We start from the raw sequence: 57671 nt of genomic DNA, 5'->3' as shown, positions 1-57671 counted from the left end.
CACTTGCTGTTTAACTCGCTATAAATAAATAAGATAGATCTGCTAGATTAATATAATTTGATCTAGCAGTAATCTAGCAGTCTAGCGCTTAATCAATTCCAACGATTTTACTACGTCTTTCTAGTTGGGCAACATCGCGCCATTTATTGTCCATCTTGCCCAGTCGTTCTTTGATTCCTATAGTTCTGAATCCGTGGTTATGGTGTAATTTCAAGCTACTTGTATTCTCGGGAAAGATTCCTGCTTGAAGGGTCCAAATGCCATTTGCTTCTGATTCCTGTATCAGTACTTCCATTAATTTATTACCGATACCTTTGCCTCTGAAGGCTGAATCAACATAGACACTAACCTCAGCCACTCCTGCATATACACACCTGCTTGATACATTTGACAATGCTGTCCAGCCTACTATTTTGCCATCGATGGTTGCTACGAGTCGACAGTCTTGTCTGTGTGCCTTGTCCCAGGAATCCCAATCGGGAGCTTCTGTTTGGAATGTTGCATTTTTTGTTGCAATGCCCGATTCATATATACGGGCTACATCGGTCCATGATTTTTCTGTCATGGTTTCAATTTTAATTTCGTTCATAGATCTATATATGTATTTAAGTAGTGCTTTATTTATTGCTTTTCATTTTGCTCTCTTGCCTTAATGCAAACTTAACAAGAAGAATTAGAACGGGTACTTCAATAAGTGGACCAATAACCGCAGCGAAGGCTACTCCTGAATTGATACCAAATATGGCGATGGCTACTGCTATAGCAAGTTCGAAGTTATTACCTGTGGCTGTGAAGGCTACCGACGTTGTTTTCTCATAATCAGCTCCCGATTTTTTTGTGATCCAGAATGAGAAAAAGAACATTATTGCAAAGTAAGCCATCAATGGCAGAGCTATGAGCAATACATCGAAAGGTAGCTTAACGATATATTCACCTTTATATGAGAACATAACGATAATGGTAAACAGTAGAGCTATTAGCGTTAGCGGACTTATTCTGGGAATAAATTTGGTATAGTACCATTGTTCGCTTTTTGCACGGATAAGAATATATCTGGAGAGGAATCCGGCTATAAATGGTATTCCAAGATAGATGAAAACGCTATGAGCAATTTCTCCAATTGTGATGTTCTCAACGGCATTTGTGGTTGGTAAACCAAACCATCCTGGAAGTACTGCAATGAAGATATAGGCATAGAACGAGAAGAATAAAACCTGGAATATACTGTTAAGTGCCACTAGTCCTGCTGCATATTCCGAACTTCCTTTTGCCAAATGGTTCCATACCAGCACCATTGCTATGCAACGTGCAAGACCAATCATTATGATACCGTACATGTATTCGGGATAGTTTTGAAGAAAGATTATTCCCAGAATAAACATTAATACGGGGCCTACTATCCAGTTAAGCAATAATGATATGGAAAGTATTTTCCTGTTAGAAAATACTTTGCCTAGTTCTTCGTATTTAACTTTGGCCAATGGTGGATACATCATAACAATGAGACCGATGGCTAAAGGTATATTGGTGGTTCCCGATTCAAACCGTTGCCAGAAATCTGTGATTCCGGGATTGATATATCCTATGAATACTCCGATGAACATCGCAAGGAATATCCACAGCGTAAGGTATCGGTCAAGAAACTTAAGTCTTGTTTTCATATTAGAAACTTGAATTCAATAAATCTCGTTGATATAAAACTGATAAAAACCTCTTTTAATCTCATCACGCACACGGATAAATTCACTCCATATAAATTCATCAGTTCCTGTGGCATGTGAGGGATCATCAAACCCGATATGGATTCTGTGATTTACTTTCCCTGAAAATGTTGGGCAGCTTTCATTAGCTCCTCCACATACAGTGATTACATAATCCCATTCTTCATTCAGGTAGCGATCCACATTTTTAGGGTAATGGTTGCTGATGTCAATACCGGCTTCGGCCATTACTTTGACTGCTTTTGAATTTACTCTTGGTGCCGGTTCTGTTCCGGCAGAATGTACTTCCAGCGATTTATCGAATGACTGAAGCCATCCGTGAGCCATCTGACTACGGCAACTGTTGCCGGTACAAAGAATTAATATTTTCATAAACGTTTAAAATATCAGATTAAACAAATATCCTACAATCATTATTCCTGTAGCTACAACTCCTACAAATGTAAGTATCAGCGGCAACTTCAGTACTTTTTTAAGAATAATCATTTCTGGTAGTGAAAGACCTACAACAGCCATCATAAATGCCAGTGAGGTGCCCAGTGCAGCTCCTTTTTCAATGAGAACAGATACAATAGGAATAATACCTGCAGCATTCGAATAAAGAGGCACTCCAATAAGGACTGACAAAGGAACGCTGAACCAGGCTGATTTACCCATTAGTGAAACCATAAAATCTTCGGGTACATAGCCATGAGCTCCTGCACCTACCGCAATTCCAACGACAACATAGATCCAGACTTTTCCAACAATCTCTTTCACAGAATCAAATCCAAAACGGATGCGGTCAGAGAAAGTAAGACCATTCTCCTCATCTCCGGTGTTACCCATTTGAGTTTGATAAACCCAATCCTGCACCCAATGTTCTAGTTTTAGTTTGCCGATAATCCATCCGGCTGTGATGGCTATAATAAGTCCGGTGATCACATATATCAGAGCTGTTTTCCAACCAAACAAACCCAGCAGCAGAATTACAGCAACTTCATTAATCATGGGTGCGGCAATAAGAAATGAGAAAGTAACGCCTAATGGCACTCCAGATTCTACAAATCCAAGAAATAACGGAATGGCAGAACATGAACAGAAAGGAGTAACAATACCCAGCATGGAAGCAAGTACATTTCCGGCAAAAGTAGATTTACCTTCGAGCATCTTCCGGGTGCGATCTGCTGAAAAGTAAGTACGGATAATGCCTACGATAAAGATTATCAGCGCAAGCAACATCAGCACCTTAGGAACTTCAAAAATAAAGAACCGTATGGCTTCCGTGAGGTGATCGCCTTTCTGCATTCCTATAACAGAATCAACAATCCAGTCGCTGATTGGTTGAAGGTAATGGTATATTAGGTACCACATTGGCAGAATAGCAATAAGACCAATCAGATTTTTGCGATTCATTTTGATTATTTCTGTTGAAATACTACTTAAAATGTTCTGTTTCATATTTCTGTTTTCTAGTTAAGGAAGTAAATAGTTGCATAGTAAAAACCTGCAAGAATAAATGTAACGGCAATAACACGCCTGAACCAAAGTTCAAAAACCTTTATCCTATTATACAGTTTACCTACATTGCCCACAGCAAATGCCAGCAGCCACGCAAAAATGATAACCGGAAGTCCGGTGGCAATGGCAAACAACACTGGCAGATACAATCCGCTTGCACTGGTAATAGTTATAGGAATAAGCATGGCGAAGTAAAGTACTCCGCTATATGGGCAGAATGCCAAAGCAAAGATCATTCCCAATAAGAGTGAACTCAAGTAACTTCCTTTGTTCTTTTCTCCAATCTTTTCGGTCAATCTGGAGAATCCGGGGAAATTGATCTTTATTATGCCGAGCATAAACAGTCCGATGATAATGAGTAATGGTCCGAGAACCTTTTCGCCCCATCCCTGAAAGATCATGGATACGTTCATCTGATTAGCTCCCAGATAAAGCACTACCGCAAGAAGCGTATAGCTTACTGCTCTTCCAAGGGTGTAGATAAGTCCGTTAAGAAAGACCTTTTTACTGTTCTCTATATCCTTGCTGATAAAACCTATAGCTGTTATATTAGTGGCAAGAGGGCAGGGGCTGATGGCGGTCATCAGTCCCAGTATGATTGCTGTAAGAAAGGAGTACTGCGAGTTATCGAGAATACTTTGAAGGAACTCCATCTTAATAACTTATTTAGAACCCAACAGAGGGTCAATGGTTGATTTTATTTTTTGTTTTAACTTGTCGGGAGTGTTGCGGGCATACATAAATCCTTCAGATGTGAGGTCTGTTCTTTTTTTACCGCTGATAACCAAAAGACTCTGGCCGGAAGCCTGACATTTCTCTGCAATAGATTCACTACTCTTTTCATCAAGATTGATGCTCTTGAAAGTAATCATCCCTTTCTTGAATTGTTCCGGATACAGAATAGTAAGATCTTTTTTAGATTCAGACTCTACGGCCATACAAGTAGGGCATCGGCGGGTGAAATGAAAGTAATAGACTTCGATTTTCTGTGCCGCTGTCTTTGTTGCCGCTGTCTTTTTATTATTCTGTGCATTACAAACAAAGCTTCCCAATATCATCAACATTGCGAAGCCCATCATCATTATACGTTTCATTGCTGTCTGCTTTTACTTTGTTAATACTTCTTTGATTTCTTGAGAAGAAGGGACGCGTCCTTTGATCATAACATTGCCATCGACCACCAAAGCGGGTGTTGCCATAACTCCGAATTTCATAATTTCTACAATATCTTCAACCTTAGAGATTGAAGCATCGATACCGTTTTGTTCAACAACTTCGCGTGTTAGTTTTTCAAGTGTTTTGCATTTAGAACAACCTGAACCAAGAATTTTAATTTCCATATTAATTATTTATTTAATGATTAATTATAATTCGTAAATCAACGAACAATGTGCGCAAAAAAATATTATCCGCAACAGTTTTTCTTTATATCTTTCTTATTAAAGAAGTCTCCCAAAAGCTTTTGAGCCTTAGCCCAGTTCTCTTTATCAATGCAGTATCTTACTTTAGGAGCTTCAATTTCACCTTGAATAAGTCCGGCATCTTTAAGTTCTTTCAGGTGCTGAGACACGGTTGCTTTTGCAATAGGCAATTCATCGTGAATATCTCCAAAGAAACAACTATCCTGCGATGCAAGAAAATCGAGTATCGCTATTCGTGCCGGATGTCCCATTGCTTTGGCAAAACGGGCAATCTGTTCTTGTTCTGCTGTATATTCTTTAACTTTTTCCATATATTGTTCGCAAATATACGAACAGTTTTAAATAAAACAAATAAGCTGTCTAAAAAATATTGCTCATTTTAAAAAATGAAGAAAGATTTATTTTTCAGTCTAAACCATACAATAAATAAAAATGAGAGCACCTTAATTATCTTTAGGTACTCTCATTCAAATTATAAAAGTCGATCTTTGTATTCTTTAGCAAACAATATCTTCAAGTTGAAGCATAAAGCAATTTATCTGCCGGTTGCCTGCAGATACTTGGTTTTTCTGACTAAGTAATCAACGCTTGCTTCTGTTTTCTGATCGCGGCTTTGCTGCATAAGAGTCTCGGCATCCAGCAAATCTTTCAGGGCTACTGTTCCGGCTTTGTAGAAGTCATTGTTTAACCGTAGGTTTTCTGTGGACGACTGAACAGATTTTTCTGCAAGTTGTACCTGTTTGTATGACTCTTCCAAATCGTTCCATAGTTGTTGCATCTGTATCATCAGCAGTTCACTTGAGTTTTGCTTTGTATTCTCTGCCATCTTTTCGTTTAGTTTCTGCTTTTTAATGGCGTGAGAACCGCCCCACCATCCGGATATTGGCACTGAAACTGTTGCATAGAGCATACCGAAACTGCTATTTTTATCCATTAAATAATTATACATATACCCTGCACCAACAGCTACTTGAGGCATATATTCTCCAATTTTCATTTTTGTTTGAAGACGATTGGCCTCTACATTCTTATCCAGTAACTTGTATTCTGTACGGTTATGCAATACCTCTTCGTGGTTTACTTTATATTCTAATGGAGAAATCAACGATTTGAACTCGGTAGTATCCATTACAAAATTTTTTGATGCAATACCCATATACTGGCAAAGAGCCAACTTTGATAGTGAAATACCGTTTTCCAGTTTTAATTTACTGCTGGCTATTTCATTTTGTTTTAATTCAACTTTCAGTACATCGTTTTTAGTAGTGGTTCCGGCATTATATGCAGCTATAACATCCTTATAAAGATTATTGAGCATCTTTTCTACTATTTCAATGGTTTTCATTTTCTCCTGCAGGGAAACAATTTGCCAGTAATACTGTTCGGCAGTAACCGAGACTTCATCTTCAGATAATTTCATCTGATACCCGCTTACCTCTGTGCCAAGCTTAGCCAGTTTGTTTCCATTCACGATTTTTCCGCCCACAAAGACAGGTTGTGTAGCAGTTACTCCGCCAACAACTCCATTTTTTAGCATTGACATATTCATTCCTGAAAAATCAAAAGAAATTACTCCTTTATTGGCGTTAAACGCTTCTCCTGTGGCACTTATGCTGGGGAAGTAGTTTGTAAATGCCTCTTTCTTTGTTTCGTTGGAAGCGCTTTGTTCCAATCGGGCATTCTTGATTTTTACATTGTTCTCCAAAGCCAGCTTCTTACATTGCTCCAGCGTAAGAACCTCCTGAGCGGAGATAGTTAATCCGCTTAAAAGGAAAAGACTTAAGAGTGCTATATTTCTCTTTTTCATTTGATTATATTATCTTGAAAATTAAACCTGAATAATTTTTATTTATTCACCAATGATTTTTATTTATTGACCAATAATTGTGGGTTTATTCCTCAATAAATAAAATCCATTGAGGAATAAATTTTAAGCATTACTCGGGCGAAACGATTCCTTTGTGGTTGCCTCTGAAAATAATCCAGTATGCAACAGGTAATACCGTTACAACCAATACCATTGATATCAATGTTCCGAAGCATATAACCGTTCCCATTGGTCCCCATAGCGGACTGTTGCTTATAATCATCGGGATTACACCCATTGATGCTGCGGCAGATGTCAGGAAGATAGGGCGCATACGTCTTTTCCCTGCCTCAAGAGCTGCATCGTATACAGGAAGATTGTGCTTGTGTCTCAGTTCTTCTGCATAATCTAGCATGATAATTCCGTTTCTTACGAGGATACCCATCAAACTTACAATACCTAGAATACCTGTCATACTAACATCCTGTCCCATAATAAGCACACCAATTGCTGCTCCGAAGACCGTTAACGACATTGAGACAAGGATTAGCAATGCCAGATTTATCTTTCTGAAATGGAACAATAAGATGAAGAATATAATCACAATGGCAATAAGCAAAGCTCCTATAATTTGTGGAAGAGCTTCTCCATCCGATTCCTTCTGACCTCCCATGCTTAGAGTAACTCCTTTGGGAAGAGATACATTTTCAAGTTTCTTTTCTACTTTGGCAGTCATTGCGGTTGTGTTCATACCTCTTTTTACATCCGCATTGATGGAAAGAGTTCTCACTCCATTTCTGCGGACAATCTGTCCTTCGGTCCAGTCGGGAGTTATGTTAGCTATTTGGCGAAGAGGTACGGAAACTCCCGGAACAATAGACTGTACATATTCATTGCCCAGATCTTCAAAGTTAGGATCTGTTTTTCTTTCAGCTTTGAGCTTAACCTGCATAGGATAATCTCCGTCCCACAAGGTGGTAAGTGGAATTCCAGAGCCGAAGCGCATAGCCATATTTGCTGCTACGAGAGATTTGCTAATACCAAGACGATTAGCTTCATCATTATTAATATGTATCATAGCACCCGGAGTCTGTTCTTCAAAATTAGGACGTACCAAAGACAAACCGTCCATATTTCTTAGTGTAAGCAGAACCTTTTCTCCGGCGTTATTCAAGTCTTTCAGACTATCGCCGCTAAGTCTTACTTCAATAGGTGAGCGTGCATCCGAATAATCCAGCTGTTTAAAGCGGATATATGTATTTGGGAAATAGTTCGAATACTTGTCTGTCAGTTCGTCCAGCAACTCTACGGTAGCTTCCGGCGAAACTGTGTTTACAATATACTGAGCATAATTACTTCCAGGCATATTGGGCGCATACGAAGTGTGAAAACGAGGAGACCCTTCACCTACAAACGAGGTAATAGAGACTATCCGCTTATCCTTCTTCATGATGCCTTCAAGCTGATTAACCACTGAAGCTGTTTGCTCTATAGCTGTTCCCTTAGGCAAATAGAATTCTACGGCAAACTGATTACGTTCGGCTATAGGCATTAGTCGTTGCGGCAATGTGCTGAACAATAAACATCCGGCAATGATGGTTACAATTCCAAAGCTTAATGTAACCCATGGATGCTTGAAACATTTATTGAGCAATATTTCATACTTTTCCTGCATCAGATCTAGCAAATTCTTCTTCTTTTTCTTTTTCTCTTCTGCATGCTTTAATCCTTTGGTAATAAAGAAATATTGCATATAAGGAACCATCAGCATGGCTACCACTAAAGATATGCCTAAGATAATACTGATTGACCACGGGAATACCTTGAGGAAGTCATTATACATTCCGGTTGTGGTAACAAGGAACGGAAAGAATGTGATACTGATGGCCAACGTTGCAGAGAAGATGGACTTAAACAGCTTCATGGCACTCATAATGGAAGCATGCCAGCGAGACATTCCCTCATCCAGATGTTCCAGATAGCTATCTATAATCACTATCGAATTATCTACAATCATTCCCAACGTAACGATCAATGCAGCAAGAGTTACCGTATTTAGCTCAATCCCGAATGCATAAAACAATCCCAATGATATAAATATGGATATCGGAATGGTGGATGCAGCAACGGAAGCAACGCGCATAGGGAGCAGTGCCATAATAACAATGATAACAGCTCCAATAGCAATCATCAGTTCCTTAAGGAAATTGAATACAGAATCTCCAACTACTTTCGATTGATCGGCTATCCGGTACATGCTTACACTCTTAGGTAATTCCTTCTGATATGACTCTAATACTTCGTTTACATCTTTCCCAAACTGAACTATGTTATTACCTGTCCGCATCTCCATAGACAGCAGAATACATTTCTTTCCGTTATTCTTTATATAAGAATCAGGGTCGGGATATTCTCGAACCACACGAGCTACATCCTTCAACCGGATAACATGCCCTGTTGGATCAGAATAAATAATCTGCTCAGCTACATCTCTTTCCGTTCTATAAGTCTCGGAGATGTGTATCGGTGCCACAAAATTTTTATTATCAACGGCTCCGCTCATGCTGGTAAAGCCCTGCGAGAATAGATTAGCGGCAAGGGTAGTGGAGCTGATGCCGTAAGCAGCCAGCTTTTCCTGTTCTATGTAAATGCTGATTTGTTCTTTTTGCAATCCATAACTACGAAGATTGGATACTGCGTCAATACGGCGCAATCTGTTCTGCAATTCCTCCAGATACTTCTCCAACTCACGGTAAGTCTTATCCTCAGACTCTAATGTAATGAGGATTGCCGATGTATCACCAAAGTCATCATTAGCCATCAAAGCAAGAACTCCGGATGGCAACTGAGATTTGAATCCTTCCAGTCCGTGTTTAAATTTAGACCAGAACTCATCCTTGTTCTTCACATCATCATTCAACTCTACATTAACGATAACCATTCCGTCTTTGGATACGGAATAAGTCTTTTTCTTCTTTACCTCTTTATAAGTGAAGATGAATTTCTCCAAAGGCTTAGCCAGTTGCTCTTCAACCTCGGCCGATGTGGCACCTGGATAAACGCCGATAACCAATCCCTGACGGATAGTGAAAACAGGGAATTCCTGTTTGGGCATTACCATAAGGGAATAAACCCCGAACATCACAAGCAACGACGCAATCAGAATAACGATTTGTCGGTGCCTCATGGCCAATTCTACTATATTTATTTTTCTTCTGCTCATTTCACTGTAATTTTCATTCCTTCACTCACTTTCTGATTTCCTTCAATGATAACCTGATCGCCGGACGATAATCCGCTGGTAACCACAACTCCTTGGTTGGTCAGTGCACCGGTTCCCACGATTTTTCTTGTGGCTTTGCCATTCTTTGCCAGCCATACAAACCGTTCGCCAGAATCAAGAATCTGAATGGCACTGTTTGGAACAAGGATGCCACCCTGCTGTTGGTCGGACGATGAAATATATACCTCGCATACCATTCCTGGCATCAACTCTCGATGAGGATTATTGAGTTTAACTTTAACTTCGTATGTATGTGAAAGAGGATTAGCTATTACTCCTTTTTCATCAATCTTGCCTTCAAACGATTTATGATCAAGCGCAGCAACATCAACCTGAGCTGTTGCTCCCTTCTTTACACGTGCAATCTCGTTTTCCGGAACAGAGACCTTTACGTTTACCTTATCTATAGTAACCAGTTTAATGGATTCAAATCCTGGAACAACGTTCATTCCCGGATCAATGGATTTTCTTGCAATTACACCGCTAAATGGAGCATACAGATTGCAATCTCTCAGATTCTTTTTTGCAATACTTTCTGCTGCCTCTGCTTGTTGCAATTGAGTTTGAATTTCTACGTACTTAATTTCCGGCAAACTACCACTTTCATGAAGCTGAGTTAGACGCTTGTATGCATCCTGAGCTTGTTTTAATGAAGAATGAGCCGCATTATAGGTATTCATTAATGTGGCTTTATTAAGAACAGCAAGCAATTGTCCTTTTGATACACTTTGTCCTTCAGTCACCAATACCTTTTCTACTGTACCCATTACTGAAAAGCTAAGAGACGAACCAGTGTTTTCCTCAACTGTTCCCACATAGTTATGTTCTCCTGTAGCAGTGGTCGTGGATACTGTTTCCACCTTTACCGGAATAGCTTCGTCAGCCGTAGCTTCTTCCTTTTTACCCTTACAACTAACAACCAAAAATAGCAACGCCAATGCGTATACTTGTTCTCTTTTTTTCATACCATATAATTTATTATACTATTGATTCTAAATCCGTTGCAAAGTTGAGGAGTAAACTTAATGATTGGAAGTTCTGCAATACCCCTTAGTTGTTCTGTTTGTCGCATTATATACCTGAATATCATATTTTTATTTTATATTTGCGCCAAAATGAGACATATGGAACAATTTGAAAATACAGAAGTACTGCGACAGGATCTTACAACACTCGGTAAATTTCCTGATGCGGATTATATTGAAAACGATTTTGCTATATTTAATGGCATTAATGATGTTCCTATCTTTGATTATCCTACAAGGATAGATCTTAGTGTTATGGTTATTGCTCTGAGTGGGTACGCCCGAGTGGGAATAAACCTGAAAGATTATGATCTGAAAAAGAATGATATGATTATAGTAACTTATGATCAGATAGTACAACTTCATGAGAAAAGCGATGATTTTACAGGTCTGTTCTTTGTGCTATCCCGTTCTTTTACAGAAGAAATAGCAGTAGCTCTTGAAAGAATTGTGCCTATTTACCTTTTCATTAAAGACCATCCTTGTACAGTTCTAAGTGATGAAGAAGTTGCATCGGTGATGGAATACCACTCTTTTTTGTGGGAAAAGGTGAAAAACAAAAATAATACATATCGCAAGGAGATAACAAAAAATATACTTCGTGCGCTGATTTTTGAGATGTATAGCATCTTCGAGTCTCATTTACCTACAAAAAGATTTAAATCCAGAAAAGAGGAGCTTTTTGAATCGTTTCTTATGTCTGTTAGTTCGAACTTTATTAAGGAAAGAAGTGTGACTTTTTATGCTGACCAGCTTTTCCTTACTCCCAAACATCTTTCAAGGGTTATAAAAGAGGTTAGCGGACGTTCGGCAGGAGAGTGGATTGACGAACAGGTTATTTTGGAAGCTAAAGCCAGATTAAAAACCTTGTCTCTTACTGTACAGGAAATATCAGATCAGCTGGGATTCCCTAACCAGTCTTTTTTTGGTAAATATTTTAAGCGGCACGTAGGTATGTCGCCAAGTGATTATCGTAAGAAGTAATATAAATTGTTATTTGTATAGGATAAACAAAATACAATGCAATTTTATGTATGGCTTTGCGGCAATGTCGCTCTTTGTATTTTGGTTTCAGATTTCATGGACAATATCTCTACTTTATTGGGAGTCAATAAGGTAGGTGTGAAATAAAATTTCAAGCCAATCTTTTATGCCACATAATTGCTATTTTAAGGATTTTTTTGTTTAAAATATACATCTGGCAGGATGCTTCATGCATGCAATTTTCCTATCTTTGCGGCCAAATTGATACTCTTAACAAAAAAATATATGAATAGAATTATTTTAAATGAAACTTCTTACTTCGGAGCCGGTTGCCGAAGTGTAATTGCTGTTGAGGCTGCACGTCGTGGTTTTAAAAAAGCTTTTTTTGTAACTGACAAAGATCTTATCAAGTTTGGTGTTGCTGCCGAAATTACAAAAGTACTTGAAAGCGCTAATATTCCTTATGAGCTTTACAGTGATGTAAAAGCAAATCCAACTATTGCTAATGTGCAGAATGGCGTTGCTGCTTTCAAAGAATCGGGTGCCGATTTTATAATCGCTCTTGGTGGTGGCTCTTCTATTGATACAGCTAAGGGTATTGGTATTGTAGTTAACAATCCTGAATTTGCTGATATTAAGTCTTTGGAAGGTGTGGCTGATACAAAGAATAAGGCTGTTCCTACTTTTGCATTGCCTACTACTGCAGGAACTGCTGCTGAGGTAACCATCAATTATGTGATTATTGATGAGGATGCAAAAAAGAAAATGGTGTGTGTAGATCCTAACGATATCCCTTCTGTTGCTATCGTTGACCCTGAATTGATGTATTCTATGCCTAAAGGTTTGACTGCTGCAACAGGTATGGACGCTTTAACTCACGCAATTGAAAGTTATATTACTCCAGGTGCATGGGCAATGAGCGATATGTTCGAAATCAAAGCAATTGAAATGATTGCTCAGAACCTGAAAGCTGCTGTTGATAATGGCAAGGATACTGTTGCTCGCGAAGCTATGTCTCAGGCACAATACATTGCAGGTATGGGATTCTCAAACGTAGGTTTGGGTATTGTTCACTCAATGGCTCACCCTCTAGGTGCATTCTATGATACTCCTCATGGTGTTGCTAATGCATTGTTATTGCCTTACGTTATGGAATACAACGCAGAATCTCCTGCTGCTCCAAAATACAAAGATATTGCTAAGGCAATGGGTGTAAATGTAGATGGCATGACTTGCGAAGAAGGCGTGAAAGCTGCTGTTGAAGCTGTTAAAGCTTTGTCTATCAGTATCAATATACCTCAGAAACTTAATGAAATTGGAGTGAAGGAAGAAGATATTCCTGCTCTTGCTGTTGCTGCATTCAATGATGTTTGTACAGGAGGAAATCCACGTCCAACTTCAATTGAAGATATCGAAAAGATCTATCGTAAGGCTTTCTAATTGCTATAGATCCTTTCTAACAATATAAGATTTTTATTATTCAGCCTTTAAATGGTATTTATATACTGTTTAAAGGCTGTTTTTTGTATCTGTCTTTTTATTAAATAATTAATTTAGTTTTGCTGCATAATTCTATCTTTTATAATAAATGCGCTTTTATTACTTCTTGTTTTTAAATTATATCATTAATAATATCCTTAATTATATTATATTTGTACTGTTAATTAATAATAGTAAAGAGAAACAAATGAATTTAATAAAAACAGTTACTGGAGTTATGGCTTGTGGATTTCTGTTCAATTCGGCATTGAATGCACAGGAAATAATGTTGCAACCTCGTCCGCAAGACATGAAGGTGATAGGTAAGTCTTTAACTCTGCCTGAGCATGTGCAATTAATAGGAGCAGACAATGCCGATACTGATGCAGTTAATATTCTGAAGGATTTATTTGCAGGAAGAATGGCCAAAAAAGGTTTTAAGGTTATTATCGGTGAAAAAGGTGATAAGGCTGTGAAGAAATATGCACGCTTGGTTCCTCAAAAACCGGAAGCGTATTACTTGAGCATTGATGATAAGAAACTTGTTTTGGTTGGCTCGGATGAACGCGGTACTTTCTATGGCATGCAGACAGTATCTCAGCTTCTCAAGGAAGGAAATCTTCCCCAGATTAATATCACAGACTATCCGGATGTTCGTTACCGCGGAGTTGTTGAAGGGTTTTATGGCAAACCCTGGAGCTATGAAGACCGTGTAAGTCAGCTGAAGTTTTACGGAACTAATAAATTAAATACATATATCTACGGCCCCAAGAATGATCCTTTTCATAGCTCGCCGAACTGGAGAAAGCCTTATCCACAGGAAGAGGCTGCACGGATGGCAGAACTTGTAAAGTTGGCAAAGAGTAACAAAGTGGACTTTGTATGGGCCATACATCCGGGACAGGATATTCGTTGGAATGATGAAGACCGTGAATTGCTTTTACAGAAGTTTGGTCAGATGTATGATTTGGGCATACGTTCTTTTGCAGTGTTTTTTGATGATATTTCCGGTGAAGGAACAGACCCGCTGAAGCAGGCTGAATTGCTGAATTATATAGATAATCAGTTCGTTAAAGTTAAGAAGGACGTAACTCCATTGGTGATGTGTCCTACTGAATATAATAAGAGTTGGGCAAATCTGGAGAAAGGTTATCTTAGAACTTTAGGCGAGAAGCTGAATCCTTCTATTCAGATAATGTGGACCGGCGATCGTGTGGTGGCCGATATTCATCGTGATGGTATGGACTGGATCAACACTCAGATTAAAAGACCGGCATATATATGGTGGAATTTCCCAGTTACGGATTATGTAAGAGATCATTTACTGATGGGACCGGTTTATGGTAACGATACAGATATTGCTCAAACAATGTCGGGTTTTGTTGCAAACCCAATGGAGCATGCCGAAGCCTCGAAAGTTGCTATTTATGGTGTGGCAGATTATACCTGGAACATGGAGAAATATGATCCTAATGCCGCATGGCAAGGTTCACTTAAGGCAATTATGCCAACCAATTACGAAGCTTTGCGTGTTTTTGCATCACACAATTCAGATCTTGGCGTTAACGGTCATAAATACCGTAGGGAGGAATCTGTAATAATCAAACCCGTAACTGAACGATTCCTGACTGCTTTCCAATCTGAAAGCGCATATCCGAAAGATGATTTTACTACGTTGGAACGTGAATTTAAAAGCATTGTTGTTGCATCCGATATTCTTTTGAGAAGTAAGGACAATGATCTCCTGATTAAAGATATTAATCCCTGGATAAAACAATTCGGATTGCTGGGACAAACCGGAGCAGCTGTAATGGATATGCTTCGCGATCTGGAAACATCTGATAAAGAGAGCTTCAAACTTGATTATTCTCTCGTAAAAGAACTCAAAGAACAGATGTTCGAGCTTGATGCCACCAATAATATTAATCCATGGCAACCGGGAGTGAAGGTTGGATCACTAGTCTTGGTGCCATTCGTGAATAATCTGTATGCTCAGGCAACAGAACGTTATAACAAACAATTTGGTGAGAATCTTGCAGTAGTCTATGATTATTGCCCTCATACTTTGCTAAGCAATATTTCTCAGGTGAAATCTTTGCCTTTGCAATTGAAGGAAAAAACAGTGAGTCTATCTCCTTCAAATGAAGTAATCAAAGCAGATAAAGATGCATTCATAACGATTCAACTATTGAAGGCAACGAAGCTTCGTTCGATAGAATTTAATGCAGGAAAAGCTAATCTCTTGCAATGGGGAGAGCTTCAGTTTACTACTGATGGTGAAAACTGGCAAGCTCTTGCTTGTGAACAGGATGGCGAACTGCTCAAGGCAACTATGGGCAAAGAGTCAGTAAAAGCTGTCCGCTTCCTGAATAAGAGTGGCGTGCCTCAGGAATTCTATTTGCGGAAATTCACGTTGGGACTATAACGGAAAGAAACAGTATGATTGAATAAACAATTGAAAGATTGTACCTATATTATATATGTAAAGGCTGTCTGGTAAAACTCCGGGCAGCTTTTTTTATTTCTTCCGTTAAGTTTTCTAATTATGATGTACATCAAACGTGTACTTTGATATACATCTAACACATGCTTTGATGTATATCAAAATATGCATTCAATGTACATCTAAAGAGAAATGTTACTTTGAATAAATGTTAATTAGCGGCCAGATATGTAATTTATCTCTTTTAAATTCTGCCATTATGCTTGCATTACTTCTTGATTCCCTCAATTTTGATTATTCAGATTTCGTTTTTTCTATTAAATTTATAATATGAGGGCCGTTATTATATATATTTGTAATATATAGTCGATATATATTCATTTTTTCATTATTTGTCATTCCCATTCGTTCTTTATTGTTAATTTTGCATTCTAAACGAATATATATGAAGACAGATATTGAAATAGCAAGAAGCGTTGAGCTAGACAAAATAAAGAAAGTAGCATGTAATGTGGGCATTCCTGTTGACGAGGTGGAGAATTATGGCCGTTACATTGCGAAAGTTCCAGTACATTTAATAAACGAAGATAAGGTAAAGAACAGTAATCTGATTCTTGTAACCGCTATTACTCCTACAAAAGCCGGTATTGGTAAAACAACAGTTTCAATAGGTCTTGCGTTAGGATTAAATAAAATAGGCAAGAAAGCAATCGTGGCGTTGCGCGAACCATCCCTTGGTCCATGTTTCGGTATGAAAGGTGGAGCAGCCGGTGGAGGATATGCGCAGGTGCTTCCAATGGAGAATATCAATCTTCATTTTACGGGAGACTTTCATGCTATCACTTCGGCGCATAACATGATTACCGCTTTACTCGATAATTATCTTTATCAGAATCAGGCTTCGGGATTTGGACTTAAAGATATTCTTTGGAAGCGTGTCCTTGATGTAAACGATCGTACTCTTCGGGATATAGTTACAGGTATTGGAGGAAAGGCAAACGGCATAACCCGTGAAGCCGGATTTGATATTACTCCTGCTTCCGAAATTATGGCTATCCTTTGTCTGGCAAGAGATTTAAAAGATCTTCGCCGTCGCATTGAGAATATCCTCCTTGGATACACTTACAACGATAAACCTTTTACAGTTAAAGATCTTGGGGTAGCAGGTGCCATTACCGTACTTTTAAAAGATACAATTCATCCCAACTTGGTTCAGACTACAGAAAATACAGCAGCCTTTGTACATGGCGGTCCTTTTGCTAATATTGCTCATGGTTGCAACTCTATTGTTGCAACAAAAATGGCTATGTCTTTTGGCGATTATGTAATTACCGAAGCCGGCTTCGGTGCCGATCTTGGTGCTGAGAAGTTCTTCAATATCAAGTGTCGTAAATCCGGATTGCAACCTAAACTGACAGTAATTGTTGCCACTGCTCAGGGGTTGAAAATGCATGGTGGAGTGAGCCTCGATAAAATCAAAGAGCCTAATCTGAACGGACTGTGTGAGGGATTAAAGAATCTGGATAAGCATATCAATAATATTCGCTCTTTTCATCAGAATGTAGTGGTAGCTTTTAATAAGTATAGCACAGACTCGGAAGAAGAAATAGCAATGGTACGTGAGTATTGTGAATGGGCAGGTGTGGGTTTTGCCGTAAACAATGCTTTTGCTCAAGGTGGCGAAGGAGCTGTTGAACTTGCAGAACTTGTGGCTCGTACTATTCAGGAAAAACCTTCTGCACCACTTACCTTTACTTATAAAGATGAAGATTCGGTACCCGAAAAGATTGAGAAAGTTGCTAAGAATATTTATGGTGCAAAAATGGTCACTTTCAGCAGTCAGGCAAATAAGATGCTAAAGCTTATAAAAGACATGGGCATTTCAGATTACCCTATCTGTATTGCAAAAACTCAGTACTCCTTCTCCGCAGATGATAAAGCTTATGGAGTTGCTACAGATTTTGAATTGCATATCCGTGATATTGTTATAAATAATGGTGCAGAGATGATTGTTGCTATTGCCGGAGACATAATGCGTATGCCGGGCTTACCAAAAGATCCTCAGGCAACACGAATAGATATTGTAAATGGCTTTATTGATGGATTGAGCTAACCAACATCAATTTCCGAATATAAAACAGCATAATGGGTGCAAATATTGAAGATCGGTCTTCATATATTTGCACCCATTAATTATTTAATACATGAAAATGAAAGACAAGTTTATATGGATTCTTTCATTTTTAATTTCTTTAGGTGCTTTGGCTCAAAATAAGCCGGATACCTTTAAGGATTTTAAAAAGAAAGATGTTTCAAAATTCTGTAAGTCTCTTACTCCAATGGGAAGAATCCTTGAAACAGAAGATTACTACGTGTGGTGTGTAGCTCCAATTTATGGACCGGATGGAAAGGTTCATGTGTTTTATTCCCGCTGGCCGGCTAAATATGGAATGGGAGGTTGGATTCATAAATCGGAAATTGCTCATGCCGTGGCCGATCGTCCTGAAGGACCGTATACTTATGTTGAAACAGTACTTGCGCCTCGTCCCGGATATTGGGATGCCACTACTTGTCATAATCCACATATCGAATACGTTGACGGCAAATATTGCCTTTTTTATATGGGTAATAGTAATGGAAAGACTAATACTAAGCGCATTGGACTAGCTACGGCTCCAACACTAAACGGTCCCTGGACCAGGAGTGATAAACCCCTGTTGGAAGCTGGCTCTGAAGGATCATGGGATGATCATTGCACAACAAATCCTGCATTTATCAAACATCCAAATGGAGAGTATTGGCTTTATTACAAATCCTGGAATAATGTAGATTATACTCAGGAGAAGAATGGTGTTAAAGGAAATCGTAAATATGGTCTGGCAATAGCAAAGAAGCTTGAAGGCCCTTATGTACGATACGAAGGTAATCCGCTGATTGACTTCTCTGTATACGGTAAAAACCAGCAAGTGGAGGATGCTTTTATTTGGTATCAGAAAGGTAAATTCAAAATGCTAATGCGCGATATGGGATTCTATAATCATACTGTCGGTCTTTATCTTGAGTCGAAAGATGGAATTCATTGGGGAAAACCTCAGATTGGCTGGTACGGAGCGGATGCATATCTGCAAGAACCTCCTGCACCCAAACATCTTACCCGTTATGGAAGATTTGAAAGGCCACAGATATTATTCAAAAACGGTAAACCGGCCTATATGTTTAATGCTATGCAAGGAGGTAAGTATATGACTGCTTCTGGCTTTGTATTTAAGATTAAGTAGAATCTTTATATTGCTTCTTAGTACAATATTTCTATTAAAGAATGTTTCGAGAAGATTCTGTTTTATCAGTAACATCATTGTTTAATCCCGAATAGGGAATTGCAGATTGCTTGATTATTATAGTCGCCCCTTAATAATTCAGAAATCAAAAATAAAGAGTTACTTTTAATCAGAAATATAATCACTTTTAAGGGACAACTATTTTATAATGACAAAAAAGAGGTTGGCCAAAAAGCAAAATTAAGTCTCTGAGAATTGAATATTTGAAAACGGTTTCATAGCTATCCCAAAGAAAAGGAATAAAAAAAGGGTTGTTCACTTTAAACAACCCTTTTTAATATAATTAGAAGCGGATAATCTTTAATAAGCAAATAATGGATATTTAGCCATTGTTTTGTTTACTCTTTCGCGAACTGAAGTAATAACTTCTTCATTTTCTACGTTAGAAAGAACTGTTTCAATCATTTCAGCTATTTCAATCATCAAGTCTTCCTTAGCACCACGAGTTGTGATAGCAGGAGTTCCTAAACGGATACCTGAAGTTTGGAAAGCAGAACGAGAATCGAATGGAACCATATTCTTGTTAACTGTGATATCTGCAGAAACCAAAGCTTTTTCTGCAACTTTACCAGTTAAATCAGGATATTTTTCACGTAAATCAACCAACATAGAGTGGTTATCTGTTCCACCAGAAATAATAGTGAAGCCTCTGTCAATTAAAGCCTGTGCTAAAACAGCAGCATTCTTCTTTACTTGTTTTTGGTATTCTTTGTATTCTGGTTGCAAGCATTCTCCAAAAGCAACAGCTTTAGCAGCGATTACGTGTTCTAGCGGACCGCCCTGGATTCCTGGAAATACTGCAGAATCAAGTAATTGAGACATCATTTTGATTTCTCCCTTTGGAGTTTTCTTTCCCCATGGATTAGGGAAATCTTCGCCCATTAAAATAACACCACCACGAGGACCGCGAAGAGTCTTATGTGTAGTAGAAGTTACAATGTGAGCCCATTTTAATGGATTTTCCAATAAACCAGCAGCAATAAGACCAGCAGGGTGAGCCATGTCGATCATTAAGATAGCTCCGATTTTATCAGCAATCTGACGCATACGTTTGTAATCCCATTCACGAGAATATGCAGAACCACCACCAATAATCATCTTAGGTTTTTCACGAAGTGCTACTTCTTCCATCTGATCATAGTCTACGCGACCAGTTTCTTTGTTTACATTATATTCGCAAGGAGTATAAATTAAACCAGAAGTATTCACTAAAGAACCGTGAGAAAGGTGACCACCGTGTGCCAGATTTAATCCCATAAACTTATCTCCAGGGTTCAATACAGCAAGGAATACGGCAGCATTAGCCTGAGCTCCTGAGTGTGGTTGAACATTTGCCCATTCAGCCCCAAAGATTTCTTTTAATCTGTCAATAGCCACTTGTTCGCTTTGGTCAACTACTTCACAACCGCCATAATAACGTTTGCCAGGATAGCCTTCTGCGTACTTATTTGTTAGGCAAGATCCCATTGCTTGCATAACCTGGTCACTAACAAAATTTTCTGATGCAATCAGCTCGATACCTTTGAGCTGTCTTTGATGCTCTTTTTCGATAATATCGAAAATTAAATCGTCTCTTTTCATTCTAAGTATGATGATAATAAGTGTTTTTACTCGAGATTCTTTATTAAGCGCACAAAATTAGCCAAAAAAAAGAGAAATTAAAAGTTTATAGCGATAAAAAAAAGAAGATTAAAAGATTACTCCTAGCGAAAAACTGAGTAAATTACTTCTTCTTTTGAAAATTATATTGGCTACTTCTTCTGTTCCATCAGAGTTTGATTCTATGTAAGTGACAGATTTAGAGATGTTTCTTAATCCTACTTCATATCTGAAATCAAAGAATATATTTGAAATATTCACTCCAACTCCGGCAACAGCATTCATGTTTACAGGATAAAGCTTCTCTTTAATCCCTTCCTGGTCGAAATTGGTAAACTCCAGTTTACTTTTACTGTTCAATATATATTTGAATTTTGGTCCAAAAAAGAATGCCATGCCGTAAGGTCCCTCTTTTATAAAATTGTATCCGTAAAGCAGTGGCATTTCAATAGTGTGGATGGTAGAATTTACACTGGCATAATCTGGTTCAATATCTGGATGTTGAGAACCTCTTTTATCAAAAGAAATCTCGGATTTACTCACATGATAAGAAAGTTCGGGCTCTATGAAATGCTTTTTCATGTTTATTCTAAGAAATATGGCTCCAAAATGCCCTACCTTATAATTATTCTGGACTTCATTGATTGTTATATCTTTTATTTTAAACTCATCAATATAGTACATTGATGCATTAAAGCCTCCTTTTATACCAAAGTTGACTTTATTTTCATGCGTATTTTTTACGTCTTCCTGTGCAAAGCAAGAAAAACTCCATCCTAAAACAAATAAAAATAAGGCTATTTTCTTCATGCTTATTTCTTTTTCTCAACGGACCAGCCGAATTTGCCTAAATTTTCTCCCAGATCAAAATAATTGCCGTGTACATAAACCAAAGGATTGCTTTTTGAAAACTCAAATTTACCAGTTTTATCATTCAAGTATTTCTCATCAGCCTTTACATTCACAACTTCGGATATAAACATATCATGCGACCCCAGAGATATAATTTCCTTAACCCTGCATTCAATACAAAGGGGAGATTCTTCAATGATTGGAGCGTTAACCACGGATGCTTTTCCTGGAGTAAGTTTCATTTCCGAGAACTTATTGAAATTCTTTCCGGAGCGAACTCCACACCAGTCGGTTGCAAAAGCCATGTCCTTTGTAGTTAGATTAATGACAAATTCCATGTTCTTCTTTAGTATGGGATAGGAGTGGCGTTCTGGACGAACAGAAATATAGCACATAGGTGGATTAGTACAAATAGTACCAACCCATGCAACTGTAATAATGTTATATTCACTTTCCTCGCTGCCACAGCTAACCAATACTGCTGGTAACGGATAAATCATTGTTCCCGGTTTCCAGTCCTGCTTCATTATAATGTTCTACGTTGCAATAATACAATATCTTCTTTCTTCAGCTCTTTTTCGCAATAATGGCATTTGAAAACTCCATTTTCTTTATTTACCATTTTAAAAAGAGTTGGCATAGGTTCATTGTTGGTAATGCACTTTGGATTTGCACACTTTACAATACCTTTCAGCTCATCGGGCATATTAACTTCCTTCTTTTCAACTACTTCATAATTGCGGATTATGTTCAGTTTAACATGAGGTGCGACCACTGATATGCGGTTAACTTCTTCATCATCAAAGAACTTATCTGCTATTTTTATAATCCCTTTCTTTCCTAGCTTGTTACTATTCAGATTATAACCAATGGTGATCTTGCTATCCATCTGTTCTAGTCCTAATAATGAAACAACAGTAAATAGTTTATTTGTTGGTATATGATCTATTACAGTGCCGTTCTTCAGAGCTGCTACCTGTAGTGCTTGTCTTATTTCGCTCATTGAATTAAATGATTGATTAATAATAAAAAATTAATAAATGATGATACAGACTCTATTCTTTAATATCATCCAAAGTAATGCCAAGAACGTCGCATATAATAGCCTGACGGGCAAATAATCCGTTGCGGGCTTGTTGGAAATAATATGCTTTTTCATTGTCATCCACATCATAAGCAATCTCGTTTACTCTAGGAAGTGGGTGAAGAATACGAAGATTAGGACGTGTTTTTTCAAGCATTTTATTTCTTAAAATATATACGTTCTTCACACGTTCATACTCCATTAAGTCTGTAAATCGCTCACGCTGAACACGAGTCATATATAAAATGTCGGCATCTGCAATAATATCTTCAGTAAAATCTGTATGCTCTACATATTTAATGTTGTTCTCATTGCAATAAATTTTATATTCTTCAGGCATTTTCAATTCATCAGGAGCAATGAAATGGAAAGTAGGATTAAAGTGGCGCATAGCCATCAGTAAAGAGTGAACGGTGCGCCCGTATTTTAAATCACCTACCAGGAATATATTCAGGTTTTCTAATGTTCCCTGAGTTTTTTGGATGGAGTAAAGATCCAACATTGTTTGGGAAGGATGTTGATTAGCTCCGTCACCAGCATTTATAATAGGTATAGGAGCAACTTCGCTTGCATATCTGGCAGCTCCTTCCAGATGATGACGCATTATTATCAGGTCGGCATAGTTGCTAACCATCATTATTGTGTCTTTTAGTGTTTCGCCTTTCGAAGAACTTGTAGTTGAAGCATCTGAAAATCCAATAACACGTCCTCCAAGTCTGTTTACAGCAGTTTCAAAACTCAATCTGGTACGAGTAGATGGCTCAAAAAAAAGGGTTGCTACAACTTTTCCATCCAGTATTTTTCGGTTTGGATTGTTCTCGAACTGCTTTGCCATCTCTAGAAGGTAGAGGATTTTCTCTTTTGAATGCTCGGCAATAGTCACTAAACTTCTATTTTCCATATTCTTATCTATTTATCATTGAATGTACAATACGGAGCGTAAAGGTAGAGAAAAAAATGATTATTGGAAAGTTCTTTTAATTAAAAGATTTATTATAATTTTGCGCTGAAACTTATATATTGAAAAAATGAATCAAGGCGAAGTAAAAAGTGCTCCGAGATCTATAAAAAGGCTTGTCCGATGGCTGTGGATAGCGTTCGGAACATTTGTGGTTTTATGTTCTGTTCTCTTTTGTTTTATTGCTTGGGGATGGATTGGTTATATGCCCGAAGTTGATGAATTAGAAAATCCTAATTATAAATTTGCTTCAGAAATTCTTTCGAGTGATGGAAAAACTCTTGGAACATGGTCTTTGAGTAAGGAAAATAGAGTCTATGTTGGCTATAAAGATATGTCGCACTCGTTGATAGATGCTTTAATTGCTACCGAAGATGTTCGTTTCGAAGAACATTCCGGTATTGATATCCGAGCATTGGGACGCGCTATAGTAAAACGTGGAATCTTTTTGCAGAAAAATGCTGGTGGAGGTAGTACCATTACTCAGCAACTGTCCAAACAACTTTACTCTCCGGGTGCCGGAAACTTTATGGAACGTTTGTTTCAGAAACCTATTGAGTGGGTTATAGCAGTAAAGCTGGAACGTTACTATACAAAAGAAGAGCTTCTTACTATGTATTTTAATAAGTATGATTTTGGTAATAACGCTGTAGGTATTAAAACGGCTGCGAATACTTATTTCTCAAAAGATCCTGCAGATCTGACAATTGAAGAAGCTGCTACCTTGGTAGGTATGTGTAAAAACTCATCTCTATTCAATCCTGTGCGCCGTAGAGAGCTTGTAGAGCAACGTAGAAATGTGGTGCTTGATCAGATGAGAAAGGCTGATTATATTACTGAGGAAGAAAGAGATTCTTTAATGCAAATCCCTTTAAGGCTTAAATTTCATCGTGTAGACCATAAAGAAGGTCTGGCAACTTACTTCCGTGAATATCTTCGAATAATAATGACGGCAAAAGAGCCTCACAGAGAAGATTATGCATCATGGCAAACTCAGAAGTTTTATGAAGACTCTTTAGCTTGGGAAAATAATCCTCTTTACGGATGGTGCTCTAAGAATAGAAAGAAAGATGGAACCAGCTATAATATTTATACGGATGGTTTAAAGATCTATACTACAATTGATTCTCATATGCAACAGTATGCTGAAGAAGCTGTAGAAGAACATGTAGGACATTATTTGCAACCACTTTTCTTTAAAGAAAAAAGAGGGAAAAGTACTGCTCCATTCACAAATCAGTTGACAAGGGAACAGGTGAAAGATATTATGATGCGCTCTGTGCGACAGTCGGAACGATATAACACAATGAGAAATGCAGGATATTCAGAAAGTGATATCCTTAAAGCATTTAAAACTCCGGAACAAATGTCTGTGTTTACCTGGCATGGAGTGAAAGATACTGTGATGACTCCAATGGACTCGATCAAATATTATAAATTCTTCCTGAGAGCCGGATTTATGTCGATGGATCCAACTTCAGGAGCGGTGAAAGCTTATGTTGGTGGACCGAATTATGCATTCTTCCAATATGACATGGCTGAAGTAGGACGTCGTCAGGTCGGATCAACAATTAAACCTTTCCTTTACGCACTTGCTATGGAAAATGGTTTCACTCCTTGCGATGTTACCCGTAATGTACCTCAAACTCTAATTACTGCTGCTGGAGAATCATGGACTCCACGTAATACTTCCAGCAAGAGATATGGAGAGATGGTTACTCTTAAATGGGGACTTGCAAATTCAAATAACTGGATTTCTGCTTATCTTATGAGTAGATTAAACGCTTCTTCTTTAGTACGTTTAATTCATCGTTTTGGAGTGAAGAACCGTAATATAGTAGCTAGTCCTTCTCTTTGTTTAGGACCTTGTGAAATATCTGTTGGAGAAATGGTAAGCGCTTATACCGCTTTTGTAAATAACGGACTTCGCTGTGAACCCATGTTAGTTACTAAAATAGAAGATAATGAAGGCAATGTGATAGCAACATTCCATCCGCAAATGGAGGAAGTAATTAGTGCATCCAGTGCATCTAAAATGTTGACTATGTTGCGTGCGGTTATTAATGAAGGTACAGGTATGAGAGTGCGTCGTTATACTAGTGCAGATGTAGGAGGTAAAACAGGAACAACTCAACGTAACTCAGATGGATGGTTCGTAGGGTTTACTCCAAAGCTTGTTACCGGATGTTGGGTAGGAGGTGAAGATCGTGATATTCACTTCGATACAATGTTCTATGGACAAGGAGCTGCAATGGCACTTCCTATTTGGGGTATTTTTATGAAAAAGGTGTTTGCAGATAAGTCTTTAGGATATTCAGAATCGGATGTTTTCCCGTATTTAAACAATAATGTTTGCGGTAATGACTCTATTCCTGCAAACTCTCCGGGAGGTATTGATAGTATATTCTCTGAATAAGGATTAGTTCTAAATAACAGTTACAGGTTTCTGTGACAAAAAATAAATCGAGTAGGAAGAAAATAAAATAGTTTTCTTTCTATTCGATTACTTTTTTAGACATATATCTGAGATCCTTTTTTAATATTCAAATCTAAAAGGTCTGATTTTACTTTCTGATTTTTCTTTTTATAACCCAAAACGATTAAAAGAAAGTTGATTAAAGTTCGAACTCTTTTAATCCTTCAATAATAAAATCTTTCTTCATATCGTTTTCCTTCAGTACTAGATTATCATAGATCAGTAAATCAATATCCAACTTAATTATCCCATCTATTTTATCAGCAGGCAAACGACCGGCTTGAGATTCAATTTTCTTAAAGATATTTTTCACTTCATCAATTGATAATGTAGTAGAGCATTTAGCCAGTTGGTTTGTGAAATGAGCTGGGTTCAACATTCCAATGGGAATTGTATCTTGTTCTTTCCCTAAATATATATCCTGGAAATGAATGGATAATTCTTTTTGTGCTAGTTTGATATTAACATCTCTATTGGTGTTAGAACCAATGGATATAAGGCATCTATGTTGTTTCATAACTTTCATTTTGGAGACAAAATAACAGTAAAAAGAGTGTATTACCAAATAATTTTGTACTTTTGAAACTTTGAACAGATTTAAAAGGATATATCATAATGAAATATATTGGAATAATACCGGCAAGATATGCTTCTACTCGTTTCCCCGGTAAACCTTTGGCTATATTAGGCGGCAAAACAGTTATTCAAAGAGTATATGAACAAGTACGCGACTGTCTGGATGAGGCTTATGTTGCAACTGATGATGAAAGGATAGAACTGGCTGTAAAAGCTTTTGGCGGTAAAGTTGTTATGACGTCAGATCAGCATAAGAGTGGAACAGATCGTTGTTATGAAGCTTTCACTAAAGTTGGCGCAGGATTCGATGTTGTAGTTAATATTCAAGGAGATGAACCATTTATACAACCCTCTCAACTGGAATCTATAAAAGCTTGTTTTGATGATGCTTCTACTCACATTGCCACACTGGTTAAACCATTTTCATCTGATGATGAATTTCAGGTTTTGGAGAATGTGAATTCGCCTAAAGTTGTGGTAAACAAGAACTGGAATGCTTTATATTTCAGTCGTTCAATTATTCCATTTACAAGAAATCATGATAAGACTGATTGGTTGAAACATCATACTTATTATAAACACATTGGTTTATATGCTTATCGTGCAGACGTTTTGAAAGAAATCACCTCTTTGCCTCAATCATCACTTGAATTAGCTGAGTCTTTGGAACAACTTCGCTGGCTGGAAAATGGTTATACCATAAAAGTTGGTATTACAGATGTTGAAACCATTGGAATAGATACACCTGAGGATTTAATGAAAGCTGAATTATTTTTAAAGAAACAAAATGCTGAATAGAAAGATTCAACCAGAGATAAAAGCTATAGAACAGATATCTATTGCTGTTCCTCAGAGAAAAACAATGTCGAATGGTATACCTCTTAATGTTATTGAAGCAGGCAATCAGGATGTTGTAAGAGTCGATATACTTATTGGTGCAGGTAAATGGCATCAAACTCAGTTGTTGCAGACACTCTTTACAAACAGAATGTTAAGAGAAGGTACTAAGCGTTTTACCTCAGCTGAAATAGCAGAGAAGTTAGATTATTATGGAGCCTGGCTCGAGCTATCTACTTCTATGGAGTATTCTTACATAACATTGTACTCTCTGAATAAGTACTTTGCCAATACATTGGAAATTGTTGAGTCTATAGTAAAGGAACCGGTTTTTCCTGAGAAGGAACTCAGTACGGTTGTTGAAACCAACAAACACCAATTTCTTATTAATAGCACAAAAGTTGAATACCTGGCTCAAAAAAGCTTTGCAAGTTCAATCTTTGGTGAAGAGCACCCCTGTGGTCGTTTTGCTATAGAAGCAGATTATGATAAAGTTACTTCTGATTGTCTTAAGGAATTCTATTATCAGTATTACCATTCGGGGAATTGTAGCATTTATATTTCAGGAAAGGTTACAGATGAAATATTAAATCTGTTAGAGAACAGCTTTGGTAAAGAGTCTTGGGGGAAGATTGAGAACAAAGTGCTTACATTGCCTGCAGAAATTAAAACAACCTCTTTAAAACGAGTTTTCACGGAACAGGATTCTGCGATGCAAAGCTCAATAAAAATGGGAAAGGTGATGATTCAAAGAACTCATCCGGATTATTATAAAATGAGAGTTCTGATCACAATCTTTGGAGGATATTTTGGCAGTAGACTTATGTCTAATATTCGTGAAGATAAAGGGTATACGTATGGTATCTCTTCGGGAATAGCTTCATATCCTGATGCCGGGGTTTTTGTTGTTTCCACTGAGGCTGCTAATGAGTATGCTGAAGATATTATTAAAGAGGTTTATAATGAAATGAAAACCTTGCAGACTGAATTAGTTCCCGCATCTGAACTAGAAATGGTTAGGAATTATATGTTGGGGGAAATGTGTCGCAGTTATGAAGGTCCATTCTCTTTATCGGATGCCTGGATGTTTATTCAGACTTCACATTTATCCGATTCTTATTTTGAAGAATCGCTAAAAGCTGTTCAAAATGTTACAGCTGAAGAACTTAGATCTTTGGCTCAAAGATATTTTAATCAGGAAAATATGATAGAAGTTGTTTCTGGCAAAAAACTTTAAAATTATAACAAAACCTAATAAATAGCATCTCTTCGTTGTATAATTATTATATTTGTCTGATGTAATTAAATAAAACACCTATCTACTATGCGTAAATATATATATATATCTTTCTTTTTTTTCTCTGTAGCTACAACTTCTCAGGCACAGGGAGTTGGTGGTTTTTTCTCTAAAATAAAGGAAGCTATAGCTCCTTCATCTGAAATAAAGATTGGCAATTTTACTTTTAAGGATGGTTCCGTTTATACTGGTGAACTTCAAAAAGGAAAGCCTAATGGAAAAGGTAAAACAGTCTTCAAGAATGGAGATGTATATGAAGGTGAGTATGTAAACGGAAGGCGTCAGGGATATGGCGTTTATTCTTTTGTTGATGGTGAAAAATATGAAGGACAATGGTTCCAGGATCAACAACACGGGAAAGGAACTTATTATTTTATGAATAATAACCGTTACGAAGGAATGTGGTATACCGATTATCAGCAAGGTGATGGAACTATGTACTACTATAATGGTGATGTATATACAGGAAACTGGGCTAATGATAAACGTGATGGTAAGGGAGTTTATACCTGGAAAAACGGAGCTAAATATGAAGGTGACTGGAAAGCTGACAAGAAAAACGGTAAAGGTACTTTAGTTTGGGAAGATAAATCAAAATATGAAGGCGACTGGAAAGATAATGTACGTTGGGGAACCGGGACTTATTATTACCCTACAGGCGATAAATATTCGGGTGATTGGGTAAATGATATTCAGGATGGCCATGGAACCTATTTTTTCCATAGCGGAGAAAAATATGAAGGTGATTATTTAAAAGGAGAACGTACAGGAAAAGGAGTATTTACCCTTGCAAATGGTGATAAGTACCAAGGTGATTTTAAAGAAGGTATGCAACACGGACAAGGAACTTTTACCTGGAGCAATGGAGCAGTATACACCGGACAGTGGCTCAATAATCAAAGAAACGGACGAGGTACGTATATTTGGGGTAATGGAGATAAGTATGAAGGCGACTGGAAAAATAACATCTATGATGGGCAAGGAGTACTAATATTGAAAGATGGTACTAAGTACAAAGGTGGATTTGTTAGAGGAATGCAAGAAGGATCGGGTGTACAGGAAGATAAAGATGGAAACCGTTACGAAGGCTTCTTTAGACAAGGAAAAAAAGATGGCCCTTTTGTGGAATTCGATAAAGACGGAAATGTTCTAAGACGAGGATCTTATAAATTTGGTGTGATAGATAACGTAGAAAAGAAGTAATTCTTAGAATAATTAAATAAGAAATGCCGATGTGAGGATAATCAACACATCGGCATTTTATTTTATAGATATATCTTATTTATCAGATAATATACTGTGAACTGATAGATTGGTTGTTGTATACTCTACGGATTGTGTTAGCAAACATATCAGCGATTGATAACTGTCTTACTTTTACACCTCCCTTAGTATATGGAATACTGTTTGTGAAAACCATTTCTGTAAGGGCTGAGCTTTGTACACGATCTGTTGCAGGACCAGACATTACACAGTGGCTGGCAATAGCACGAACAGAAAGAGCTCCGGCTTCTAACATAATATCGGCAGCTTTGGTAATAGTTCCGGCTGTATCTACAATGTCGTCAATCAGAATAACGTTCTTACCTTTTACATCACCAATAATCTGCATAGAGGCTACTTCGTTGGCTTTGATACGTGACTTGTTACACAATACCAGTGGCACACCTAAATATTTTGAGTAGGAGCTTGCTCTCTTAGAACCGCCAACATCTGGAGTTGCGATAACTAATTCGTCAAGATCTAAAGACTCAATGTAAGGTAAAAAGACTCCTGATGCATACAAGTGGTCTACTGGTACGTCAAAGAAACCTTGAATTTGATCTGCATGCAAATCCATAGTTATCAGACGGTCGATGCCGGCTACAGTTAGCATGTCGGCTACTAGTTTTGCTCCGATTGCAACACGTGGTTTATCTTTTCTATCTTGGCGGGCCCATCCAAAATAAGGAATTACAGCAACAATGCTTTTTGCTGATGCGCGTTTAGCTGCATCAATCATTAGCAATAGTTCCATTAAGTTGTCTGAGTTTGGGAAGGTAGATTGTACTAGAAAGAGATGTGAACCTCTAATGGATTCTTCGTAAGAAACAGAAAATTCCCCATCTGCAAAGTGGGTAATATTCATTTTTCCGAGAGGGCAGCCGAGGCTTTCACAAATTTTCTCTGCTAGGTATCTGGAATTGGTGCCAGAAAATACCATAAAAGGTGCTTTTTCGCTCATTTTGTAATTGAATTACCTTTGTATTAATTTGCTTGCAAAGGTATGAATTATCGGCGCAAAATAAAAGACTTATTGTATAAAATGTGTTTTCTTCTGGATAAAATTCCGAATAATTCCTTAGCTTTGCCTTTAAATATACTTTGGAATATGCTAAAAATCAGAATGTTATTGCTATTAATTATTTTTTTATTTAATGTGGCATATTGCCCGGCTCAGATTTATAAATTAGGTGATCCATCATTGCTAAATAGCTTAATGGAGAAGGATGACTTCTTTAAACCTTACTTAAACGATGCCGAAAAATATGAAATTCAGATTATCTACACGCAGATTGATCGTGATAGCCAGCAACACCCTACCTTTACCCAATATAGTTATCAGTTGAACAGTAAACGATTCTTCAATCCCGCTAGTCTGGTTAAATGGCCTTTAATCTTATTAGGAATGGAGAAGGTCAATAATCTGAATCGGGATTATGGGACTACCATTTATAATAAAGTAGAGTTTACTGGAAATCCGGACAGTACAACAAATATAAAGACCGATTATCTGGCTCACGATAAAACTCCCCGGTTGGCTAACTATATTAAGGAAATGATTTTGGTCAGTGATAATGATGCTTATAATCGTATGTATGACTTCTTAGGACAGGAATACATCAATATGCGTTTGTTGGAAATGGGGTATGATTCTATTCGGGTAATGCTAAGGTTCGACAATAGTAATCGTATGCAAAACAGAACAACTCCTGCGGTTAACTTTTATGATGATAAAGATTCGCTTATCTATAAACAACCGGCTGCTACTAATCCTGTTCAGTTGTCGAATCCTTTAGGAGCAATTATAAAAGGTGGGAGAGACTATTCTTATTTTAATAACGTTCCTTTGCAGGATGTAAATGATATGATGCTTTATGTATTCTTCAGAGATGTTGCTCCATTTAAGAAAAGCTTTAATTTAACAGAAAAGGATTACGAGTTATTGTATAAGTACACGGCAATGTATCCACGCGAAAGCGAGTTTCCTTTATTTAAGAAAAACAAGCGTAAATATCCGGTTCACCTCAAAAAGTACCTTTATTATGGAAAGAATTCCGTTTTGCCTGATTTACCGGGATTAAGAATTCACAATATGGTAGGGGAGTCTCACGGTACATTATCTGATGTGGCTTATTTTGTGAATACAAAAACCGGTATTGAATTTATGCTTTCGGCAGTTATTAATACTTGTGATGGGAAAATTACTCCGGCAAACTATCATTATAAAGATATCGGACAGCCTTTTCTCAGAAAACTAGGCCGTACTATATATGAATATGAAAAGCAAAGACGTAAGCATTGACCTGCTTATGTGAGTATTATTGTCCTATTCTCCATAAATAGACCCTATATTATAGTGTTTTATGAAATTACATACTTCTTCTTTTTAATAAATAGCGTATTTTTGCAGCATGAATATGAAACAAGAACTAATAGAACAAGCTCTTAAGAGTTTAAAGATAGAGCATCTAAACCCGATGCAGGAAGCCTCTCTAAGGGCAAATAGTCAGGGGAAGGATGTTATTTTACTGTCTCCAACCGGATCCGGAAAGACATTGGCGTATTTGCTTCCTTTACTACAAGAGTTAAACCCCGAAAATAATACGATACAGAGTCTGGTACTCGTGCCTTCTCGCGAACTGGCTTTGCAGATTGAAACGGTTTTCAAATCAATGAATACTGGATTTAAAACCTGTTGTTGTTATGGCGGACACCCTATCTCGGATGAAAAGAAAAGCATTTTGGGTAATCATCCTGCTATTATTATAGGTACTCCTGGACGTATCAATGATCACCTGAATAAAGGAAACTTTAATCCGGATACAATCCATACATTGGTAATTGATGAGTTCGATAAGTCTCTGGAGTATGGTTTTCAGGATGAGATGGCCGAGATTATAGCTCAACTACCCGGCTTAAAAAAACGCATACTTCTTTCGGCTACAGATGCAGAAGAAATTCCAGATTTTACCGGACTGAATGAAACTATAAAACTAGATTTCCTTGTTCCGGAAGATGACTCTGTTCGCCTTAAGATGATGAAAGTGCTTTCTCCCGATAAGGATAAGCTGGAAACTTTGTTCCGTCTGCTTTGTACAATGGGAAGCAGTTCTACAATTGTTTTCTGCAACCATCGTGATGCGGTAGAAAGAGTCAGTGACTATCTATATTCAAAAGGACTTTATAATGAATATTTCCACGGAGGAATGGAGCAACCCGATCGTGAACGAGCTTTGTATAAATTCCGAAACGGTAGTTGTCATGTGTTTGTCTCAACAGACTTGGCTTCACGTGGACTGGATATTCCGGAAATAGAAAATATTATTCACTATCATATCCCTATAAACGAGGATGCATTTATTCATCGCAATGGTAGAACTGCCCGCTGGGATGCTGAAGGTACTTCATATATAATACTGAATGAAGATGAAACTCTTCCTGCTTATGTAACAGATGAACCCGAAGTTTTTGAATTACCGGCAAAAACAGCCCGTCCTGCTCAGCCGCTTTGGGTTACCTTATATATAGGTAAAGGGAAAAAAGATAAAGTGAACAAAATTGATATTGTTGGTTTTCTTTATAAGAAAGGTAAGCTGACGAAAGAAGATGTAGGTCAGATAGACGTAAAAGAGCATTTTGCCTTTGTTGCTATCCGCCGCTCAAAGCTGAATCAGACACTTAACCTTATTCAGGGAGAGAAAATAAAAGGTATGAAAACCAAGATTGAAGAAGCAGATTAATTTATTTCTGAATCCTTTATTTTTCCTATATACAAAACAAGAGGGTGTCAAAAAGTATTTGGCACCCTCTATTTATCTGTATCCCTAATGGGGGCTAGAATCAATTATCCGATTCTACAAGAGGCAATTTAAACTTCTTAGAAACTTTCTTGTTTTGTACAGAAGAATGCAATCTTCTATACAGCGCTGAATTAGTTATTCCTTTTATCTATTTCTTCTTTCTAAAGTAACGGTGCAGTATCCAGTTTGCTACGGTTACAATAACGCTGAACATTATTACGGTTCCTAAGCTGGTAACAGAGAAACTATCCATAAACCAGTCCACCATAACAAGTATACCCCCGTTAATTATCAGCAAGAATAGTAATATGGTAAGTAGAGTGGGAATAATTGAAAGAAGTTCAAGAGCCGGCTTCACAATAATGTTGAATATACCCAAAAGTATCGCCAGTAAAATACCAGTCCAGATGCTTCCAATTTCTATACCGGGCAAAAGTATAAGTACCAAATAGGTTACTATTACTGATGAAAAAAAGTTCATAGTCATTTTCATTGCTTGTCTCCTTTCTAATAAAAAAAACGAATATCTATAAGCAATTGTTCAACAGAATATCGATATTGCATTTTATTGCATGATATATAACAAAATGTTGTTTAACATATATCGCAACGAATAAATAGAAAGCAAAAAGGGGGATCAAAGCTTTATTTTTATATCAAATCGTTTGTTTCCCCGAAAAAAAACTGTAATTTCGCGGTGTCTTAAAATTATAGTTATTTTTATTGTATAATTAAAACAAACTTCAAATGAAAAAGCATAATTTCAATGCCGGACCATCAATTCTTCCACAATCAACAATAGAGAATACTGCGAAAGCTATTTTAGATTTCAACGGTTCTGGACTTTCTTTGATGGAAATTAGTCATCGCGCAAAAGATTTTCAACCAGTGGTTGACGAAGCTGTTGCGTTGTTCAAAGAACTTTTAAATATACCCGAAGGCTATTCGGTTCTTTTCCTTGGTGGCGGCGCAAGTTTGGAATTCTGTATGGTTCCTTTTAACTTCTTAGAAAAGAAAGCTGCTTATCTAAACACTGGTGTTTGGGCTAAGAAAGCAATGAAGGAAGCGAAAGCTTTTGGTGAAGTTGTAGAGGTTGCTTCTTCTGCAGATGCAAATTATACATTTGTTCCTAAAGATTACACTATTCCTGCTGATGCGGATTATTTCCATATTACAACGAATAATACTATTTATGGTACAGAAATCCGTACTGATATTGATTCTCCTGTTCCATTAATTGCTGACGCATCTTCTGATATTTTCTCTCGTCCAATGGACGTTTCTAAATATGTAATGATCTATGGTGGAGCTCAAAAGAATCTAGCCCCTGCAGGTCTTACTTTCGTTATTATTAAGAATGATGCTCTGGGTAAAGTTTCTCGTTATATTCCTACAATGCTTAATTATCAGACTCATATTGATAACGGTTCTATGTTCAATACTCCTCCTGTAGTGCCTATCTATGCTGCACTTCAAACTCTTCGCTGGATCAAAGAACAGGGTGGCGTAAAAGAAATGGAAAGAAGAGCTATTGAAAAAGCAGACTTGCTATATAATGAAATTGATCGTAACAAATTATTCGTTGGAACAGCTAATAAAGAAGACCGTTCATTAATGAATATCTGCTTCGTAATGAAGGACGAATATAAAGATCTTGAAGCTGACTTCATGAAGTTTGCTACAGAAAGAGGAATGGTAGGTATCAAAGGTCACCGTTCAGTAGGCGGTTTCCGTGCTTCTTGCTATAATGCATTGCCAAAAGAAAGCGTAGAAGCTTTGGTTGCTTGCATGCAAGAATTCGAAAAACAACATTAATTAAGAAACTATTCACCACAGGTTGCGCCGGTTTCATAGATTCTAAGTCTATGAAATCTGCGCAATCTGTGGTGAAACTTTTAAATACATAACACTATGAAAGTATTAATCGCAACAGACAAACCGTTTGCTAAAGTTGCTGTAGACGGTATTCGTAAAGAGATTGAAGCTGCAGGCTATGAACTGGCCTTATTAGAAAAGTACACAGAAAAGAAACAATTACTAGATGCCGTTAAAGATGCTAACGCTATCATTATCCGTAGTGATATTATTGATGCTGAAGTTCTTGATGCTGCTAAAGATTTGAAGATTGTTGTTCGTGCAGGTGCAGGATATGACAATGTAGATCTTGATTCTGCAACAGCTCATGGCGTATGTGTAATGAATACTCCGGGACAGAATTCAAATGCTGTAGCTGAGCTTGCTCTTGGCCTTATGGTATTTGCTGTTCGTAACTTCTATAACGGAACTTCAGGAACCGAACTTATGGGTAAGAAACTTGGTATCCACGCTTATGGTAACGTAGGACGTAATGTTGCTCGTGTTGCCAGAGGATTTGGCATGGAAATCTATGCTTACGATGCTTTCTGCCCAAAAGAAGTTATCGAGAAAGATGGTGCTAAAGCTGTAGATTCTGCAGAAGAATTATATGCTACTTGCGATGTTGTCTCTCTTCATATTCCTGCAACTGCAGAAACAAAGAACTCTATTAACTATGCTCTTCTTAATAAAATGCCTAAGGGTGCAATGCTTGTAAACACTGCCCGTAAGGAAGTTATCAATGAAGCAGAACTTATCAAGTTAATGGAAGATCGTGTTGACTTTAAATATGTAACAGATATTATGCCTTCTGCTCATGCAGAATTGGCTGAGAAGTTTGCCGCACGTTATTTCTCAACTCCTAAGAAGATGGGTGCTCAGACTGCTGAAGCTAATATAAACGCAGGTATTGCTGCTGCAAACCAAATCGTTGGATTCTTCAAGGATGGTTGCGAGAAATTCAGAGTAAACAAGTAACTTATTCTAAATATATACTACCATGCGCAGTAGGATATTTAAATATGAAATTATGATAGGCTATTCAATTGGTTTGCTTACTTTTTCATTAAGTAGCATATTTAGAAATAGCCTGTCTGATTTTGCCAAAGGATTTTGCGAGGGCTTTTCTCTTGTTACTATTCTTGCTGGTTCTATTTACATGTGCTGGTGTTTTATTAAGAAGAAAAACCCTTATAAGATTTAATTTATGGCAATAATAAAACCTTTTAAAGGCATTCGCCCACCACAAAATTTAGTTGAAGAGGTAGCATCTCGTCCTTATGACGTTTTAAACTCGGAAGAGGCACGTCAGGAAGCTGCCGGCAATGAGAAATCATTGTATCACATTATAAAGCCGGAAATTGATTTTCCGGTAGGAACAGACGAACACGACGAAAAAGTTTATTCGAAAGCTGCTGAAAACTTCCAGATGTTTCAGGACAAAGGATGGTTGCTTCAGGATAATAAAGAGCAATACTATGTTTACGCTCAGACAATGAACGGTAAAACTCAGTATGGTCTTGTTGTTTGTGCTTACGTTGAAGATTACCTTAATGGAATAATCAAGAAGCATGAGTTGACTCGCCGTGATAAAGAAGAAGACAGAATGAAGCATGTTCGTGTGAACAATGCAAATATCGAACCTGTATTCTTTGCTTATCCTGATAATGATGTGTTGGATGCTATCGTAAAGAAGTATACTTCAAACAAACCAGTCAATGAATTTATTGCTCCGGGAGATGGCTTTGGTCACCAATTCTGGATTATTGATGAAGATGCTGATATAGCTACAATTACTAAGCAATTCGAAGCAATGCCTGCTTTATACATAGCCGACGGTCACCACCGTTCTGCTGCTGCTGCATTGGTTGGTGCTGAGAAAGCTAAGCAGAATCCTAATCATAAAGGAGATGAAGAGTATAACTACTTTATGGCAGTTTGCTTCCCTGCAAACCAACTGACTATTATCGATTACAACCGTGTGGTGAAAGATCTTAATGGTTTGTCTGCAGAGGCTTTCCTTGCTGCATTGGAAAAGAACTTCATTGTAGAAGAAAAGGGTGCTGAGATTTACAAGCCAAACGCTTTGCATAACTTCTCTGTTTATCTTGAAGGAAAATGGTATAGTCTTACAGCAAAACAAGGTACTTATAATGATAACGACCCTATTGGTGTGCTCGATGTTACTATCTCTTCTAATTTAATCCTTGACGAAATTCTTGGAATTAAAGATCTTCGTTCCGACAAACGTATCGATTTTGTTGGAGGTATCCGTGGATTAGGAGAACTTAGCAAAAGAGTAGACAGTGGTGAGATGAAAGTTGCTCTTGCGCTTTATCCTGTTTCTATGAAACAACTGATGGATATTGCAGACAGTGGTAATATCATGCCTCCTAAAACAACATGGTTTGAACCTAAACTTCGTTCAGGATTAGTTATCCATAAACTGAGTTAAATTATACTTGCACCACAGATTATGTGGATCATAACGTCTCTTGCGTAGAGATAGAAATTTATGATACCAGATAATCTGTGGTGTTTTTTATTTCATTACTTTTGTGCATTATTTCTGATTTATGGCGATAGAAGATACATATAAAACAATAACAGAACTTTCGGAAGGCATATATACGGAGAAGCGTAGTAAATTCATTGCTATTGCCATCCCTGTACGTAGTGTTGAGAAAATAAAAGGTTATATAGAGCAATATCAGAAAAAGTATTATGATGCCCGTCACGTCTGTTATGCCTACATGCTAGGTCATGAAAGGAAAGATTTCCGTGCAAACGACAATGGAGAACCTTCGGGTACTGCAGGTAAACCTATTCTCGGGCAAATTAACTCCAACGAACTGACTGATATTCTTATTATTGTAGTTCGCTACTTTGGAGGAATAAAGCTAGGCACCAGTGGATTGATTGTTGCTTATAAAGCTGCGGCTTCAGAGGCTATTGCTAATGCCACAATTATTGAAAAAACTGTAGACGAAGATATTACTGTTTCTTTTGAATATCCGTTTATGAACGATATTATGCGGATTGTTAAGGAAGAAGAACCGGAAATTCTTAGCCAGACTTTTGATATGGATTGTGTTATGACATTACGCATAAGGAAGTCTGCCATGCCTAAGATGAGGGCTAGGCTGGAAAAGGTGGAAACTGCCAGGATTATTGAAGAAGAAGATCAGGAAGAGGTAGAGATTTAAAATATAGATTTGAGTCATTTAAATAAGAACCAGTATGGAACGAATAGAACCAAACAAACTTACAGAAAACTTTTTTGAAAATATAAGTAACGAATGGATGCTTATTACTGCAGGTGATAAGGAGAAATTTAATACCATGACTGCCAGTTGGGGTGGAATAGGCTTTCTTTGGAACAAACCAGTTGCGTTCATCTTTGTCCGTCCGGAGAGATACACATTTGAATTCCTTGAAAAAGGAGATTACTTCACAGTTTCTTTCTTAGGCATGGAGAATAAAGATATTCATAAAATCTGTGGTAAACAGTCTGGCCGCGATATTGATAAAGTGAAAGAAACCGGATTAGTTCCTCATTTCACAGAAATGGGTAATGTATGTTTCGAACAATCACGAATCACTTTAGAATGCAAGAAGCTGTACTCAGACCAAATCAAGAAAGAAGGATTTGCCGATCCTGAATATATTGACAGATGGTACAATACTCATGGCAACTTCCACCAGATGTATGTTGCCGAGATTGTGAATGCCTGGATCTAAATATTGGTAATACCTGAGGATATAGTTATCTGTCTGTTATACTTCACAGATAACTATATTCTTTTTATAGAAGAATCTCTTATTTGCAACTGCGTAGGGATTACAACCTGCTTTATATCCTCTCCGTTTTTTAATTGATTGAGTAGCAAATTACACGCAGCTTCCCCCATTTTATACGTCTGGTGAGTAACGGCTGTAAGGTTTGGCTCCACATAGCAGGCGTGCATTTCGTCAGTGTATCCCACTAATGCTACATCTTCCGGGATTCTAAGTCCGCGTTGCTTAATTTCTTTCATGGCAGCAAACGCAAGCGTGTCGTTCATGGCTACAATGGCATCGGGTGGATTAGGGAGACAGAGTAGTTTCTTTGTAGCCTCCATTCCTTCATCGTAAGTCATTTTTTCGCAGACCACCAACTCTCTTTCGATAGGAATTCCTTTTTCTCTTAGCGCTTCCAGGTAACCATGTTTTCGTTGTTTTACAATATCCAGATGATTGGAACCTCCTATGAATCCAATGCGTCTGGAACCGTTCTCCAGTAAATGCAAGGTTACTTGTCGGGCAGATTCGCTGTTATCGGCAACTACAGACGAGAACATGTTCGTGAGACACACTCTGTCGAAAAGGATAATTGGAATATTGGCATTTGCCAGGTCTTCAAAATGGTTGAAGCTCTTTGTTTCCTGTGACAGGCAGGCTATTATTCCCTCAACCCGTATATTAATAAGATGATCTACACATTGCTTTTCACGCTCGTATTGCTCATACGAGGAAGTAATGATTGCGAAATAACCGTTTTGAGTAGCCACATCTTCTATTCCGCTAATTATAGAGGAGTAGAAGTGAGTTACTATATCAGGTACAATAATGCCGATAATTCGTGGAGTATCTTTCAATAAACTAATGGCAAACGGGTTTGGACGGTAGTTCATCTCTTTGGCTAAAGCCTTCACACGGTCAATCATCTCCTGACTAATTTCAGAACTGCCTTTTAGTGCTCTCGATACCGTAGATATTGAAACACCCAGCTCTTCTGCTAATTGCTTGAGTGATACGTGCTTCTTCTTGTTTGTTGAACTCATTACCGTGCTTATATTTGAATACCATTAATTAAATCAGGGTTCAAATTTACTAAATATTAGTTTTACGCAAAGCTTTGCGTTGCTTTTTAATAGCAAAGCTTATACACATCATCAATAAACATCTATTTTTGATTCAAAATAAACTTTATAAATTAAAACCATGGATTACAAGGAAATAGGAAAGACCGGAATGAAAGTTTCCAGTCTTAGTTTTGGAGCTTCGTCTCTAGGTGGTGTGTTTCACGATATTCGCGAAGCCGAAGGTATTAAAGCTGTATTTACAGCAGTAGAAAATGGATTGAATTTTATCGATGTTTCTCCTTATTACGGTCACTATAAAGCAGAAACTGTTTTAGGAAAAGCATTAAAAGATATGAACCGTGCCGACTATTACCTTTCTACAAAGGTGGGGCGTTATGGTGAGAACGGAGTAAACACTTGGGATTATTCCGGAAAGAAAGCAACCGAAAGTGTTTACGAAAGTCTGGAACGTCTTCACATTGATTATATTGATTTGATCAACGTTCACGATATTGAATTCTCTGATATGAATCAGGTGATTAACGAAACACTTCCTGCTTTAGTAGAATTACGCGAAAAAGGTGTAGTAAAGCATGTGGGTATTACTGACCTTCAGCTGGAAAACCTGAAATGGGTTATCGACCGTGTACCTGAAGGAACAGTAGAAAGTGTTCTTAACTTCTGCCACTATTGCCTTAACGATGATAAACTGGCTGATTTCCTTGATTACTTTGAATCTAAGAACGTGGGTGTAATCAACGCTTCTCCGCTGTCAATGGGATTACTTTCTAAACGTGGCGTACCTGCATGGCATCCGGCTCCTGCTTCTTTGGTTGAAGCTTGCGCTAAGGCTGCTCAACATTGCGAATCAAAGAACTATCCAATCGAGAAGTTAGCTATTCAGTACTCAGTAAGCAATCCTCGTATTGCTAGTACATTGTTTAGTTCTGCTAATCCTGATAATGTTCTTAAGAATATTGAATTCGTTAATGAACCAATCGACTGGAAACTGGTTGAAGAAGTTCAGGACATTATTGGTGATCAGAAACGTGTAAGCTGGGCTAACTCTTAGTTTTTTGAGTTGATTATGGATTTTAAATTAGATTTTAAAATAATAGATGCTCACAGTCACCTGTGGCTGAAACAGGATACTGTGGTCAACGGATTGCCCATCTATACCATGGAAAACGGACGTTCATTCTTCATGGATGAAGTCCGCCAGATGGTTCCTCCGTTTATGATAGACGGTAAAAACAGTGCCGAGGTATTCCTATCGAACATGGATTACGCTCAGGTGTCGGCTGCTGTAGTAACTCAGGAGTATATCGATGGTATACAAAACGATTACTTGCTGAAGGTGGCCCATAAGTATCCCGATCGTTTCTTTGTTTGCGGAATGTGTGAGTTTCGTCGCCCTGGATATTTTGCTCAGGCTCGGGAATTAATAGCTTCGGGTTTTAAAGCAATCAAGATTCCGGCACAAAGACTGCTACTGAAAGAGGGTAGAGTATACCTCAATTGTGAAGAGATGATGAAGATGTTTCACTATATGGAGGAACATGGAATTATCCTGTCTATAGATTTGGCCGACGGTGCAATACAAACCGGAGAGCTGGAAGAGGTGATAAAGGAATGCCCCAATCTGAAAGTAGCTATCGGACACTTTGCAATGGTTACCATGCCCGACTGGTTGGAGCAGGTTAAACTTGCACGATATCCGAACGTAATGATTGAATCGGGTGGTATAACCTGGCTTTTCAATGATGAGTTCTATCCTTTCAATGGAGCAGTGAAGGCTATTAAGGAAGCGGCAGATCTTGTAGGAATGGAAAAATTAATGTGGGGATCGGATTATCCTCGTACCATTACAGCCATCACTTATAAGATGTCTTACGACTTTGTTCTGAAATCGAACGAACTGTCTGCCCACGAAAAAGCTCTTTTCCTTGGAAAGAATGCCGAGAAGTTCTATGGATTCAAAGATCTTGTAGATTTGCCTTACATTAAAAACATGTCTGAATAGAAAAACACAATTAAATATAATATGAAATTAGATAAAAAAAATAGTGCGCTGCCTTTAGCCCTAATCTTTAGTTTATTCTTTCTTTGGGCTATCAGTAGTAATCTTTTGCCAACCATGATCCGTCAGCTGATGAAGACTTGCGAGTTGAGTACGTTTCAGGCTTCATTTACTGAAACAGCTTACTGGCTTGCTTACTTCATCTTCCCTATACCTATTGCTATGTTTATGAAAAAGTATAGCTATAAGTCGGGTATTATTCTGGGGCTTATGCTGGCTGCATTCGGAGGATTGCTTTTCTTCCCGGCTGCCATAATCAAGGAATATTGGGCATATCTTACCATTTTCTTTATTATCGCCACTGGTATGTGTTTTCTTGAGACAGCTGCCAATCCTTACGTTACAGCGTTGGGAAATCCGGCCACAGCTTCCAGACGATTGAACCTGGCTCAGTCATTCAACGGTTTGGGTGCTTTTATCTCTGCCATGTTTCTTAGTAAACTGGTGTTGAGTGGAAATCATTACACCCGCGAATCTCTTCCTACTGATTATGTAGGCGGATGGGAAGGTTATATTCAGACTGAGACTGATGCAATGAAATTGCCTTATCTTATTCTGGCTGCTGCACTGATTATTATTGCTGTTGTTTTCGTATTCTCTCACTTACCTAAAATTAAAGAAGGAAACAGTGTGGAAGGCGAAACAAAAACCGGTAAACTGATCGATTTTGGCGTTTTAAAGCGTTCGCATCTTCGTTGGGGAGTTATTGCTCAGTTCTTTTACAATGGCGGACAGACAGCTATTAATAGTCTGTTCCTTGTGTATTGCTGTACATACGCTGGAATACCGGAAGGACAAGCTACAACATTCTTCGGATTGTACATGTTGTGTTTCCTTAGCGGTAGATGGATTGGTACATTCCTGATGGCAAGATTCCGTCCGCAAAACATGCTTACCGTATATGCGCTTGTAAATGTATGCCTGTGCGTAGTAATTATGTGCTACGGAGGAATGATTGGTCTTTACGCAATGTTGGCCATATCTTTCTTTATGTCAATTATTTACCCAACACAATTCTCATTGGCGCTTAAAGATTTAGGCTCAAACACAAAGAGTGGTTCAGCCTTTCTGGTAATGGCCATTGTTGGTAATGCTTGTTTGCCACAGTTTACGGCATACCTTATGCAGCTTAACGCAAACATATACCATGTTGCGTATGTTATTCCGTTAGTATGCTTCCTTTTCTGTGCTTATTACGGCTGGAAAGGTTATAAAGTTATTGATTAAATAAGAGTTTTTTAAATTAAAATAGATTATGAAAGCGATTCAGATTACAGCCCCCGGAGAACTAAAGGTGGTGGAAGTGAACAAACCAGTCATGAAAGATGACGAGATCTTGATTAAAATTAAGTACGTAGGTTTCTGCGGTTCCGACTTAAATACTTTTTTAGGTAAGAACCCTATGGTTAAACTTCCTATTATCCCTGGTCATGAAGTGGGTGCGGTAATAGAAAGCATAGGTAAGGATGTTCCGGCCGGATTTGAAGTTGGAATGAGTGTAACTGTAAATCCTTACACAAACTGCGGTAAGTGTGCTTCTTGCCGTAACGGAAGAGTAAACGCCTGCGAACACAACGAAACATTTGGTGTGCAGCGTAACGGTGCAATGGGAGAGTATCTTGCCCTTCCATGGTCCAAAGTAATTCCTGCAGCAGATACTACTCCAAGAGACTGCGCGCTTATTGAACCAATGAGCGTAGGTTTCCATGCAGTGTCTCGTGCTCAGGTAACTGACATTGATGTTGTAATGGTTATTGGCTGTGGAATGATTGGCATGGGTGCTATCGTGAGAGCTTCATTACGTGGAGCAACAGTAATTGCTGTTGACCTTGACGATGAAAAGCTTGCGTTGGCAAAACAAGTAGGTGCGGCTTACGGCATTAACTCTGGAACAGAAAATCTTCACGAACGCCTTCTTGAACTTACTGGTGGTCTTGGACCTGATGTAGTGATTGAAGCTGTAGGTAGTCCTTTTACTTACAGATGTGCTGTTGACGAAGTGGCATTTACAGGCCGTGTGGTTTGCATTGGTTACGCTAAGAGTGAAGTTTCTTTCCAGACAAAATACTTTGTTCAGAAGGAGCTTGATATCCGCGGCTCACGTAACGCTATGCCTGCCGACTTCCGCGCTGTGGCAAAATACCTGCAACAAGGAACTTGTCCTAAGGACGAACTGATTTCTAAGATTGTAACTCCTGAAAATGCACTGAGTGCAATGGAAGAGTGGGCTGCAAACCCTGGAAAGGTCTTCAGAATTCTTGTGGAATTTTAAATATTAAACTGTAAAAAGAGCCATCAGGAAGTTTGTCCTCGATGGCTCTTTTTTATTACCATTTCTCGTAATGTACAATCTCTTTCAGTAGTTTTTTGGGTCTGTAATTAGGTGCTTCATCCGGATAACCTACCGTGAGTACGCAAACTACATATTTATCTTCCGGAATATCAAGTACCGGACGAAATTCTTCCTGAGTATACCAGGCCACCCAACACGTTCCCAATCCGAGTTCCACAGCTTGCAGAGCAATGTGTTCAATAGCAATGGATGCATCTCTGATAATCTGCTTTACTTCTTCTTGCGGACTATTTTCATTGATAGAAAAATGACTTTCCTTTATCCGGCATCCTAAATCGGCTATACAGACAATGTGTACCGGAGCTGTAAGCATCCATTTCTGATTATGGGAGACTCTTGCTATCTTTTCTCTGTTTTCATTGGAACGGACAACAATGAAATGACTCGGTTGAGTGTTACTCCCCGAAGGAGCAAGACGAGCACTTTCCAGCAACTCATTTATTTTCTCCTCCTCAACCTTCTGATTCTTATATTTTCTGATGCTTCTTCGGGCATCAATAGCTTTTATAATCATGGCAGAACCTTTCTATTATTGATTATTACAATATATACATTTTGTATTGCAGTACTACCTTTTAAGATACAAAACTATTTGTACTTAATCCGGAAACTTTTCTTTCAGTAAATCTTCCAGCTTGATAAGCTCATCTCTATACTGAGCTGCTTCAAGGAACTCGAGCTTCTTGGCAGCATCGCGCATTTGCTTTTTAACCTTTTCGATATTCTTTTCCAGTTGAGGTCTGTTCATGTACTGAACAATAGGATCGGCGGCAATATTGGTGCCGGTTGGCTCCACATAAGCTTTCGGAACTTTGGTGAATTCTTTTCCTTCTCCACCACCAAATACCGACATCTTTAGTGCTTTCTTGATCTGTTGCGGAACAATACCATTTGCTTCGTTGTAAGCTAGTTGCTTTTCACGGCGACGGTTTGTCTCGTCTATTGTTTTTCGCATACTGTCCGTAATCTTGTCGGCATACATAATTACACGTCCGTTTACGTTACGGGCAGCACGTCCGGCTGTCTGGGTAAGAGATCGGTGGGAGCGTAGGAAACCTTCCTTGTCGGCATCAAGAATAGCTACTAGCGAAACCTCAGGAAGGTCGAGTCCTTCACGCAGAAGGTTTACGCCGATAAGCACATCATATACACCGGTACGGAGATCTTCCATAATCTTCACACGGTCCATTGTGTCTACATCACTGTGGATGTAGTTACATTTAACTCCATTGCCCAGTAGGAAGTCCGTCAGCTCTTCTGCCATTCGTTTGGTTAGGGTAGTTACAAGAACACGCTCTTCCCTCTCAATACGCAGTTGAATCTCTTCCATAAGATCATCAATCTGATTCATACTTGGACGAACATCAATAATAGGATCAAGCAGTCCGGTAGGTCTGATAACCTGTTCCACTACGATTCCTTCGCTCTTAACCAGCTCATAATCGGCTGGAGTAGCACTTACATATATAACTTGTTTAGCCAGAGTTTCAAACTCTTCGAACTTCAGCGGACGGTTATCCATTGCTGCAGGAAGACGGAATCCATATTCCACCAGATTTATTTTACGGGCACGGTCGCCTCCATACATGGCTCTGATCTGAGGTACGCTCACGTGACTCTCGTCTATCACGATAAGGAAGTCGTCCGGAAAGAAATCCAGCAGACAGTAAGGACGAGTACCCGGTTCTCTGCCATCGAAATAACGGGAGTAATTCTCAATACCCGAACAATGCCCCAGTTCACGAATCATCTCCATATCGTAAGTTACACGCTCATAAATACGTTTGGCTTCGTAAGGCTTACCTTCCTTCTCAAAGAATGCCACTTGTTTGGTAAGGTCATCCTCAATCTCATGAATGGCCTTCATTGTGCTCTCTTTAGTTGTCATAAAGAGATTAGCCGGATATATCTTATAACTCTCGAAAGAAGTTATTCGTACGCCCGACAGCGGATCAATCTCATCTATGGAGTCAATCTCATCTCCCCAGAACGATATTCTCAATATACATTCCGAGTATGCAAGGAAAACATCAACTGTATCACCTTTCACCCTGAAGTTACCACGATTCAGATCCACATCGTTACGCGAATAGAGACTATCTACCAACTTGCGGAGAATAACATTCATACTATAAGTCCGTCCGCGCTCTATCTCGATTACATTTTCATAGAAGTCGGCAGGATTTCCCATACCGTAAATACAGGAAACAGAAGAGACAACCACTACATCTTTACGACCGGAAAGAAGGGCAGAAGTAGCAGCAAGTCGTAACTTGTCAATTTCATCATTGATAGCTAAATCCTTTTCTATATATGTGTCACTGCTGGGCAGATAAGCTTCCGGTTGGTAATAATCGTAGTAAGAAACGTAGTACTCAACGGCATTATGAGGGAAAAAACTCTTGAATTCACCGTAAAGCTGAGCCGCCAACGTTTTGTTATGACTCAAAATTAAAGTCGGCTTATTAATGTTCTTAATTACATTGGCAATTGTAAACGTTTTACCCGATCCCGTTACTCCAAGAAGAGTCTGAGCCGGAAGTCCGCTGTTGAGGCCTTCCGTAAGCTGAGCGATAGCTTCCGGTTGGTCACCCGTAGGCTGATAGTCTGATGTTAGTTCAAAGTCCATCGTATATTCTTCAATTAAAGACCGTAAAGTTACACAATTTGGTAAAGAAACATATGCATAAGGGCGTAATTTTAAAAATCAAAACCGGATATTGAAAAAACTCTTCCAATGGTTATTATTTCCTTGTACAAAACAATTAATTCTTTTGTACAGAAGAATGATTTGTTTTGTACAAAAGAAAACAATCTTTTGTACAAGATATTTTTGATATTCCTTTTTGTTTCTAAAAAACACAGTGAATCTTTGAAAAATGACTAATCGATAGAATCTCAATATTCATCGGTTTTGCTTAATAATCTAACTGTAAATAATAGTTTTTCCAATTTATTTTGTTACTTTGCGACAGATTATCACAAAAAGAGGTATAAAACTATAAAAAGCATAGCTAAGAAAGATGATTTGGAACGAGAGTATCGAATGCATGGATCGCGAAGGACTTCGCAAAATTCAGAGCATCAGATTGAAAAAAATGGTGGAATATGTATATCACAACACACCATTCTACCGTAAAAAAATGCAGGAATTGGGTCTTACTCCGGATGATATAAACGGAATAGAAGACATTACCAAACTTCCATTTACCACAAAAACAGATTTAAGAGACAATTATCCATTCGGACTTTGTGCCGTACCTATGTCACAAATCGTGAGAATTCACGGTTCATCCGGTACAACAGGTAAACCAACCGTTGTGGGATATACACGAAAGGATCTTTCTTTGTGGACCGAATGTCTTTCACGCTGCTTTACCGCTTACGGAGCCGATAACAAAGATATATTCCAGATAGCTTACGGCTACGGACTTTTTACCGGTGGGCTAGGAGCTCATTACGGTGCCGAGAACATTGGCGCTTCTGTTATTCCAATGTCCAGCGGAAATACCGATAAACAAATTCAGTTGATGCACGATTTCGGTACTACCGTGTTGTGCTGTACTCCGTCATACGCACTATTTATTGCCGATGCCATTAAGGACTCGGGTATTCCGAGAGAAGATTTCAAGCTCAAGGCAGGTGTGTTTGGTGCAGAACCATGGACTGAAAGTATGCGTAAGGAGATTGAAGAAAAACTGGCTATCAAGGCTTATGATATCTATGGATTGAGTGAAATATCCGGCCCTGGAGTAGGCTTTGAATGCGATCATCAGAATGGAACTCACCTTAACGAAGATCATTTCTTCCCTGAAATTGTAGATCCTCACACCTTGCAACCAGTAGAACCCGGTCAGCAGGGAGAATTGGTATTTACTCACTTAACCAAGGAAGGTATGCCGCTTCTACGTTACCGCACAAAAGACCTTACAGCCCTTCACTACGAGAAATGTGATTGTGGCCGTACATTGGTTCGCATGGACAGAATTCTTGGTAGAAGTGACGATATGCTTATTATTCGTGGGGTAAATGTTTTCCCAACTCAAATAGAATCTGTAATTTTGGAGCTGCCGGAATTTGAACCGCACTATCTGCTTACTGTAGATCGTGTGAACAATACCGATAGAATGGAGCTAAAAGTAGAGGCTCGTCCGGAGTTTTACTCTGATGAGATAAATAAGATGCTTGCATTGAAGAAGAAGATCACTTCACGTTTGCAGAGCGTTCTTGGGTTAGGAGTTGATGTTAAAATCGTTGAGCCACGAAGCATCGAAAGAAGTGTTGGTAAAGCAAAACGAGTAATTGATAACAGAAAGCTTTAATTAATCTGAATATTGATCTGATCATAATTATTATATTATAAATCAAAACGTTATGATAGCAAAACAATTGTCGATTTTTTTGGAAAACAAATTCGGCCGACTAACAGAGGTTACTGAAATTTTAGCAAAAGAAGGTATTAACCTTTCAGCTTTATGTATCGCCGAGAATGCAGATTTCGGCATTCTTCGTGGCATTGTTTCCGATCCGGACAAAGCATATAAGGTTTTAAAGGAAAATCATTTTGCCGTTAATATAACAGACGTAGTGGGCATCAACTGTCCTAACGTTCCCGGAGCGCTTGCCAAAGTACTTAACTATCTTTCTGAGGCAGGAGTGTTTATTGAATACATGTATTCCTTTGCAAACAACGACTCGGCTAATGTAATTATACGCCCCAGCGATATGGAAACCTGTATCAAGGTTTTGACAGAAAAAAAGGTCGAACTTTTAGCTGCAAGTGATTTGTACAGACTATAAAAAGAGAATTCTATATTTGTAATCATAATTTTTGTATTAAAAAACATTGAAAAATTGTGTATTATTCAAAGGGAATCAGTAACTTTGCGCATTATTTTGAATGAAATGAAAAGAAATATCATCCTTACAATACTTATAGCTGGAGCTCTATCATCTTGTGGAGAATATAACAAAATATTGAAAAGTACTGATTATGAGTACAAATACGAGGCAGCAAAGAATTACTTTGCCAATGGTAAGTACTCAAAATCTGCCACATTGCTGGAAGACATGCTTATTCAGCTAAAGGGAACTGATAAAGCTGAGGAATCTTTGTATATGCTTGCAATGAGTTATTATAATCAGGAGGATTATAGTACATCTTCTCATTATTTTACGACATATTACAATACATATCCAAAAGGTCAGTTTACTGAATTAGCTCGTTTCCATGCTGGAAAGTCATTGGGTCTGGATACTCCGGAACCTCGTTTGGACCAGTCTGGAACATACAAAGCAATTCAGGAATTGCAGATGTTTATGGAGTACTTCCCACAAAGCTCAAAGAAGCAGGAAGCTCAGGATATGATTTTTGCTTTGCAAGATAAGCTTGTGCAAAAAGAATATTTAGCTGCAAAGCTTTATTTTGATTTGGGAAATTATATGGGTAATAACTATCAGTCTTGTGTAATCACTGCACAAAATGCTTTAAAGGATTATCCGTATGCAAAGCTTCGTGAAGACCTTTCAATCTTAGTACTTCGATCTAAATATCAGATGGCAGTTCAAAGTATTCAAGAAAAGAAAGTAGAACGTTTTCGCGATGCAGTAGATGAATATTACGCATTCAAAAACGAATTCCCGGATAGTAAATACTCAAAAGAGGTAGAAAAGATATTTAAAGAATCAAGCAAAGAGTTTAAAGATTAATTACAAAATAGAATTATGGATTACAAAAAAACAAATGCTCCAACAAATACCATTACACGTGACATGATGGATCTGTGTTCCGATACTGGTAATGTTTATGAAACAGTTTCTATTATTGGGAAACGTGCCAATCAGATTGCTGTTGAAATTAAAGGCGATCTTTCTAAGAAATTGCAGGAGTTTGCTTCATATACAGATAATATGGAGGAAGTATTTGAAAATAGAGAGCAGATTGAAATCTCTCGCTATTATGAAAAATTGCCTAAGCCTGACTTAATTGCTGCTCAGGAATACCTTGAAGGAAAGGTTTATTACAGAAATCCATCAAAGGAAAAAGATAAATTGCAATAAAAAGTCTTCAGGTAGGCCGTTTCTTTACTGAGGCGGCCTTTCTTTTTTATATGTTAAACAACCGAATTTAAAATAATTATGATACAACGCATTCAAAGTATTTATTTATTGCTTGTAACAGCTCTGCTTACATCAAACATATTCTTACCGATTGCTTCTTTTGTTGATAGTAAAGGAGTGACCTATCCGCTTACTCCGTTGCATGTTTCTTTCCCTGAAGCGGGGTTAAACTATACTCCATGGGGACAATTGGCATTACTTATTCTGGGTGCTTTAATTGCATTTGCTTCTATCTTTCTATATAAGAATAGAAAACTTCAGATAAGAATGAGTGTTTTTAATCTGCTTATTATGGCTGGCTTTTATAGTGTAGTTCTCGTATCTGTTATATTCTTAAAGAATAGCAGTAAGGCTGAACTTAATCCGTCATTTGGTCTTTGTTTGCCGCTAATTGCTATGATTCTTAATTATCTTGCAATACGTGCTATCCGCAAAGATGATGAGATGGTAAGAGCTGCTGATAGAATCAGATAAATAGATCAGAAGATTTTGAGTAATGAAAATCAAGGGGGTATAACTGTAGATTAAATCAGATGAATACTTTCTGGTTTGAATAAATTGAACTCTTTGAGTTCTGAATATATAATCAGTCTTTAATTATCGTTCCAGATTTTTGTGACAAAAGATACAAGAAAGGGGTTGTTCTGTAAAGTTAGAACAACCCCTTTCTTATGCCTTATCCTTTAGGTTTCTCTTCGCTCTAAGGAAAGCTTCTTTGTGCAACCTCTATCATACATCTTTTTCTTTTGATTTCTGTCAATCTTTGAAGTTGCTTTATACATTCAATTCTCAAAGAACTGAAATCTAATCTCTTTTATTTCTTTACTTCTTCGATAAGATTTAAAAACTCGTGCAACTTATATTGAAAGTCATATTGGGAATCTAATCTCTTTTAGTTCTTCGTCGTTAATATTGCTTCATGCAGCGGAAGCATTCCTTGAGCCTATCTTCTTACACCTTATTCTTGCTCCCTTTCATGCTTAGCAGGAAAACAGCGATCTTATTTCGTGAGATCAAACAAGTAAGTCAGTCTTACGGAGATAGTGTTGTGTGATGACTTATCGAAGTTGTTCACGTTAGAATTATCATTTTTGAATATATCACCCAGTCCGAAGTAATAACGTCCTTCCAGCAAGAAATGTCCTACTTTTGAATTTATATCAAAACCGGCTCCTCCTACAAGTCCATAATCTAACTTATTATCAGCCTTTTTGTTATATTGGTAATTAACCTTGTTTGGACGGTTGCTTGCATCCCAGTCACTGCTGAAGTTCTCTTTCTCACTTAGCAAGAAAGCCACTTGTGGGCCCATATTGACAAAGAACTGCGTACCTTGTTCCTTTCCAAATCCCAGATGAGCAAGGAATGGCATTTCAATATAGTTCATAGTGCGGCTGTAAGTGTTTGTGTTATCTTCAATCATTTCTTCCCATCCACGCTGAGAGAAGTTTAGTTCCACTTGTGTGCCGCATATTATGGAAAAATACTTCTCCGAAACATAACGTGCTGTTAATCCTCCTACGTATGCCATATATCCTTTCTGTTTAATAGTAGGATTGAATGATATATTATTGTAATTAACACCGGCATTGATACCAACAGAAAAATTATTTCTTTGTGCTCCCAACTGAGCTGATGCAGGAACTGATAAAGCTGCAAATAGTAGTGATATAATGTATTTATTCATGATCTTATTCGAAATCATATTTAATTAGTTCATTGTTCTTGGAGAAGTTTACGAAGAAAACCTTCTTATTGATAAATCCTCCCCAGTTATTTACACGTTGAAAATTAAAGCCGGTTTGTATGGGGTGAAAAGAATTTTGAGAAAGATGCTTTTCGAATCCTGTGCCATATTCAGACAAGGCATTCAGGAAGAAATATCCCAGATCAAATCCCAGCATTCCAAACTTAGGGTATGTATTTATCATATCCTTGCTATACCATTTTCGGTATGAAGATATGAATTTAACCGTTTCTGGTAACAGGTTGTTGGTGTAAAACGAAGAATAAAAATAAGTATCCAGTTCGTAGAACTTTTCCAAATGATCTTGCGTGTATGTCTGCCATTCTGGGTAACCAAACAAATGGATAGATGTTGCAGGATTCTCTCTTGCCAACAATTGCAATTGCGGTAGCAATCTTATGAGGGTTACATTAGATCCCGAAGTAGGAATAAATACATTCTCTTTCGTGCTACTTAGTGCCGCACTTAAAACAGCTGCATCGTGCGAAGCTTTAAGCTCTTTAAAAGTAATGTTATTGCTTAAAAGCTCATGCTTGAATCCGTTAATAAATTCCTTCTTTTCACCGCTTTTCTCCTCTGCATCCAGGAATATAATATTGGGTGAAGTAAACTTGCGCATAAAGTGCTCGTAGACCTCTGAATATAAATAAGACTGCGGAGTGTTGATCTGGAATACAGAAGGATTATTAAACACCTCATTATCTTTAGAGCTAAAAGGAATAACAAGCTTTATATTATTCTCTTTAGCAAAGGCAGCCAATGGCTTTATCTGATTATTATATAATGGTCCGAAAATAATATTCATTCCTTTTAATTCCTCTTTGGCAAGAATTGCATTGATAGAGGCAGGTGAATTGCCGGAATCGTATGTGTAGATATCCAGAGATGTTCCTTTTCTTTTTAAACTGTCTGCAGCCATAAGAAAACCTTCGTAAAACTCTACCATACGGGCCGATTCTGCTTTCTTGCCAGCATCTAGCATGAATGGTAAAATCACTGCAGCCTTTATTACAGAAAGCTTTTTGTCTCTGTTCTTTTTAGCGTTGAATAGCTCAGTATCGCTAGGAATTACTTTTGCTTCAACTTTAGGAGTAGGATAGGGAATACAAATAAATTCTCCCTTTTTCAGCCCTTTCTTTATTTCCGGATTAGCAGCAATCAATTCCTCCTGCGTAACGCCGTATTCCTGACTGATACTAAAGATTGTTTCCTTCCTTTTAACCTTATGCATATCCTTGCATTTTGGTTCTACGGCCGGACGAATAGCAGGCTGAGATTTAGTTGCTTTTACCTTCTCGCTATCTATTGTAGAATTAGCAGGCAACACAATAACCTGTCCCACTTTAAAGTTCTCGGCACTTAATCCAGGATTTACTTCACAAATATCCTCAGCAGTTACATTATACTTCACAGTCAGCCCGTAAAGAGTTTCTCCGCTTTGTATTGTATGAAATTGTCTGGATTGTTTCTTTGTCTTGCTTTGAGGAATACGAAGTTTTTGCCCGGCAATCAGCTTCTCACTACATCCGGGATTCAACTTGATAATGTCCACTGTGGCAACGTTATATGTGCTGGCAATTGAATAAAGGCTTTGTCCCTTTTCAATGGTATGAAGAAAAAATGAATTACTTTCCTGTGCTATTACCGTGCTCCAGGAAAAGCCTGTAAACAGCAAAGCAACGTATAATGATTTAAGTGAATTCATGTATTTAAATATCATTTTTATTTTGTCCTTCAAAACGAAAAGCAAAGGTACAAAAATCTGTTATATTCACATTATATAATCAGTTAAGAAAATAATATTCCCTTTTTTAATTAAATATTTCAGTAGGAAACATTAATTTTGCAAATATCACGTTAGGTATATATATGTAACGAGAAATGATATAATTGTTCCCATGAATTCAGAACATAGTAAAAAGAAGGATACTTTAGCCGCTAACAAGCTTTATATGGTTCTGTTATGCTTTTCTTTATCTCTTTTCCTGCTTCCGTTAAACGGTCAGGCACAAGAGATTAAGGCAAGTCCTGTAGCCAAGCAATTGTCAGAAAATGGTACGGCTACTGACGGTGAAACTATTGAACCAGGCGGCCAATTTACCGGTTCTGCACCCATGGAAGTAGAGTTTACGTCCAACGTGGCAGATGCATCATCAACGTTACGATATGAGTGGAAGTTCTCTGACAAGACAGATTTCTCTTCCACACTTTTAAGTCGATATGATGAAGTGGTAACATATACATTTACTACTTCCGGAACATATTATATAAAGCTTTATATCACTGATACAGCGTCGAGCGTAACGTACGAGTCCGATGCTTTTACAGTGATAATCAGTGAATCGGAATTGAAAGTTCCTAACGCATTCTCGCCAAACGGAGACGGTGTGAATGATGTGTTTAAAGTAAAACATAAGTCATTGGTAAAATTCAATGCAGTTGTGTTTAACAGATGGGGACAAGAACTGTATAAATGGAATAATCCTGAAGAAGGGTGGGATGGAACATCCCATGGTAAAGCCGTGAAAGACGGAGTTTACTTCATTGTAGTAAACGCTTTGGGATCGGATGGAATTAAGTATAATCACAAAGGAGATATAAATATTCTGCGTGGTTTCGGTAGTGGTACTACAGGAACAACAGGAGAATAAATTAAAGATATGGCTGAAGAAAAAGATCAGGTAAGTGTGTATGGTGCGCGTGTGCACAATTTAAAGAATATAGATGTAAGTATACCTCGTAATAGTTTAACGGTTATTACAGGACTAAGCGGAAGCGGAAAGTCTTCATTAGCATTTGATACAATCTTTGCTGAAGGACAGCGTAGATACATTGAAACGTTTTCTACCTATGCCCGAAACTTTTTAGGAAATATGGAGCGTCCGGATGTAGATAAAATCACCGGACTGAGCCCTGTTATTTCCATCGAGCAAAAAACAACCAACAAGAATCCCCGTTCTACGGTAGGAACCACTACCGAAGTGTATGATTACCTGCGTTTGCTTTATGCAAGAGCCGGAGAAGCATACTCGTACCTTTCGGGTGAGAAGATGGTGAAATATACAGAAGAGCAGATTCTTGATCTGATACTTCATGATTATAAAGGCAAAAAAATCTATTTGCTGGCACCGCTTGTAAAATCAAGAAAAGGGCACTACAAAGAACTTTTCGAGCAGATCAGGAAAAAGGGCTATCTTAATGTTCGTGTTGATGGCGATATCAGAGAAATTATGCACGGCATGAAACTCGATCGTTATAAGAATCACGATATAGAAGTGGTTATCGATAAGATGGTAGTTGGTGATAAAGACGATAAACGCCTCAAGCAAAGTGTTGCTACAGCCATGCAGCAAGGCGATGGATTACTGATGATACTAGATGCGCAGACACTAAGCGTACGTCATTACAGTAAACGATTGATGTGCCCTGTTACCGGTTTGGCTTATCGTGAGCCGGCTCCCCATAACTTTTCTTTCAATTCCCCTCAGGGAGCTTGTCCTAAGTGTAAAGGCCTTGGAGTTATCAATCGGATTGATATAGATAAGATCATTCCTGATCGTAACCTTTCAATTCACGAAGGAGGTATCGTTCCACTCGGTAAGCATAGGAATATTATGATATTCTGGCAGATTATTTCTATTCTTGAGAGGTACGAAGCCAAACTGAAAACGCCAATCAAAGATCTTCCAGATGATGCCATCGAAGAAATATTATACGGATCAGATGAAAGAGTAAGGCTAGACCACACTTTGATAGGCTCTTCATCCGATTATTTTGTAACCTTCGAGGGAGTGATAAAGTACATTATGATGATGCAGGAAAAGGATGTGTCGGCTACTGCACAGAAGTGGGCCGAACAATTCTCTGTAACAACAGAATGTCCTGAGTGTAAAGGAGCAAAACTCAATAAAGAAGCACTGTACTACCGTATTCACGATAAGAATATTGATGAGTTGTCGTCTATGGACCTCTCCGAGCTTTATGAATGGCTTAGCAATGTAGATCAGTTCCTTAGCGACAAGCAAAGGATGATTGCAACAGAGATATTAAAAGAAATACGTACCCGACTGAAATTCCTGCTCGATGTAGGTTTGGAATATCTTTCACTTAAACGAACCTCGGCAACATTATCAGGTGGTGAGAGCCAGCGAATTCGCCTTGCTACCCAGATTGGTTCTCAGTTGGTAAATGTACTATATATCCTTGATGAACCTAGTATCGGATTGCATCAGCGAGATAATGAGAAGCTAATCAAATCATTGATGGCTTTGCGAGATTCTGGTAACTCTGTGATTGTAGTAGAGCACGACAGAGACATGATGCTTGCTGCCGATTACGTTGTAGATATGGGTCCTAAGGCCGGAAGACTTGGAGGTGAGGTTGTCTTTGCAGGAACTCCTGCCGAGATGCTTAAAACTAAGACCCTGACTTCCATGTACCTCAATGGACTGAAGAGAATAGAAATACCTGAAAAAAGAAGAGAAGGCAACGGACTTACCTTAACCCTGAAAGGAGCCAAAGGTAATAACCTGAAAGGGGTAGATGTTGATTTCCCTCTCGGAAAGCTTATTTGTGTAACCGGAGTATCGGGTAGTGGTAAATCATCATTGATAAACAATACACTGCAGCCTATTCTTTCGCAGAAATTCTATCACTCATTGCAAGATCCATTGCCATACGATGCAATAGAAGGACTCGAAAACATAGATAAGGTGGTAAATGTAGACCAGTCACCACTTGGAAGAACGCCCCGTTCAAATCCGGCAACTTATACCGGAGTGTTTTCGGATATTCGTTCCTTGTTTGTAGGACTGCCCGAAGCTAAGATCAGAGGCTATAAAGCCGGACGATTCTCTTTCAATGTATCCGGCGGACGATGCGAAACCTGCTCAGGTAACGGATATAAAACCATAGAGATGAACTTCCTGCC

General features: G+C 38.1%; 51 protein-coding genes (1 of these 51 only partly in view). 27 read left to right on the top strand and 24 right to left on the bottom strand.

Annotation, left to right across the window (positions count from 1 at the left end; genetic code table 11):
- Positions 1-88 precede the first annotated feature (88 nt).
- From BUC21_RS01725 to BUC21_RS01675, 11 genes are all read right to left on the bottom strand, one after another.
- Positions 89-589: a GNAT family N-acetyltransferase gene (locus BUC21_RS01725; RefSeq protein WP_073398779.1), complete on the bottom strand. Its 501-nt coding sequence runs from the start codon at positions 587-589 to the stop codon at positions 89-91.
- 28 nt (positions 590-617) lie between these two features.
- Positions 618-1661, bottom strand: coding sequence for an ACR3 family arsenite efflux transporter (gene arsB, locus BUC21_RS01720; protein WP_073398778.1), 1044 nt, complete (start codon positions 1659-1661; stop codon positions 618-620).
- A 15-nt stretch (positions 1662-1676) separates the two neighbouring features.
- Positions 1677-2093: an arsenate reductase ArsC gene (locus tag BUC21_RS01715; RefSeq protein ID WP_073398777.1), complete on the bottom strand. Its 417-nt coding sequence runs from the start codon at positions 2091-2093 to the stop codon at positions 1677-1679.
- A 6-nt stretch (positions 2094-2099) separates the two neighbouring features.
- Positions 2100-3161 carry a permease gene (locus BUC21_RS01710; RefSeq protein WP_245797042.1) on the bottom strand — a complete coding sequence of 354 codons (1062 nt, stop codon included), beginning with the start codon at positions 3159-3161 and terminating at the stop codon, positions 2100-2102.
- 11 nt (positions 3162-3172) lie between these two features.
- The gene (locus BUC21_RS01705; protein ID WP_073398776.1) at positions 3173-3874 is read right to left on the bottom strand and encodes an aromatic aminobenezylarsenical efflux permease ArsG family transporter; all 702 of its coding nucleotides are present in this window, start codon (positions 3872-3874) and stop codon (positions 3173-3175) included.
- Between the two features lie 9 nt (positions 3875-3883).
- Positions 3884-4315 carry a nitrophenyl compound nitroreductase subunit ArsF family protein gene (locus BUC21_RS01700; RefSeq protein ID WP_073398775.1) on the bottom strand — a complete coding sequence of 144 codons (432 nt, stop codon included), beginning with the start codon at positions 4313-4315 and terminating at the stop codon, positions 3884-3886.
- A gap of 12 nt (positions 4316-4327) precedes the next feature.
- Positions 4328-4561 carry a thioredoxin family protein gene (locus BUC21_RS01695; RefSeq protein WP_073398774.1) on the bottom strand — a complete coding sequence of 78 codons (234 nt, stop codon included), beginning with the start codon at positions 4559-4561 and terminating at the stop codon, positions 4328-4330.
- A 65-nt stretch (positions 4562-4626) separates the two neighbouring features.
- Entirely contained in the window at positions 4627-4953 is a 327-nt protein-coding gene (locus BUC21_RS01690; RefSeq protein ID WP_073398773.1) for an ArsR/SmtB family transcription factor, read from the bottom strand.
- Between the two features lie 224 nt (positions 4954-5177).
- Complete coding sequence (locus BUC21_RS01685; RefSeq protein WP_073398772.1) at positions 5178-6449, bottom strand: TolC family protein; 1272 nt, start codon at positions 6447-6449, stop codon at positions 5178-5180.
- Positions 6450-6579: 130 nt separating this feature from the next.
- Positions 6580-9672 (bottom strand): efflux RND transporter permease subunit, encoded by a 3093-nt coding sequence (locus BUC21_RS01680; protein ID WP_073398771.1) that lies wholly within the window; start codon positions 9670-9672, stop codon positions 6580-6582.
- Positions 9669-10697 (bottom strand): efflux RND transporter periplasmic adaptor subunit, encoded by a 1029-nt coding sequence (locus BUC21_RS01675; RefSeq protein WP_073398770.1) that lies wholly within the window; start codon positions 10695-10697, stop codon positions 9669-9671. Before BUC21_RS01675 ends, BUC21_RS01680 begins: the two co-directional genes overlap by 4 nt.
- Before the next feature lie 159 nt (positions 10698-10856).
- Between BUC21_RS01675 and BUC21_RS01670 the strand changes: the two genes are divergently transcribed.
- The 5 genes from BUC21_RS01670 (at position 10857) to BUC21_RS01650 (ending at position 18941) form a co-directional block, all read left to right on the top strand.
- Positions 10857-11741 carry an AraC family transcriptional regulator gene (locus tag BUC21_RS01670; RefSeq protein WP_073398769.1) on the top strand — a complete coding sequence of 295 codons (885 nt, stop codon included), beginning with the start codon at positions 10857-10859 and terminating at the stop codon, positions 11739-11741.
- Positions 11742-12026: 285 nt separating this feature from the next.
- Positions 12027-13181, top strand: a complete 1155-nt coding sequence (gene fucO, locus BUC21_RS01665) for a lactaldehyde reductase (protein ID WP_073398825.1) — start codon at positions 12027-12029, stop codon at positions 13179-13181.
- 277 nt (positions 13182-13458) lie between these two features.
- Entirely contained in the window at positions 13459-15645 is a 2187-nt protein-coding gene (locus tag BUC21_RS01660; protein ID WP_073398824.1) for a beta-N-acetylglucosaminidase, read from the top strand.
- Positions 15646-16108: 463 nt separating this feature from the next.
- Positions 16109-17776 (top strand): formate--tetrahydrofolate ligase, encoded by a 1668-nt coding sequence (locus BUC21_RS01655; protein ID WP_073398768.1) that lies wholly within the window; start codon positions 16109-16111, stop codon positions 17774-17776.
- 91 nt (positions 17777-17867) lie between these two features.
- Positions 17868-18941: a glycoside hydrolase family protein gene (locus BUC21_RS01650; RefSeq protein WP_245797041.1), complete on the top strand. Its 1074-nt coding sequence runs from the start codon at positions 17868-17870 to the stop codon at positions 18939-18941.
- Positions 18942-19301: 360 nt separating this feature from the next.
- Here BUC21_RS01650 and glyA read toward each other — a convergent pair whose 3' ends face one another.
- The 5 genes from glyA to pyrB form a co-directional block, all read right to left on the bottom strand.
- Positions 19302-20582 carry a serine hydroxymethyltransferase gene (gene glyA / locus BUC21_RS01645; protein WP_073398767.1) on the bottom strand — a complete coding sequence of 427 codons (1281 nt, stop codon included), beginning with the start codon at positions 20580-20582 and terminating at the stop codon, positions 19302-19304.
- 108 nt (positions 20583-20690) lie between these two features.
- Positions 20691-21410 (bottom strand): porin family protein, encoded by a 720-nt coding sequence (locus BUC21_RS01640; protein ID WP_073398766.1) that lies wholly within the window; start codon positions 21408-21410, stop codon positions 20691-20693.
- A 2-nt stretch (positions 21411-21412) separates the two neighbouring features.
- Complete coding sequence (locus BUC21_RS01635) at positions 21413-21979, bottom strand: flavin reductase family protein (protein WP_073398765.1); 567 nt, start codon at positions 21977-21979, stop codon at positions 21413-21415.
- Positions 21979-22455 carry an aspartate carbamoyltransferase regulatory subunit gene (gene pyrI, locus BUC21_RS01630; RefSeq protein WP_073398764.1) on the bottom strand — a complete coding sequence of 159 codons (477 nt, stop codon included), beginning with the start codon at positions 22453-22455 and terminating at the stop codon, positions 21979-21981. Before pyrI ends, BUC21_RS01635 begins: the two co-directional genes overlap by 1 nt.
- A 52-nt stretch (positions 22456-22507) precedes the next feature.
- Entirely contained in the window at positions 22508-23437 is a 930-nt protein-coding gene (gene pyrB / locus BUC21_RS01625) for an aspartate carbamoyltransferase (protein ID WP_073398763.1), read from the bottom strand.
- Positions 23438-23564: 127 nt separating this feature from the next.
- Between pyrB and BUC21_RS01620 the strand changes: the two genes are divergently transcribed.
- Positions 23565-25910, top strand: coding sequence for a transglycosylase domain-containing protein (locus BUC21_RS01620; protein ID WP_073398762.1), 2346 nt, complete (start codon positions 23565-23567; stop codon positions 25908-25910).
- Positions 25911-26109: 199 nt separating this feature from the next.
- Here the strand turns inward: BUC21_RS01620 and BUC21_RS01615 are convergent, their stop codons facing one another.
- Complete coding sequence (locus BUC21_RS01615) at positions 26110-26487, bottom strand: 2-amino-4-hydroxy-6-hydroxymethyldihydropteridine diphosphokinase (RefSeq protein ID WP_073398822.1); 378 nt, start codon at positions 26485-26487, stop codon at positions 26110-26112.
- A gap of 98 nt (positions 26488-26585) precedes the next feature.
- Here BUC21_RS01615 and kdsB point away from each other — a divergent pair, with 98 nt between their 5' ends.
- The 3 genes from kdsB to BUC21_RS01600 all read left to right on the top strand — a co-directional run bounded on the left by kdsB (position 26586) and on the right by BUC21_RS01600 (position 29883).
- Positions 26586-27344, top strand: coding sequence for a 3-deoxy-manno-octulosonate cytidylyltransferase (gene kdsB, locus BUC21_RS01610; RefSeq protein WP_073398761.1), 759 nt, complete (start codon positions 26586-26588; stop codon positions 27342-27344).
- Complete coding sequence (locus BUC21_RS01605; protein WP_073398760.1) at positions 27334-28620, top strand: M16 family metallopeptidase; 1287 nt, start codon at positions 27334-27336, stop codon at positions 28618-28620. Before kdsB ends, BUC21_RS01605 begins: the two co-directional genes overlap by 11 nt.
- A gap of 87 nt (positions 28621-28707) precedes the next feature.
- On the top strand, positions 28708-29883 hold the full coding sequence (locus BUC21_RS01600) for an MORN repeat-containing protein (protein WP_073398759.1): 1176 nt from the start codon (positions 28708-28710) through the stop codon (positions 29881-29883).
- 82 nt (positions 29884-29965) lie between these two features.
- Here BUC21_RS01600 and BUC21_RS01595 read toward each other — a convergent pair whose 3' ends face one another.
- Positions 29966-30904: a ribose-phosphate pyrophosphokinase gene (locus BUC21_RS01595; protein ID WP_073398758.1), complete on the bottom strand. Its 939-nt coding sequence runs from the start codon at positions 30902-30904 to the stop codon at positions 29966-29968.
- 147 nt (positions 30905-31051) lie between these two features.
- On the opposite strand from BUC21_RS01595, the gene BUC21_RS01590 reads away from it, so the two are divergent.
- Together BUC21_RS01590 and BUC21_RS01585 are read left to right on the top strand one after the other, a co-directional pair.
- Entirely contained in the window at positions 31052-32245 is a 1194-nt protein-coding gene (locus tag BUC21_RS01590; RefSeq protein WP_175550458.1) for a serine hydrolase, read from the top strand.
- Positions 32246-32354: 109 nt separating this feature from the next.
- The gene (locus tag BUC21_RS01585; protein WP_073398756.1) at positions 32355-33683 is read left to right on the top strand and encodes a DEAD/DEAH box helicase; all 1329 of its coding nucleotides are present in this window, start codon (positions 32355-32357) and stop codon (positions 33681-33683) included.
- Between the two features lie 208 nt (positions 33684-33891).
- Here BUC21_RS01585 and BUC21_RS01580 read toward each other — a convergent pair whose 3' ends face one another.
- Positions 33892-34236, bottom strand: a complete 345-nt coding sequence (locus BUC21_RS01580) for a phage holin family protein (protein WP_083547534.1) — start codon at positions 34234-34236, stop codon at positions 33892-33894.
- A gap of 254 nt (positions 34237-34490) precedes the next feature.
- On the opposite strand from BUC21_RS01580, the gene serC reads away from it, so the two are divergent.
- From serC to BUC21_RS01550, 5 genes are all read left to right on the top strand, one after another.
- Positions 34491-35558 (top strand): 3-phosphoserine/phosphohydroxythreonine transaminase, encoded by a 1068-nt coding sequence (gene serC / locus BUC21_RS01575; protein ID WP_073398754.1) that lies wholly within the window; start codon positions 34491-34493, stop codon positions 35556-35558.
- A gap of 96 nt (positions 35559-35654) precedes the next feature.
- Positions 35655-36575 carry an NAD(P)-dependent oxidoreductase gene (locus BUC21_RS01570; RefSeq protein ID WP_073398753.1) on the top strand — a complete coding sequence of 307 codons (921 nt, stop codon included), beginning with the start codon at positions 35655-35657 and terminating at the stop codon, positions 36573-36575.
- A 229-nt stretch (positions 36576-36804) separates the two neighbouring features.
- Entirely contained in the window at positions 36805-38052 is a 1248-nt protein-coding gene (locus tag BUC21_RS01560) for a DUF1015 domain-containing protein (protein WP_073398751.1), read from the top strand.
- 121 nt (positions 38053-38173) lie between these two features.
- Positions 38174-38803 (top strand): IMPACT family protein, encoded by a 630-nt coding sequence (locus BUC21_RS01555; RefSeq protein WP_073398750.1) that lies wholly within the window; start codon positions 38174-38176, stop codon positions 38801-38803.
- 34 nt (positions 38804-38837) lie between these two features.
- Entirely contained in the window at positions 38838-39338 is a 501-nt protein-coding gene (locus tag BUC21_RS01550; RefSeq protein WP_073398749.1) for a flavin reductase family protein, read from the top strand.
- Positions 39339-39391: 53 nt separating this feature from the next.
- Here BUC21_RS01550 and BUC21_RS01545 read toward each other — a convergent pair whose 3' ends face one another.
- Entirely contained in the window at positions 39392-40420 is a 1029-nt protein-coding gene (locus BUC21_RS01545) for a LacI family DNA-binding transcriptional regulator (RefSeq protein WP_073398748.1), read from the bottom strand.
- 160 nt (positions 40421-40580) lie between these two features.
- Between BUC21_RS01545 and BUC21_RS01540 the strand changes: the two genes are divergently transcribed.
- Genes BUC21_RS01540 through BUC21_RS01525 form a run of 4 tightly spaced genes read left to right on the top strand, consistent with a single transcriptional unit; the run spans position 40581 to position 44793 of the window.
- Positions 40581-41513 (top strand): aldo/keto reductase, encoded by a 933-nt coding sequence (locus BUC21_RS01540; RefSeq protein WP_073398747.1) that lies wholly within the window; start codon positions 40581-40583, stop codon positions 41511-41513.
- Positions 41514-41528: 15 nt separating this feature from the next.
- A complete protein-coding gene (locus BUC21_RS01535; RefSeq protein ID WP_073398746.1) occupies positions 41529-42464 on the top strand; it encodes an amidohydrolase family protein in 936 nt (311 codons plus the stop codon).
- 21 nt (positions 42465-42485) lie between these two features.
- Positions 42486-43748: an L-fucose:H+ symporter permease gene (gene fucP, locus BUC21_RS01530; RefSeq protein WP_073398745.1), complete on the top strand. Its 1263-nt coding sequence runs from the start codon at positions 42486-42488 to the stop codon at positions 43746-43748.
- Positions 43749-43776: 28 nt separating this feature from the next.
- Positions 43777-44793: a zinc-binding alcohol dehydrogenase family protein gene (locus BUC21_RS01525; protein ID WP_073398744.1), complete on the top strand. Its 1017-nt coding sequence runs from the start codon at positions 43777-43779 to the stop codon at positions 44791-44793.
- 55 nt (positions 44794-44848) lie between these two features.
- Here the strand turns inward: BUC21_RS01525 and BUC21_RS01520 are convergent, their stop codons facing one another.
- Together BUC21_RS01520 and uvrB are read right to left on the bottom strand one after the other, a co-directional pair.
- Positions 44849-45388 (bottom strand): nitroreductase family protein, encoded by a 540-nt coding sequence (locus BUC21_RS01520; RefSeq protein ID WP_245797040.1) that lies wholly within the window; start codon positions 45386-45388, stop codon positions 44849-44851.
- Between the two features lie 84 nt (positions 45389-45472).
- Positions 45473-47503: an excinuclease ABC subunit UvrB gene (uvrB, locus tag BUC21_RS01515; protein WP_073398743.1), complete on the bottom strand. Its 2031-nt coding sequence runs from the start codon at positions 47501-47503 to the stop codon at positions 45473-45475.
- Positions 47504-47897: 394 nt separating this feature from the next.
- Here uvrB and BUC21_RS01510 point away from each other — a divergent pair, with 394 nt between their 5' ends.
- The 5 genes from BUC21_RS01510 (at position 47898) to BUC21_RS01490 (ending at position 51468) form a co-directional block, all read left to right on the top strand.
- Positions 47898-49196, top strand: a complete 1299-nt coding sequence (locus BUC21_RS01510; protein WP_073398742.1) for a phenylacetate--CoA ligase family protein — start codon at positions 47898-47900, stop codon at positions 49194-49196.
- A gap of 52 nt (positions 49197-49248) precedes the next feature.
- Positions 49249-49674 carry an amino acid-binding protein gene (locus BUC21_RS01505; RefSeq protein ID WP_073398741.1) on the top strand — a complete coding sequence of 142 codons (426 nt, stop codon included), beginning with the start codon at positions 49249-49251 and terminating at the stop codon, positions 49672-49674.
- A 105-nt stretch (positions 49675-49779) separates the two neighbouring features.
- Positions 49780-50583, top strand: a complete 804-nt coding sequence (locus BUC21_RS01500) for an outer membrane protein assembly factor BamD (RefSeq protein WP_073398740.1) — start codon at positions 49780-49782, stop codon at positions 50581-50583.
- 15 nt (positions 50584-50598) lie between these two features.
- Positions 50599-50934 carry a DNA-directed RNA polymerase subunit omega gene (locus tag BUC21_RS01495; protein ID WP_073398739.1) on the top strand — a complete coding sequence of 112 codons (336 nt, stop codon included), beginning with the start codon at positions 50599-50601 and terminating at the stop codon, positions 50932-50934.
- Between the two features lie 78 nt (positions 50935-51012).
- The gene (locus BUC21_RS01490; RefSeq protein ID WP_073398738.1) at positions 51013-51468 is read left to right on the top strand and encodes a DUF4293 domain-containing protein; all 456 of its coding nucleotides are present in this window, start codon (positions 51013-51015) and stop codon (positions 51466-51468) included.
- A 526-nt stretch (positions 51469-51994) separates the two neighbouring features.
- On the opposite strand, the gene BUC21_RS01485 is transcribed toward BUC21_RS01490, so the two are convergent.
- Positions 51995-52699 (bottom strand): porin family protein, encoded by a 705-nt coding sequence (locus tag BUC21_RS01485; RefSeq protein ID WP_073398737.1) that lies wholly within the window; start codon positions 52697-52699, stop codon positions 51995-51997.
- Positions 52686-54446 carry a PBP1 and LysM peptidoglycan-binding domain-containing protein gene (locus BUC21_RS01480; protein ID WP_073398820.1) on the bottom strand — a complete coding sequence of 587 codons (1761 nt, stop codon included), beginning with the start codon at positions 54444-54446 and terminating at the stop codon, positions 52686-52688. The genes BUC21_RS01485 and BUC21_RS01480 overlap by 14 nt, the downstream gene beginning before the upstream one ends.
- A gap of 193 nt (positions 54447-54639) precedes the next feature.
- Here BUC21_RS01480 and BUC21_RS01475 point away from each other — a divergent pair, with 193 nt between their 5' ends.
- Positions 54640-55392 (top strand): T9SS type B sorting domain-containing protein, encoded by a 753-nt coding sequence (locus BUC21_RS01475; RefSeq protein WP_083547533.1) that lies wholly within the window; start codon positions 54640-54642, stop codon positions 55390-55392.
- A 9-nt stretch (positions 55393-55401) separates the two neighbouring features.
- Positions 55402-57671 carry the 5' portion of an excinuclease ABC subunit UvrA gene (gene uvrA, locus BUC21_RS01470; RefSeq protein WP_073398736.1) on the top strand. It continues 574 nt past the right edge of the window, so only the first 2270 of its 2844 coding nucleotides appear in the window; it begins with the start codon at positions 55402-55404; its stop codon lies beyond the right edge, outside the window.

This window comes from Bacteroides luti, assembly GCF_900128905.1.
Lineage (GTDB): Bacteria > Bacteroidota > Bacteroidia > Bacteroidales > Bacteroidaceae > Bacteroides > Bacteroides luti.
Note: the sequence above shows the minus strand (reverse complement) of the source record. Positions and strands in the feature narration are given on the sequence as shown.

Coding starts and splice junctions, on each gene's coding strand:
- BUC21_RS01725 (WP_073398779.1), bottom strand. CDS start 589: ATGAACGAAATTAAAATTGAAACCATGACAGAAAAATCATGGACCGAT.
- arsB (WP_073398778.1), bottom strand. CDS start 1,661: ATGAAAACAAGACTTAAGTTTCTTGACCGATACCTTACGCTGTGGATA.
- BUC21_RS01715 (WP_073398777.1), bottom strand. CDS start 2,093: ATGAAAATATTAATTCTTTGTACCGGCAACAGTTGCCGTAGTCAGATG.
- BUC21_RS01710 (WP_245797042.1), bottom strand. CDS start 3,161: ATGAAACAGAACATTTTAAGTAGTATTTCAACAGAAATAATCAAAATG.
- BUC21_RS01705 (WP_073398776.1), bottom strand. CDS start 3,874: ATGGAGTTCCTTCAAAGTATTCTCGATAACTCGCAGTACTCCTTTCTT.
- BUC21_RS01700 (WP_073398775.1), bottom strand. CDS start 4,315: ATGAAACGTATAATGATGATGGGCTTCGCAATGTTGATGATATTGGGA.
- BUC21_RS01695 (WP_073398774.1), bottom strand. CDS start 4,561: ATGGAAATTAAAATTCTTGGTTCAGGTTGTTCTAAATGCAAAACACTT.
- BUC21_RS01690 (WP_073398773.1), bottom strand. CDS start 4,953: ATGGAAAAAGTTAAAGAATATACAGCAGAACAAGAACAGATTGCCCGT.
- BUC21_RS01685 (WP_073398772.1), bottom strand. CDS start 6,449: ATGAAAAAGAGAAATATAGCACTCTTAAGTCTTTTCCTTTTAAGCGGA.
- BUC21_RS01680 (WP_073398771.1), bottom strand. CDS start 9,672: ATGAGCAGAAGAAAAATAAATATAGTAGAATTGGCCATGAGGCACCGA.
- BUC21_RS01675 (WP_073398770.1), bottom strand. CDS start 10,697: ATGAAAAAAAGAGAACAAGTATACGCATTGGCGTTGCTATTTTTGGTT.
- BUC21_RS01670 (WP_073398769.1), top strand. CDS start 10,857: ATGGAACAATTTGAAAATACAGAAGTACTGCGACAGGATCTTACAACA.
- fucO (WP_073398825.1), top strand. CDS start 12,027: ATGAATAGAATTATTTTAAATGAAACTTCTTACTTCGGAGCCGGTTGC.
- BUC21_RS01660 (WP_073398824.1), top strand. CDS start 13,459: ATGGCTTGTGGATTTCTGTTCAATTCGGCATTGAATGCACAGGAAATA.
- BUC21_RS01655 (WP_073398768.1), top strand. CDS start 16,109: ATGAAGACAGATATTGAAATAGCAAGAAGCGTTGAGCTAGACAAAATA.
- BUC21_RS01650 (WP_245797041.1), top strand. CDS start 17,868: ATGAAAATGAAAGACAAGTTTATATGGATTCTTTCATTTTTAATTTCT.
- glyA (WP_073398767.1), bottom strand. CDS start 20,582: ATGAAAAGAGACGATTTAATTTTCGATATTATCGAAAAAGAGCATCAA.
- BUC21_RS01640 (WP_073398766.1), bottom strand. CDS start 21,410: ATGAAGAAAATAGCCTTATTTTTATTTGTTTTAGGATGGAGTTTTTCT.
- BUC21_RS01635 (WP_073398765.1), bottom strand. CDS start 21,979: ATGAAGCAGGACTGGAAACCGGGAACAATGATTTATCCGTTACCAGCA.
- pyrI (WP_073398764.1), bottom strand. CDS start 22,455: ATGAGCGAAATAAGACAAGCACTACAGGTAGCAGCTCTGAAGAACGGC.
- pyrB (WP_073398763.1), bottom strand. CDS start 23,437: ATGGAAAATAGAAGTTTAGTGACTATTGCCGAGCATTCAAAAGAGAAA.
- BUC21_RS01620 (WP_073398762.1), top strand. CDS start 23,565: ATGAATCAAGGCGAAGTAAAAAGTGCTCCGAGATCTATAAAAAGGCTT.
- BUC21_RS01615 (WP_073398822.1), bottom strand. CDS start 26,487: ATGAAACAACATAGATGCCTTATATCCATTGGTTCTAACACCAATAGA.
- kdsB (WP_073398761.1), top strand. CDS start 26,586: ATGAAATATATTGGAATAATACCGGCAAGATATGCTTCTACTCGTTTC.
- BUC21_RS01605 (WP_073398760.1), top strand. CDS start 27,334: ATGCTGAATAGAAAGATTCAACCAGAGATAAAAGCTATAGAACAGATA.
- BUC21_RS01600 (WP_073398759.1), top strand. CDS start 28,708: ATGCGTAAATATATATATATATCTTTCTTTTTTTTCTCTGTAGCTACA.
- BUC21_RS01595 (WP_073398758.1), bottom strand. CDS start 30,904: ATGAGCGAAAAAGCACCTTTTATGGTATTTTCTGGCACCAATTCCAGA.
- BUC21_RS01590 (WP_175550458.1), top strand. CDS start 31,052: ATGCTAAAAATCAGAATGTTATTGCTATTAATTATTTTTTTATTTAAT.
- BUC21_RS01585 (WP_073398756.1), top strand. CDS start 32,355: ATGAATATGAAACAAGAACTAATAGAACAAGCTCTTAAGAGTTTAAAG.
- BUC21_RS01580 (WP_083547534.1), bottom strand. CDS start 34,236: ATGAAAATGACTATGAACTTTTTTTCATCAGTAATAGTAACCTATTTG.
- serC (WP_073398754.1), top strand. CDS start 34,491: ATGAAAAAGCATAATTTCAATGCCGGACCATCAATTCTTCCACAATCA.
- BUC21_RS01570 (WP_073398753.1), top strand. CDS start 35,655: ATGAAAGTATTAATCGCAACAGACAAACCGTTTGCTAAAGTTGCTGTA.
- BUC21_RS01560 (WP_073398751.1), top strand. CDS start 36,805: ATGGCAATAATAAAACCTTTTAAAGGCATTCGCCCACCACAAAATTTA.
- BUC21_RS01555 (WP_073398750.1), top strand. CDS start 38,174: ATGGCGATAGAAGATACATATAAAACAATAACAGAACTTTCGGAAGGC.
- BUC21_RS01550 (WP_073398749.1), top strand. CDS start 38,838: ATGGAACGAATAGAACCAAACAAACTTACAGAAAACTTTTTTGAAAAT.
- BUC21_RS01545 (WP_073398748.1), bottom strand. CDS start 40,420: ATGAGTTCAACAAACAAGAAGAAGCACGTATCACTCAAGCAATTAGCA.
- BUC21_RS01540 (WP_073398747.1), top strand. CDS start 40,581: ATGGATTACAAGGAAATAGGAAAGACCGGAATGAAAGTTTCCAGTCTT.
- BUC21_RS01535 (WP_073398746.1), top strand. CDS start 41,529: ATGGATTTTAAATTAGATTTTAAAATAATAGATGCTCACAGTCACCTG.
- fucP (WP_073398745.1), top strand. CDS start 42,486: ATGAAATTAGATAAAAAAAATAGTGCGCTGCCTTTAGCCCTAATCTTT.
- BUC21_RS01525 (WP_073398744.1), top strand. CDS start 43,777: ATGAAAGCGATTCAGATTACAGCCCCCGGAGAACTAAAGGTGGTGGAA.
- BUC21_RS01520 (WP_245797040.1), bottom strand. CDS start 45,388: ATGATTATAAAAGCTATTGATGCCCGAAGAAGCATCAGAAAATATAAG.
- uvrB (WP_073398743.1), bottom strand. CDS start 47,503: ATGGACTTTGAACTAACATCAGACTATCAGCCTACGGGTGACCAACCG.
- BUC21_RS01510 (WP_073398742.1), top strand. CDS start 47,898: ATGATTTGGAACGAGAGTATCGAATGCATGGATCGCGAAGGACTTCGC.
- BUC21_RS01505 (WP_073398741.1), top strand. CDS start 49,249: ATGATAGCAAAACAATTGTCGATTTTTTTGGAAAACAAATTCGGCCGA.
- BUC21_RS01500 (WP_073398740.1), top strand. CDS start 49,780: ATGAAAAGAAATATCATCCTTACAATACTTATAGCTGGAGCTCTATCA.
- BUC21_RS01495 (WP_073398739.1), top strand. CDS start 50,599: ATGGATTACAAAAAAACAAATGCTCCAACAAATACCATTACACGTGAC.
- BUC21_RS01490 (WP_073398738.1), top strand. CDS start 51,013: ATGATACAACGCATTCAAAGTATTTATTTATTGCTTGTAACAGCTCTG.
- BUC21_RS01485 (WP_073398737.1), bottom strand. CDS start 52,699: ATGATTTCGAATAAGATCATGAATAAATACATTATATCACTACTATTT.
- BUC21_RS01480 (WP_073398820.1), bottom strand. CDS start 54,446: ATGAATTCACTTAAATCATTATACGTTGCTTTGCTGTTTACAGGCTTT.
- BUC21_RS01475 (WP_083547533.1), top strand. CDS start 54,640: ATGAATTCAGAACATAGTAAAAAGAAGGATACTTTAGCCGCTAACAAG.